The organism is Paracidovorax sp. (genome assembly GCF_057642795.1).
Map to the genome: position 1 here is coordinate 1 of NZ_JBXYZY010000001.1, position 56,397 is coordinate 56,397.

Below are 56,397 nucleotides of genomic sequence, written 5' to 3' on the forward strand. Positions count from 1 at the left end.
CTCTGTTTACTCATGGCACCTCCAATTGGGCCTCAGGTTTGAGGCTCAGAGGTGTCTAGAAAACCCGGGGCGATTCAGGCAGCGGCATGGAAGGCCGCGTGGGAACAAGCTAAGAAGGAGCTTGATCCCACGTTTGACGCCCAGCGCAATGACCTGCACGCGGCCTATGCTCACCGCATCGTTTCGTGCGATGACCCGACATCGGCGGCGCTGCTGAATCAGTTGGCTGGGCTGGGTGTAATTCGTGCCTTGCCCAAGTGGACGCAGGGTAAGGCCCCCGCGTACCCGTTGGGCGTTGGGCCGACACAGCAGGCCAAGCCCTTGTGGGTGGGTACGGCCGCAGGGAAGGACAAGGCCTCACTCAAGCGCGACGTACAGACTGCATTGGCTGTGGTTTCCAAAGCAGGCGATGACCTGCTGTCTGAGCTGAAAGGCAAGTACCGAGATGTGGATGCTGCCCACACTGCCGCACTCTGGGCGCGGTTGCGCCAGCTGTTCGATTACCCGGTGTTCGTGGCGGCACCCAAGGCGGTCGGCATCACCTCCACAGGTGAGACGGGCGAGGGCGTTACCAATGACTTGACGAGCACGTTGGAGCAGTTTCGCCAGTTTAAACACTGGCTGGGCAAGGGCGCTCCCGAGGAAGCGCAGCCAAATTTTCCGGAACCCTCCACTGCGTAATCCGGCGGTGGAGGGAAATCGAGCGTTGGATTGAGACCGAGGCGGCACAGGCCCGCACAAGCGGATTCCCGCTGGTACCGTTGCGCGAGCTGCTGACCGAGCGCAAGGAACCCGTGCGAGTCACGGGTGGGCTGGATGATTGGCAGCCCATCACCATCAAATTCTCAGGCGAGGTGCTTCCCCGCGACCGCGTGGAAGCCTTCAAGGGTGCCATGTTCGCGGCCTACCCCGGCGACGTAGTGTTCTCCAAGATTGACGCCCGCAACGGCGCGGTCGGGCTCATCCCGGCGACCATGCCCAAGGTGGTGTTGACGCCTGAATATCCGGTGATGGTGCCGGACCTGACGAAACTGCGGCCTGCTTTCCTGCATTACCTGCTGCGTGCCGAGCACTTCCGTCATGATCTGCGACGCCAGGCATCAGGCACTAGCGGGCGCAAGCGCGTCACGCCCGAGGCGTTTCTGAGCTTGACGGTACCCGTGCCGACGCTCGAAGAGCAGGATGCCTTAGTGACGGCCTATGAGGCTGCGCTGACCCAGGCGGCAAGCAAAGAGGCCGACGCAATGCGTATCTCGCAAGATTGCCAGCGTGCTTTCGAAGAGGCGCTTGGGGTGGCACCGCCGCCACCGCTGCCCGACCGCCCAGCCTTCATAGCCCGCTTCAAGGACGTGGAGCGGTGGAGCCATGAAGGGGTTTTGCGAGCCATCGCCCAGCCCGAGCATGCAAAGGCAAAGTGGCCTCTCTTGACCCTCGGCGACTTGGTTGATGACCTTGAGAACGGTTGGAGCCCTCAGTGTCTTGACCATCGCGCTGCGCCCGAGCGCTGGGGCGTTTTGAAGGTGGGCGCTGTATCGTTCGGATACTTCAATGAACAGGAGAACAAGGAGCTACCCGCAAAGCTTACGCCGCGACCGCGCTACGAGGTCAAAGTGGGCGACGTCATCATCAGCCGCGCCAACGTGACGCGGTACGTCGGTGCGTGCGGGTACGTCGAGGCTACACGGCCCAGGCTGATGCTGTGCGACAAACTCTTCCGCGTGGTGTTCAAGGAGGACGGACGACTTGACGGTCGATACTTGGCTGCCGTAATGAAGTTGCCGACAGTTAGGGAGCAAATTGAGACCCGTCTGACGGGCACTTCCCCCACGATGAAGAACATATCAAAGCCGGCCTTGCTCGGCTTGCAGTTCCCAGTACCCGACATTGTCACGCAGCGCGAGCTGATGGATTCGATGGGCGAGAAGGTGAAGGCCTCAAAGACTGTTGCCTTGGAGGCCAGTGAGTTGCGTCGTGCGGCGTGGACAGCATTCGAGGCGGCCCTGTTCGACCCGGGTGGCTGAATCCGCCGAGAGGCTGCGGCGTCACACGTCCAGGTGCGGCCAGTCCTCTTGCAATTCGGTCAGGAGCTGTTGGGCACGGCGCCAGCCTTGCGTGTACTTGCAGTCGTGCCGCACCTCGTCTGAGGTGCTGAAGTCGTGGATGTGGTGCTCTAGGGCGCTGACCAGCAGGCCATTGACTGAGGCTAGTTCGCGGGCCAGTGCCTCTATGACCAGTTCGCAGCTGCGCGCGCTCTGCGGCGGAATGGTGGCGATGCAGCCCTCGGGCGTGAAGCCCTCGCGCGGCGTGTTGGAGTCGTTAGGAATCATCTAGGTCCTCAATGTTTGGTTCGGATTTCGTGAAGGACCCTTTTTTATTTCCTCAGGGGCCAGCCCCTCGCGGCGGGCAATGGTTCAGTCCGCGCGAGATCGCGCGGACCCTTCAGCCAGTCCCTCCCCACCTTCCTGGCGTGCAGGCGGGGTAGTGCCCCGGCCTGGCCTGCGGCCATTGCCCTTTTCTTCCCCCGGTTTCGCCAACGGGCAGAGGTGCCATCACGGACCCCCAGCCCTAAAGGAGAAGACTGATGGAAGCCAACAACCCGTGCGCCGCCGACTATTTGCACCAGTTTCAAACGGGCCGCTAATGTCCAATGACACTCACGCACTGCTGGGGTTCATGGCCCTTGTCGCCGGTATCGTCGGCTTGAACGTGTGGGACTACTGGCGAGCGTACGGCAGCTTGCCTACCTTTGACGAGTACAGCGAGCAGCACCCAGGGTTGGTCAAGGATGGCCTTTGCCGCTGTCACAAGTGCGGCGGCGGGCGCTTGTTTCTTCACTCGTTCGACTCCTACCGACGCCGGCATGTCTGCGCGACTTGCGGTACGGTACTCTTTCGGTCTTAGAGGCTGTCAGTGCGCGGTCCGCCCATCCATGCTTCGAATGGTGGCGGTAGCGTCACGCCGTCGAAGCTGAGGGTCTTCACGTACTCCAGCAGCAGAGCCGGGCCGTGGCCTTTGCCGTAGGCGGACTCGCTGCCCTCCGTTTCGATGAGTCCAACATCTTGGTCACGTACGCGCTTGCGGCCGGTGTAGGTTTGCGCCATGCCTGCGGGCCACTGTTGACCGGGCTTCTGCGCATCGCGGATGCGGTCCTCAAGCTGGTGGCGGAAGCTGTGATTGCCGAAGCCCCGCCCGAACTCTAGTTCGTCGCGCACATACCGCAGGAAGGCTTGTTCGTATGCGCGGCCGAGGATTGGGTTCTTGCCACCTGGCGTCGGGAGACTTGACGGGAACAGCATCGCGTGCTCGCCATCGGCCTGTCTGCGTTGCCGGACGAACTCGATGAAGCCCAATGCGCACAGCGTGGGATGCAAGGGGACCACCCGCTCGGTCGCCTCGTTTTTGACGCTGCGCGCCGCGCCTGCGGCGAGCAGGTCGGCCTGTTCGCCTTCCAGCTCTGCACGAAAGTGCACTACTGGCACGGCGGCAGCGGTGCCGATGTCAGAGGCGACGAGCTGGAGCACTTCGCGGACCCGGTTGCCGTGGAACAGGCAAACCAGCGGCACCCAATAACGGGCTGCCAGGTCACGTCCCATTTTGCCGCGCCAACGGTTGGCGCCTGCCCGGTACCAATCCGATGTGAACAGGGTAGTGAGCTGAGCGTCGGTGAAGGGGTGGCGCGGCTTCATGCGCGCCCGCTCCTCTTGCACGGTCAGCATAGGCATGACTTCCATGCTATCGACCGGGTTCGCTCCCTCAAGCAAGGCCCGCGTACGCGCCAGGCCGAATACCTCGCGCAGCGTGCGCTTGACCAGCCCATGCGCGTGCTTCATGGACCAGGGCTTGTCTTCCGCACGCATGCGAGCCTCAAGGAACTCGTACAGGTCGGCGCCCTTGACCGATGAGAGCGGCACATCGCCCATGTGGGCGATCAGGCGCGACCAGATGCCGACCGACGTGCCGAGGTGCTTGACTCCAGCGGTTTGCCGCTTGTACTCGCGATACGGCTCACTCATGGCGCTGAGTAGTGCCGCCCCCTTTGTGTCCGGCTTTGATGGCGTGGCGACAGCCTCGCCTTCAGTGCGACGAAGCAAGCGGCCTGCACCGTCGCGTTCGACCTCGGCAAATGCTCGGACGAGTTGCGGATATAGCGTGTCCGTCCGCTCGACCGGGCATTCAATCTGAGTGCACCAGTGGTCGATAGCTTCGAGCACATTGCTCCATTCGGGTGATGCCTTGCCACGCTGCACCACCGACCGCATCGACTGGTCAGTGACTTGGCAGAGATGTGCCAGTGCCGCACCCTCGGCCTCGTTGTAGCCCTCACCCTCAAAGCGGGCCTTGTCGTCAAGCCGCATCCAGTGGTAAAGGCGCCGCGCACAGATGTGGTCGATGAGCTCCGACGTCAGGATGCGCGGGCCGATGGCTGGCCCTTTGGCCTTTGCAAGCAGTTGATCCCATTCCGCCCGCTTGTCGGCGATAAGCCGGGCGCCTACAACTTTTGCCCGCCGAAGGTCGGATGTTCTTGTGGACTTGCGGAACTCGCGTACCCCTGGCATGCCTTTTAGCGGGGTCGGAGGAACAAGCCGAACGTACCAGTTCAGTGTGCGGCCGTTGTCGGGCCGGTAAAAGTTTTCGGGCACTTCGCGTTGATTTCTTGTGGCACACATGCTTGGCACACCTTCCGATTACAAGTCCTTGATTTTCAAGGACTTGTCGGCAAATCAACAACTTAATAAAGGCTGGCGGAGACTGTGAGATTCGAACTCACGGACGGTTGCCCGTCGGCAGTTTTCAAGACTGCTGGTTTAAACCGCTCACCCAAGTCTCCGGATGCTGCAGCAAGGTCGGCATTCTAGCCGCGCTGACCCGCGTGCGCGGTGCTGGGCCGCTCAGCCGGCATTCAACATACCTTTGTGTTCGATGAACTGGATCACGTCTTCCAGGCCTTGCAGGGTCTTGAGGTTGGTCATCACGAACGGCTTGAGGCCCTGCGCCGTGGTTCGCATGCGGCGGGTGTCGGCCTCCATCACTTCCAGGTTGGCGCCCACGTGGGGTGCCAGGTCGGTCTTGTTGATGACGAAGAGGTCGCTCTTGGTGATGCCGGGGCCGCCCTTGCGCGGGATCTTTTCGCCAGCGGCCACGTCGATCACGTAGATGGTGAGGTCGCTCAGCTCGGGGCTGAAGGTGGCGGCCAGGTTGTCGCCGCCGCTTTCGACGAAGACGATGTCGGCGTCGGGGTAGTGGGCCAGCATGCGGTCGATGGCCTCCAGGTTGATGGAGCAGTCTTCGCGAATGGCGGTGTGCGGGCAGCCGCCGGTTTCCACGCCCATGATGCGCTCGGCGGGCAGCGCGCCGCTGACGGTCAGCAGGCGCTGGTCTTCCTTGGTGTAGATGTCGTTGGTGATGGCGACCAGGTCGTATTTGTCGCGCATGGCCTTGCAGAGCATCTCCAGGATGGTGGTCTTGCCGGAGCCGACCGGGCCGCCGATGCCCACGCGCAACGGGGGCAGGGTCTTGGTGCGGTTCGGGATGTGGTGCAGCGGCGTGGCGTGTGCGGAGGCGGTGTGTGGCTTGTCGGTCATGGGAATGCAGTCCTCAGGATCTGAATAGGCGCGAGTACTGGGTTTCGTGCTGCGCCGAAAGAATGGCGAGCATGGGGGAAAAGGCCTGCCGCTCGGCGTCGCCCGTCTGCAAGGCCTCGGCCACCGCATGGGGGATGGCGGCGGCGAGCCGCGACAGGATGCGCTGGCCCGCGCTCTGGCCCAGCGGCACGGCCTTGATGGCGGCCTGCACCATGTTCTCGGCCCAGCCGAAGGTATAGGCCAGCAGCACGTCGCGCGCGCCGGCCTGCGTGGCGGCGGCCGCGAGCGCGAAGGCGATGGGGTAGGTGGGTGGCAGGGCGGCGAGCAGGGCCACGTCGCGCAGCCGGTCGGCGTCGCCCGCATGCTGGTTGCGCAGCCAGTCGCCGAAGGAGCGGCCCATCTGCTCGGTCTGCAGGCGCATTTCGCTGCTCTCGCGGGTCTGCAACACCCAGTCGTTCAAGGCGCGCACGCGGGCGTGGTCGCCGTCGCGCCAGGCGGCGAGCGCCTGCTGCAGCACGGCCATGTCGCCGCGTGCCTGGGTGAGCTGCAGCTGCGCGGCCAGCCAGTCGGCGGCGGCGGCTTCGGTGGTGACGCCTGCGCGGTCCACCGCCACTTCCAGCCCTTCGGAATATGAAAAGCCGCCCACCGGGAGTGCGGGCGAGGCGAGCCAGATCAGCTGCAGCAGGCTGGCGGGCGGCAGGGCGGATTCGGGCGGGGGGGCCGTCACGGTGAGGTCAGTGGCCGTGGTGGTGGTGTTCGTGGCCGCACTCGCTGTGGTCGTGAGCGTGGGCATGGTCGCCGTGCTTGTGCCCATGCCCGTGTGCGTGGTCATGCCCATGGTGGTGGCCGCCGCCGCCATAGGCGCCGTTCTCCGGCTCGAACGGGGCCTGCTCCGCAGTGACGATCAGGTGCATGGCGCGCAGCATGTCGGCCAGCACGTGGTCGGGCTCGATCTGCAGATAGGTGGGCGCGAGCTCGATGGGCACATGCCGGTTGCCCAGGTGGTACGCGGCGCGGAGGAGGTCGAAGGACGAGCCGTGCTGCGTGCAGTGGGTGATGCGCAGCACGGACTGCGGGGCTGCGATCACGCGGACCATGCTGCCGTCTTCGGCCACGAGCACGTCGCCGCCGCGCACCACGGTGCCGCGCGGCAGGAACACGCCCAGTTCGCGCCCGGTGGAATCCGTGGCGGCGAAGCGGCTTTTCTGGCGCACGTCCCAGTCGAGCTCGACGGTGGCGGCGCGCTTGAGCAGGACGGGGGCGAGGCCGTGGCCCTGGGGAAGGAGTTTGTTGGTGGTCAGCATGTCGTCGTGGAATTCATGGGGGCGGCAAGCCGCCATTGTCCGGCGTCCGCGCGTGGCGGGGCCTTGGAGCACGTTGCTAGAGAAGGCGCGTCATGAAGTGGCTGGCGGGGTCCGGGCCGTAGCTGCCGAACGGCGCGCAGTCTTCGAAGCCGTGGCGTGCGTAGAGCGCCCGCGCCGGCGCGAAGAAGGGCTGGCTGCCGGTCTCCAGGCTGACGCGCGCGTGCCCTGCGGCACGTGCTTCAGCCAGGGCGTGGGCCAGCATGCGGGCGGCGATACCCTGTCCGCGCAGGTCGGCGGCCGTGCGCATCGACTTGAGTTCCGCATGGCCGGCATCCAGCCGCTTGAGCGCCACCGTGCCGGCCAGGCGGTCGCCTCCGTCCGGCTGGTCCAGCCACGCGCTCCAGAAGCGGATCTCCGGGCGGCGCAGGCCGTCCAGGTCGAGCGCGTGCACGCTCTCGGGCGGGGAGATGCGGTGCATGTCCGCCAGGTGCTCCTGCAGGAAGGCGGCGATGTGCGGATCGGCCAGGTCGTCCCGGCGGATGCGCAAGGCGGCCGGCGCAGCGTGGGGGCGTGGCTCCATCGCGCCGGTTCAGAACAGGAAATAGCGCTGCGCCATGGGCAGCACCGTGGCGGGCTCACAGGTCAGCAGTTGGCCGTCGGCGCGCACGGTGTAGGTCTGCGCATCGACTTCCATGCGCGGCGTGTAGCCGTTGTGGACCATGTGCTGCTTGCGCACGCCGCGGATGTTCTTCACGGCCGACAGCGGCTTGGCGAGGCCGAAGCGTTCGCCGATGCCGTTCGCCAGCCCGGCCTGCGAGACGAAGGTGAGCGAGCTGCGCGCCAGCGCCCCGCCGAAGGCGCCGAACATGGGCCGGTAGTGCACCGGCTGGGGCGTGGGGATCGAGGCGTTGGGGTCGCCCATCGCGGCCATGGCGATCATGCCGCCCTTGAGGATCATCGAGGGCTTGACGCCGAAGAAGGCCGGCTTCCAGAGCACGAGGTCGGCCCACTTGCCGACTTCGATGCTGCCCACCTCGTGGCTCATGCCGTGGGCGATGGCGGGGTTGATCGTGTACTTGGCCACGTAGCGCTTGATGCGCGTGTTGTCGTTGCGCTCGCCATCGCCGGGCAGGGCGCCGCGCTGGGCCTTCATCTTGTGGGCGGTCTGCCAGGTGCGCAGGATGACTTCGCCCACGCGGCCCATGGCCTGGCTGTCGCTGCTCATCATGCTGATGGCGCCCAGGTCGTGCAGCACGTCTTCGGCGGCGATGGTCTCGCGGCGGATGCGGCTTTCGGCGAAGGCCAGGTCTTCGGCGATGGCCGCGTCGAGGTGGTGGCACACCATGAGCATGTCCACATGCTCGTCCAGCGTGTTCACCGTGTAGGGCATGGTGGGGTTGGTGGAGGAGGGCAGGAAGTTGTCCTCGCCCACCACGCGCAGGATGTCGGGCGCATGGCCGCCGCCCGCGCCTTCGGTGTGGAAGGCGCAGATGCCCCGCCCGCCCACGGCGGCGATGGTGTTCTCGACGAAGCCGCTTTCGTTGAGCGTGTCGGAGTGGATGGCGACCTGCGTGTCGGTCTCGTCGGCCACGTCCAGGCAGTTGCTGATGGCCGCGGGCGTGCTGCCCCAGTCCTCGTGCAGCTTCAGGCCGATCACGCCGGCGTCGATCTGCTCGCGCAGCGCCGCCGGCTGGCTGGCGTTGCCCTTGCCCAGGAAGCCGATGTTCATCGGGAAGGCGTCGGCCGCCTGCAGCATGCGTTCGATGTTCCAGGGGCCGGAGGTGCAGGTCGTGGCCAGCGTGCCGGTGGCGGGCCCCGTGCCGCCGCCCAGCATGGTGGTGATGCCCGAGGCCAGGGCCTCTTCGATCTGCTGCGGGCAGATGAAGTGGATGTGGCTGTCGATGCCGCCGGCCGTGACGATCAGGCCCTCGCAGCTGATGATCTCGGTGCCCGGGCCGATGATGAGGTCCACGCCCGGCTGCGTGTCGGGGTTGCCGGCCTTGCCGATGGCGGCGACGCGGCCGTCCTTCAGGCCGATGTCGGCCTTGACGATGCCCCAGTGGTCGATGATGAGCGCGTTGGTCAGCACCGTGTCCAGCGCGCCTTCGGTGCGGGTGCGCTGGCTCTGCGCCATGCCGTCGCGGATGGTCTTGCCGCCGCCGAACTTCACCTCTTCGCCATAGGCGCCGGCGCGCAGGGTGTAGTCCTGCTCCACTTCGGCGATGAGGCCGGTGTCGGCCAGGCGCACGCGGTCGCCCACGGTGGGGCCGAACATCTCTGCGTAGGCGCGTTTGGAAAGGGTAGCCATGGGGTTTCTCCGGCGCTCGGGCGGGGCCTGGGTGTTCTCGTTCTGATTGCGGTGGGGCGTGGGCTCAGCCCGAGGCCGCTGTATCCAGCGGGCCCCGGGTCAGCCCGCGGAAGCCGTGCACCACGCGGCTGCCCGCGTAGTCCACCAGTTCGACGGTGCGCTGCTGGCCGGGCTCGAAGCGCACGGCCATGCCGCTGCCGATGTTCAGGCGCATGCCGTGCGCGGCAGCGCGGTCGAACTCCAGCGCGCCGTTGGTCTCGGCGAAGTGGTAGTGCGAGCCGACCTGAATGGGCCGGTCCGACGCATTGCGTACCACCAGGCTCAGCGTGCGCCGGCCGGTATTGAGGGCGTGTTCGCCCTCGTCGATGAGGAGTTCACCTGGGATCATGGCGGGGCCTGTCGTAGGGGTGAGGGGCTGGCGTGGCGTGACTCAGGCCAGCTGGGCCAGCAGCGACACGCCCAGCAGCGCGGTGGCGCCGCCGCCTGCCACGGCCATCCAGCGGTGGCGCGCCATCACCACGCGGCCCAGAACCACGCCCGTGGCATGCAGCGCGGCCGTGGCGATGACCATGCCGGCCAGCGCCTGCCACTGGCTGCCGCCCGCCAGCTCGGCCCCGTGCGCCGCGCCGTGGAAGAACGCGAACACGCCCGCCACGCCGGCGGCAACGGCCAGCGGCAGATGGCGGCGCCAGGCCACCAGCAGGCCCAGCACGAGCAGGGAGGTGGCGATCATGGGTTCCACCGCCGGCACCACCACGCCCGCGAAGCCGGTGGCGGCGCCTGCCGTCAGCAGGGTCACGAAGGCGGCGGGGGCCAGCCAGACGGGGCGCACGGCCAGCGCGCTCCACACGCCCACGGCCAGCATGGCGGCCAGGTGGTCCAGCCCGGAGAAGGGGTGAAGCAGACCATCCATGAAGCGGGCGCTGGCATGTTGAAACCCGTCGGCGCCGTGGCCGGGGTGGGCCAGCGCCAGCGCAGGCAGCATCAGCAGCGCACCCAGGGCGAGTGCCGTGCGGGAGGCGATGGAGAGTCGTGCTTCTTTTTTCATAGCGGTATGCCTAGGTGGGATCGGCGCTGGAGTGGTGTAGGGCCGTCGCGGCGGTTCAGACGATGGGCTGGTGTACGGTGACGAGCTTGGTGCCATCGGGGAAGGTGGCCTCGACCTGGATGTCCGGAATCATCTCGGGCACGCCCTCCATCACGTCGTCACGGGTGAGCACGGCGCGCCCCTCGCTCATCAGCTGGGCCACGGTCTTGCCGTCGCGCGCGCCTTCCATCACGGCGGCGCTGATGAGGGCCATGGCTTCGGGGTAGTTCAGCTTGAGCCCGCGGGCGCGGCGCCGCTCGGCCAGCAGGGCGGCGGTGAAGATGAGGAGCTTGTCTTTTTCGCGGGGGGTCAGTTCCATGGGGAGTCCGTCGGTCGCCTCAAGCGGGACGGGCATCGTAAAGCAGGAATCCTGCCAATTGCCCGCGTGTGCCGCGCTGCCATCCGGACGTCGTGCCATGCCCCGGGCGGGGCGCGGCGGAGGGGCGCCGGCAGGGAGCGCCCCACGCCGGGCGAGGCGGAGAGCGATGACCGCGCCGAGTTCCTGCGCGTCCGTGCGACGCCAGCGGGTGGCATGAATGCTGCACCTGCGGGGCGTGAGTTCCGCCCCCGTTCCCGCTCGCCTGGTCACTGCGCATGACGACGCCACGCCCGCAGAAGGCGAGGCGCCGCAGCGCATCGTGAAGGTGCGCCGCGACTACAACAGCTGGGTGGGCAGCGAGACGCTGGAGGACTACGCGCTGCGCTTCACGCCGCAGCGCTTCCGCAAGTGGTCCGCCTGGCGGGTCGCCAACACGGCCTTCGGCGCGGCCTCGTTCCTGATCCTGGAAGCCGTGGGCGCCACGCTGCTGGTGCAGTACGGCTTCGCCAATGCCTTCTGGGCCATCCTGGCGACGGGGCTCATCATCTTCCTGGCGGGCATGCCCATCAGTGTTTATGCGGCGCGCTACGGCGTGGACATGGACCTGCTCACGCGCGGCGCGGGTTTCGGGTACATCGGCTCGACCCTCACCTCGCTCATCTACGCGAGTTTTACCTTCGTCTTCTTCGCGCTGGAGGCCGCCGTGATGGCCTATGCGCTGGAACTGGCGCTGGACATTCCCCCAGCCTGGGGCTATCTGCTCTGCGCGCTCGTGGTGATTCCGCTGGTCACCCACGGCGTGTCGGCCATCAGCCGGCTGCAGGTGTGGACACAGCCTATCTGGCTGCTGATGCTGCTCGTGCCCTTCGGCTTCGTGCTCGCGCGCGATCCTGGTGCATTTGCGGGCATTGCGCACTATTCCGGCGATCTTGGCGGCTCGGCCACCTTCGATTTGCACCTTTTTGGCGCGGCACTCACCGTGGGCATCGCCCTCATCACCCAGATGGGGGAGCAGGCCGACTATCTCCGCTTCATGCCGGCGCGCACGCCCGCCACCCGCTGGCGCTGGTGGGCGGGCGTTCTGGCCGGAGGGCCGGGCTGGGTGGTGCTGGGCGTGTTCAAGATGCTGGGGGGCGCGCTGCTGGCCTATCTGGCGATCGGCCTGAGCGTGCCGCCCGAGCGGGCGGTGGACCCGAACCAGATGTACCTGGCGGCCTACGGCTACGTGTTCTCGGACTACCGCTGGGCGGTGGCGGCCACGGCGCTCTTCGTGGTGGTCTCGCAGATCAAGATCAACGTGACCAATGCCTATGCGGGATCGCTCGCGTGGAGCAACTTCTTCTCGCGCCTCACGCACAGCCACCCGGGGCGCGTGGTGTGGGTGGTGTTCAACACGCTCATCGCCTTCATGCTGATGGAGATGAACGTGTTCACCGCGCTGGGGCAGGTGCTGGGGCTGTATTCCAACATCGCCATCGCCTGGATGATGGCGGTGGTGGCCGACCTGGTGGTGAACAAGCCGCTGGGCCTGTCGCCGCCGGGCATCGAGTTCAAGCGCGCCCATCTCTACGACATCAACCCGGTGGGCGTGGGCGCGATGGCGCTGGCCTCGCTGCTCTCGGTGGTGGCGCACCTGGGCCTTTTCGGGCCGGGCGCGCAGGCGTTCTCGGCGGTGATCGCGATGGTGACCGCCTTCGTCGCGGCGCCGGCCATCGCCTGGGCGACCGGCGGGCGCTACTACCTCGCGCGGACCGGGCTGGATGTGCAGGCCTGCGGCCAGGGGGGCTGCGAAGGCTGCTGCAGCGGCGGCGGTGGATCGGGCGTGGGGGCCGCCACGGCCGCACTGCCCGCCATGTTGCGCTGCGTGGTCTGCGAGCGCGAATACGAGGCGCCGGACATGGCCCACTGCCCCGCCTACCGGGGCCACATCTGCTCGCTGTGCTGCACGCTGGATGCGCGCTGCGGCGACATGTGCAAGCCCCACGCGCACCTGGCCGTGCAGTGGGCCGGCGCGCTGCGCTGGCTGCTGCCGCGCAGCGCCTGGCGGCTGCTCGATTCGGGGCTGGGCCACTTCCTGCTGCTGATGCTGGTCATCGCACCGCTGCTGGCGGCGGTGTTCGGCCTCTTCTACCACCAGGAGACGCAGGCCCTGGGCGTGCGCGCCGCGAGTGCTGCAGCGCTGCGCTCGGGCCTGCTCAAGGCCTATCTGGCGCTGCTGGTCATCTCGGGCATCGTCGCCTGGTGGCTGGTGCTGGCGCACAAGAGCCGCAAGGTGGCGCAGGAGGAATCGAACCGCCAGACCCACCTGCTGCAGCGCGAGATCACTTTGCACCGGCAGACCGACCAGGCTCTGCAGGAAGCCCGCCGTACGGCCGAGCAGGCCCGCGGCGTGGCCGAGGAAGCGCGCGAGGAGGCCGAGGACGCCCGGCGCCTGGCCGACCAGGCCAACCAGGCCAAGAGCCGCTACATCAGCGCCATCAGCCACGAGCTGCGCACGCCGCTCAACAGCATCCTGGGCTATGCGCAGCTGATGGGCGAAGACCCGTCCGTGCCGCCTCACCGCCGGCAGGCCGTGGGGGTGATCCGGCGCGGAGGCGAGCATCTGCTCACGCTCATCGAAGGCACGCTGGACATCGCCCGCATCGAAAGCGGCAAGCTCACGCTGCAGGTGCGGCCCATGCGCTTTGCCGACTGCGTGCACGAGATGGTCGAGATGTTCGAGCCCCAGGCCCGCGCCAAGGGCCTCGCATTCCGCTTCGACCCGCAGGGCGTGCTGCCCGAGGTGGTGCGCGGCGACGACAAGCGCGTGCGGCAGATCCTCATCAACCTGATCGGCAACCCCATCAAGTTCACGCCCGCCGGCCATGTGCGGCTGGGTGTGCGGCATGCGCGCGAACTGGCCCTGATCGAGATCGAGGACAGCGGCCCGGGTCTCACCGATGCCGAGCGCGCCAGCATCTTCGAGCCCTTCGAGCGCGGCGCGGCCAGCAGCCAGGGCGCGGCGCCCGGCGCGGGCCTGGGGCTGACCATCGCCAAGATGCTGACCGAGCTGATGGGGGGCGAGATGACGGTGGCCAGCAGCCCCGGCGCGGGTGCGCTGTTCCGCATCCGGCTCTTCCTGCCCGAAGTCCATCCCGGCGCCCTGGGCGCGTCCGAGCTGCGCGCCGCCGGCCCGCGCCCCCTGCGGCGCGGCTATGCAGGCCCGCGCCGGCGCCTGCTGGTGGTGGACAACGAAGAGCCCGACCGCGAGCTGCTGGTGCAGTTGCTCGCTCCCCTGGGCTTCGAGCTGCGCACTGCCGCGAGCGGCCACGACGCGCTCGACCTGCTGGCCGCCGGCTACCGGCCCGATGCGGTCTTCATGGACCTGGCCATGCCCGGCATCGACGGCTGGGAGACCATCCGCCGCCTGCGCGCCACCGGCCACACCGCCACGCAGGTGGCCGTGGTGTCGGCCAACGCCTTCGACAAGGGGCTGGAGAACGACGCGGGCATCAAGCCCGAGGACTTCCTCGTCAAGCCGGTGCGCCACAGCGAACTGCTGGACTGGCTGGAGCGCCGTTTGTCGCTGCAGTGGCTGCAGGAGGCGCCCCTGGCACCCGCGCAGGTGCTGCCACAGTCCCCCGCCCCAGCGCCTATTCCGCCCGATGCGGTGCGCCTCGCCCCGTTGGCCGAGGCCTTGGAGCTGGGCTACTACCGGGGCGTGATGGCGCAGCTGGCCGAAATCGAGGCCGCGCAGCCCGAATGCGCCGACTGGGTGGCCCAGGCGCGCGCGCTGGCGCGGCAGTTCCAGTTCGAGGCGCTGGCCCGCCTCCTGCATCCCTCTTCCCCAGCCCGATGACCGCCGTCTCATTGCCTCCCGAACCCGTGCCGGCCCCGCGCGCCGCGCCCCTGATGGACCGCGACAGCGCCGATGTGGTGCTGATCGTGGACGACGTGCCCGACAACCTCGCCGTGCTGCACGACGCGCTGGACGAATCGGGCTACACCGTGCTGGTCGCCACCAGCGGTGAGACCGCGCTGGCCCGCGCTGCCCAGGCCATGCCCGACGTGGTGCTGCTCGACGCCATGATGCCCGGCATGGACGGGTTCGAGGTCGCCCGGCGCCTGAAGGCTGCGCCCGGCACCGCGCACATCCCCATCATCTTCATGACCGGGCTCACCGAGACCGAGCACCTGGAGGCCGCACTCGCCGCCGGCGGTGTGGACTACGTCACCAAGCCCATCAAGCCGCGGGAGGTGCTGGCGCGCATGAACGTCCATCTGCAGGGCGCGCGCCGCGCCCGGCAGGACATGCGCCAGGCCGGCCAGGCACGCAATGCGCTGGACGCGTTCGGCTACGCCAGCATCACCGTGCGCGCGAGTGATGGGCGGCTGATGTGGCAGACCGGTCTGGCGCGCACGCTGCTGCGCGAATACTTCCCGCCGCCCGACGATGCCGCGCCCGATGCGGCCGCGGCCACGCCCCAGCCGGTGGCCGACTGGCTGCGCGGGGTGCTGCCGCAGGTGCCGGCTTTCGCCGCCCAGCAGATCGAGCCGCCGCGTCTGGTGGTCGAGCGCGGCGCGCGGCGCCTGTCGTTCAGCCTGCACCAGCAGACCGGCGACAGCGAGGGCGGCGGCGACTGGCTGATCGTGATGCGCGAGGTGTCCGACGCTGCTGTGATCGAAGCCCTGGCGCTGGGCTTCAAGCTCACCGCCCGCGAGGCCGAGGTGCTCTACTGGTTGCTCAAGGGCAAGACCAACCGCGACATCGGCGACATCCTCGGATCGAGCCCGGCCACGGTGAAGAAGCACCTGGAGCGCGTCTATGTGAAGCTGGGAGTCGAGACGCGCACGGCAGCGGCAGGCATCGCCATGGCGCGCATACGGCAGACGCATCCGCAGTTCGAGGGGTGAGCAAAGGGTAAGGCGCGCGCCCGCGGCATCCGGGGCGGGATGCTCGCGGCGGTGCAGGGCTCTGCCATGGGCGCTGTCGCTGCCCATGTGGGCTGCACGCTCTGCTTCCCGTTGGAAGGCGTGACAGCCCGCTGTGCCGGTGGTTGGTGGGCAATGCGCTACAAAAAGTATAGCTAATGCGCGGCGCGCCGTCAGCGCGCCAGTGCGTCCTGCAGCTGGGCCTTGTTCATCTTCGAGCGGCCTGCGATGCCCTTGCGGCGGGCCTCTTCGTAGAGCTGCTCGCGTGTGCGCCCCTGCGCGCCGGTGTGCGAACGGCGTCCGCCGCGCACGGGCGCCGGCGTGTCGTGCAGGGTCTTGGGGTTCGCGGTCTTTGATTCGCCGTGCTGCGCGCGTTCCTTGTTCACGGTGCGCGCTGCGATCTCCTCGGCCGTTCTGGTGCTGCGGCCGCGTTGCTGCAGGCTTTCCTTGATGTGCTCGTACTGGCGTTCGCGCTTGGCGCTCCAGGCGGTGGTGGGCATGGCGGACCTTTCGGGGGAGTGGAAGTCGTGGCTCTCCTGATCAGACCCCGGTGCCCGGCCCCGCCGGTGTCGGCAGCGGGCAGGGCGGTGCGTAGGACGCCGCAGGGCGCGGCCGGTCAGAGATAGCTGGCCGCGAAGCCGCCATCCACCGGCAGGTTCACGCCGTTGATCCAGCGCGCGTCATCGCTGCAGAGAAAGGCCAGCGCCGGCGCCACTTCGTCGGCGAAGGCCGGGCGCTTGATACGGGTGGCGTCGGCATCGACGCGCTCCTGTCCCAGCTGGGTCACGAAGTCACCCAGGATGGGCGTGAACACCGGCCCGGGCGCCACGCAGTTCATGCGCACGTCGCGTTCGCGAAAGAGGCTCTGCGCGCGCAGCAGGGTCCAGACGATCAGCGCCTCCTTGAAGTACTCGTAGCAGCCCTTCTGCGCTACCGGGTGCGCGTTCAGCCACGCCTGCCCGCCCTCGAAGCCCTGCGCCTGCGCCAGCGCCTTGTGCTGCGCCAGCCGCTCGGGATAGAAGTGGCCCAGGATGGACGAGACCTGCACGATGCTGCCGCCAGCCGGCATGCGCTCTACCACCCGCTCCGTCAGGTGGCGCTGGCCCAGGTAGTTGACGCGCTCCAGCAGCTGCACGGGCGCCGTGCCCGGCACGCCCGCCACGTTGCACAGGCCGTCGATGCGCTCGGGCAGCTGCTGCACGGCGGCGTCGATGGCGGCGGGCTCCGATAGGTCTGCCTGGACGAAGCCGTCCAGCGTCAGCTGCGGCGCGTTGCGGTCCACGCCGATGACGCGGGCGCCGCGCTGGCGCATCAGCCGCGCGGTTTCCGCGCCGATGCCTGATGACGCGCCGGTGATGACGATGGTCTTGCCGATGAGGTTCATGGTGTTGTCTCCTGTCGTTGTGGATGGCTCGGAACGGATGGGGTCAGAACGGATACGCGGGCGCGGCCTGCTTGACGGTCAGCCAGCGCCAGGTGGTGAAGGCCTCCCAGTCGGCCGGGCCGCCGTGCACGCTGCCGTTGCCCGCGATGCCGGGGCCGCCGAAGGGGTTGGTGGCGTCGTCGTTCACGGTCTGGTCGTTGACGTGGACCATGCCGGCACGCAGCCGCTGCGCCAGGGCCATGCCCCGCTCCAGCGAGCGGGTGATGACGGCTGCGGCCAGCCCGCCGCGGTGGGCGTTGGCGAGCTCGGCCGCCTCGTCGTCATTGCGGAAGGTGTTGAGGTTCAGCACCGGGCCGAAGACTTCTTCGTCGTGCACGCGCATGCCGGCGCGGGTGCCGGTGAGCACCGTGGGGCGGTAGAAGAGCCCTTCGTAGGTGCCGCCCGCGAGCAGCTGCGCGCCGGCCTGCACGGCCTCCTGAACGGTCTGGTGGACGCGGTCGCGCTGGCGCGCATCGATCAGCGGCCCCAGCGGGAACCGGCCCGTCGCGCCGTCGCCCACGGGCAGGTGCGTGGCCTTGGCGACCAGGCGTTCGATGAGCGCGGGCGCGATGGATTCATGCACCAGCACCCGGTTGGAGGCCATGCAGATCTGCCCCTGGTGCAGCCAGGCGCCCCAGGCCGCGTTGCTGGCCGCGAGGTCCAGGTCGGCATCGTCCAGGATCACCAGCGAATTCGTGCCGCCCAGCTCCAGCGAGGCCTTCTTCAGATGCCGCGCCGCCAGCTCGCCCACGCGCCGCCCGGCCCCGGCCGAGCCGGTGAAGGAGACCATGCCCACCTCCGGCGCGGTGATGAGCGCCTCGCCCACGTCGGCCCCGCCGGGCAGCACGCCCAGCACGCCCGCCGGCAGGCCGGCCGCTTCGAACAGCTGCGCGATCAGGTGGCCGCCGCTCACGGGCGTGCGCGGGTCGGGCTTGATGAGTACCGCGTTGCCGGTGGAGAGCGCCGGCGCCGCCACCCGCAGCGTGAGGATCAGCGGGAAGTTGAACGGCGAGATCACCGTGACCACGCCGTGCGGCACGCGCTGCGCCAGGCTCAGCCGGCCCGGCGTGCTGGGCAGCACCTGGCCCTGCGCCTGCATCGGCATGGCGGCGGCCTGCAGGCAGAAGGCGATGGCTTCGCGCACCTCGTGCTGGCCCTTGAACAGCGCGCCGCCGGTCTCGCGTGTCACCCACAGCGCCAGTTCGTCGAAATGCTGCTGCAGCAGGGCGGCGGCGCGGTGGAAGACGGCGGCCCGCTCGCGCGGAGCCTGGGCGGCCCAGGCGGGCTGGGCCTGCTGCGCGAGCGTGGCGGCGGGGGCGACGTCTTGCGGGCGCGCCTGGCCGGTGGTGGCCAGCAGCTTTCCGGTGGCCGGCTCCACGATGTCGAGCCGCTCCGGCGCCGGCTGCCAGCCGCCGCAAAAAAGGTGCTGGCTCCAGCGCTCTGGCGAGAGGAACCGGGAGGTGGATGTCATGCGAATGTCTCCTCTGAGGGGCGTGTGATGGTTGCTTTGGCTCGGGGCGCGCGGCCTTCGCTGCCGGCCTTGCATTGCAGTGCCCATGCCAGCGGCGGGTACTGCACTGCAGCATCCGGGCGGCGCGCGGCTTCACGGCCGGCCGACTTCATTGGGGGCCGGACGCGGAACTCAGGGCTTTCCCGGGTATGCCGAACGGCCGCTCGCGCCCGGTCCGTGACAGCATGGTGGCCGGGCGCGAATGGCGCAAATCAGCAAATGAGCCACGGCTCCAGATCGATGGATTTCACGAAAAAATGAAAACCCCGCAGGCGCAAGAACGCATCTCCCTGGCCGAAATGGCGCGCCAGTCCAGCTCCGTGCTGCGGCGCGGCGACAGCGGGCATTTCAGCTGGTCGGCCAGCGCCGCCGCGCCCACGCTGGCCGATCTCACCGAGTCGCTCTGCTTTTCGCCCGGCGACGGCCGCATCTGGCTCGACGACCAGCGCATGCTGCTCATGCACAGCGCGGCGCTCGGGCACCTGCGGCGCGAGCTGATCGACACGCTGGGGCTGGCGAGCGCGCGCGGCCTGCTCACCCGCGCCGGCTACGTGAGCGGCGCGCGCGACGCGCAGCTGGTGCGAGCGCGCTGGCCCGAGGGCGATGCCGCAGCGGTGTTCATGGCCGGCGCGCGGCTGCACGCGCTGGAGGGCATGGTCAAGGTCACGCCCGTGGCCTTTGACTTCGACATCGACCGCGGCGTCTATGCCGGCGAATTCATCTGGGAGCATTCGAGCGAGGACGACGAGCACATCGCGGCCTACGGCATCGGCGCCGATGCGGCCTGCTGGCAGCAGATCGGCTATGCCACGGGCTACGTCACCACGCTGTTCGGCCAGCAGGTGATCTTCCGCGAGGTCGAATGCCGCGCCACCGGCGCCGCAGCCTGCCGCGTGGTGGGCCGGCACGCGGCCGCCTGGGGCGACATCAGCGAAGACCTGCGCTACCTGGAGGCGCACGACTTCCGCGCCCGCGTACGGCCGGGCGCGCCGGCCGTGCCTGCCGCCACGCCCGGGCAGCCGGCGCCGCACGAGGCCGCACCCGGCGGCGCCTCCGCCGACCGCCATGCGGTGGTGGGCGCATCGCCCGCCTTCGTTTCGGCCTGCCACCTGCTCGACCGCGTGGCGCGCACGCAGGCGGAGGTGCTCTTCACCGGCGAATCCGGCGTGGGCAAAGAGGCCTTCGCGCGGCGGCTGCACGGCAGCAGCACGCGCGCGCAGCAGGCTTTCGTGGCCGTCAACTGCGCGGCGATTCCCGAGGCGCTCTGGGAGGCCGAGCTGTTCGGCGTGGATAAGGGTGCCTACACCGGGGCCACGTCGGCGCGGCCCGGCCGCTTCGAGCGCGCGCACGGCGGCACGCTGTTCCTCGACGAGATTGGCACGCTGAGCCTGACGGCGCAGGCCAAGCTGCTGCGCGTGCTGCAGGAGGGCGAGATCGAGCGCGTGGGCGGCACGCGGGTGCTGCACGTCGATGTGCGGCTCGTGGCGGCCACCAACGTCGATCTGCAGGCCGAGGTGCAGGCGGGGCGCTTCCGCGCGGATCTCTTCTACCGGCTCAACGTCTTCCCCATCCACCTGCCGCCGCTGCGCGAGCGGCGCGAGGACATTCCACTGCTGATGAACCACTTCCTGCAGCGCGAAAGCCGCAGGCACGGCCGGCGCGTGGCGGGCTTCAGCGCCCGGGCAGTGCGGGCCCTGCTGCACTACGACTGGCCTGGCAACATCCGCGAGCTGCTCAACTTCATCGAGCGCGGCGTCATCAGCGCGGAGGAGGGCGGCGCGATCGACGTCCACCACATGTTCCGGGGCGAGGCGCGCGCGGCGCTGCCGGTGCTGGGTCTATCGGATCGCGGCGGGCTGGTGGATACGGGCGAAGGCGAAGGCGGCGGCGCGCTGGGCGTGGGCAACCTGCTGGCCCACCTGCGCGATGCGCTCGCCGCGCCCTCGCTGAACCTGCCGCAGCTGGAAGCGCGGCTGCTCCAGGAGGCGGTGCAGGCGTGTGACGGCAACCTCTCGGCCGCTGCCCGGCTGCTGGGCCTGAGCCGCGCCCAACTGGCGTACCGCCTGGAACGCGGTTAGCAGCGCCGCGATCCATCGGCCCCGCAGGGGTGCCCCCTTGGCATGCGCCCGTCCATAGGGTTTGCCCCGAGTTCCGGCCGGGGGCATTCGGCTACGATGAAAAAACGTTATCCAAGCTAATCATTTGTTTGTGATGCTGGATTCCATGTTTCAGCCCGAGCCCCGATGCACGCCATGTCCCAAGAACCGAACGCCTACCGACACGTCCGCGTGAGCCACCACGGTGCCGTGACCTGCGTGACCCTGAACCGGCCGCACAAGCGCAATGCGCTCAGTCTGCAGGTGATCGCCGAGCTGCGCCGTGCCTTCGATCACCTGCCTGCCGAAACCGGCGCGGTCGTGCTGGACGGCGCGGGCGAGCATTTCTGCGCCGGGCTCGACCTGAGCGAGCTGGCCGAGACCTCGCCGGCCGAGGGCCTGATGCACTCGCGCGTCTGGTACGAGGCGTTCGAGCGCATCCAGTTCGGCCGCTGCCCCGTGGTGTGCGTGATGCATGGCGCGGTGATCGGCGGCGGGCTGGAGCTGGCCTCGGTGGCGCATGTGCGCGTGGCCGAACAGGGCGCCTACTTCGGCCTGCCCGAAGGCCAGCGCGGCATCTTCCTGGGCGGCGGCGGGTCGGTGCGGGTGTCCAAGCTGATCGGCGCCTCGCGCGTGGCCGAGATGATGCTCACCGGCCACGTCTATACCGCCGACGAGGGCTTGGCGGTGGGCCTGGCGCACCACGTCGTGGCCGCGGGCGAAGGGCTCCGCAAGGGCATGGAGCTGGCCGCCCGCATCGCCACCAATGCGCCGCTTTCCAACTTCGCCATCATGCATGCGCTGCCGCTGATCGCCGAGCAGCCCATGTCGCACGGCCTCATGACCGAAGGCCTGATGGCCACCATCACCCAGTCCGACGCCGAAGCCAAGGCCCGCATGCAGGCCTTCCTGCAAAAGCGCGCCGGCAAGGTCACCCCCCAAGCAAACGAAGGAGTCCAATGATGGACGCGCAAGTGACGTTGACGAACGATCTCCAACCCCTGGTGGCGCCGCGTTCGGTGGCCATCGTGGGCCTGTCCACCAAGCCCGGCTCGGCCGGCCTGGTGGTGCTGCAGAACCTGCTGACGGCAGGCTTCGACGGCGACCTGCACCTGGTGGGGCGCAGCGGCGGCGAGGTGGAAGGCCGCACCGTCAAGACCACGGTGGCCGAGCTGCCCGAGGGCGTGGACCTGGCCATCCTGCTGCTGCCGTCCGACGTGGTGCTCGACACCGTCAAGGCCTGCGTGGCGCGCGGCGTGCGCGCGGCCGTGTGCTTCGCATCCGGCTTCGCCGAGATGGGCGACGAGGGTCGTGCCAAGCAGCAGGAGATCGCCGACACCGCTCGCGCTGGCGGCATGCGCCTGCTCGGCCCCAACACCATCGGCTTCTTCAACAACGTCGATGGCTTCCACGTCTCCATGGTCAAGCTCACGCTGCCACCCCGCCTGCGTCCTGAAGACGGCCCGGCCGTGGCGGTGATCGCGCAAAGCGGCGGCATCGGCGTGCACGTGTCGGCCGCGCTGCAGTCGCGCGGCGTGCCGGTTTCCTATGTGCTGGCCACCGGCAACGAGGCGCAGATCGGCGTGGCCGAGGTGCTGCGCTTCCTGGCGCGCGACCCGGCCACCGCCACGGCGGTGATCTATGCCGAGCAGATCCGCTCCGTGCCCGAAGTGCTGCAGGCCCTGGCCGACATGCGTGCCGCGGGCAAGCGCGTGGTGCTGCTGCACCCCGGTCGCAGCGAACTCGCGCAGCAGGCCACCAGCTCGCACACCGGGGCCCTGGCCGGCAACCATGCGGCCATGCGCCTGGCGGTGGAACGCGCCGGCGTGCTGGTGGTGGACAGCCTGGAAGAAGCCATCGACCTGGGCGAGCTGATGCTGCGCTTTCCCGTGCCGCCCGTGGGCGGGCTGGGCCTCATCACCGCCTCCGGTGCGCTCTGCGGCATCGCGCTCGACTACCTGGAGCCGCTGGAGCTGGGCATGCCGCCCATGTCCGCCGCGCAGGCCGAATCGCTGCGCGAGCAGCTGCCCGTCTATACGCCGCCGCGCAACCCGCTGGACCTGGGCACGCTGGTCGATCCCCGCCCCGATTTGATTGGCCTGGGTGTGATCGCCCAGCAGGAAGACCCGGCCATCGGCAGCCTGCTGGTGTCGCTGCCCATGCCTTCGCCGCAGTTGGCGCCGGTGTGGCTCGACTCCTTCCTGCAGGGCATGAAGGGGCGCAGCAAGCCCGCCATCTTCGTGATGCAGAACGAAGGCGTGCCGCTGCCTGCCGCCGTGCAGGAAATGGCCGTGCGCTCCGGCACCGTGCTGATGCGTTCGCCCGAACGCGCCCTGCGCGCGCTGGCGCGCTTCGCCCGCCATGGCCGGCTGCAGGCCGAATGGCAGGCCAAGGCAGCGGCCGCCGCCGCGCCTGCGCTCGCCGGCCTGCCCGCGCTGCCTTCGGGCACGCTGCCCGAATGGCAGGGCAAGGAACTGCTGCGCGCGGCGGGCCTGGCCACGCCGGCCGGCGCGCTGGCCGGCACGCCCGACGAGGCCGTGGCCGTGGCGGCGCGCATCGGCTACCCGGTGGTGCTCAAGGCCCAGGCGGGGCGCCTGGCCCACAAGACCGAGGCCGGCGGCGTCCTGCTAAATATCCGGGACGAGGCCGCGCTGCGCGCCGGCTGGCAGCAGCTGCATGACAACATCCGCCGCCACGACGCCAGCCTGGTGCTGGACGGCGTGCTGGTCGAGGCCATGGGCGAGCGCGGCGTGGAGCTGGTGATCGGCGCCGTGCGCGATCCACAGTGGGGCCCGGTCGTGATGGTGGGGCTGGGCGGCATCTGGGTGGAGGCGCTGGGGGATGTGCAGCTCATCGCCGCCGACCTGCCGCTGCCGGCCATCGTCTCGCGACTGCGCGCGCTCAAGGGCGCCAAGCTGCTGCAGGGCTTCCGCGGCGCCCCGGCGGCCGATCTGCAGGCCGTGGCGCAGGCCGTGGCCACCGTGGGCGCGCTCATGGTGGCGCGTCCCGACATCACCGAGATCGACATCAACCCGCTGGTGGCCTATGGCGAAGGGCGGGGCGTGCTCGCGCTCGACGCCCTGGTGGTCGTGCGGTGAGCACCGACTTCCTCGATGAGGTGGTCGCGATCGACATGCACACGCATGCGACGCGATCCACCCGCAATCCGCCCGACGAAGTCGCCATTGCCATCGACGCGGCGATGGACGCGTATTTCAAGCAGTCGCTGCCGCGCCCGACCATCGACGAGACGGCGGCCTACTACCGCGAGCGCCGCATGCTCGCGGTGATCTTCCCGGTCGATACCGAGCGCGAGACCGGCCAGGCGCGCATCACCAACGAAGAGGTCGCCGAAGACGCGGCGCGCCACCCCGACGTACTGATCCCCTTCGCCAGCATCGACCCGATGCGCGGCAAGATGGGCGCACGCGAGGTGCGGCGCCTGGTGGCCGAGCACGGCGTGCGCGGCTTCAAGTTCCACCCCTCGGCCCAGGGCTTCTACCCCAACGACCGGGCGGCCTACACGGTCTATGAGGCCATCGCCGAAGCCGGCCTGCCGGCCATCTTTCACAGCGGGCAGACGGGCGTGGGCGCCGGCCTGCCGGGTGGCGGCGGCATCCGCTTGAAGTATTCCGACCCCATGTTCCTTGACGACGTGGCGGTGGACTTTCCGGTGATGCCCATCGTCATCGCCCACCCGTCCTTTCCCTGGCAGGACAACGCGCTCGCCGTGGCCACGCACAAGCCCAATGTGTACATCGACCTCTCGGGCTGGTCGCCGCGCTACTTTCCGCCGCAGCTGGTGCAGTACGCCAACACGCTGCTCAAGCACAAGGTGCTGTTCGGCTCCGATTACCCGGTCATCACGCCGGACCGCTGGCTCAAGGACTTCGAAGCGCTGGACATCCGTCCCGAGGTGCGCCCGCTGATCCTCAAGCGCAACGCCATCCAGCTGCTGGGGCTGGACCGCCACCCGGTGCTGGGCCGCTACCAGCGCCTGAAGCCCCCTGCAGCGTCGGGCTGCTGCTGAGAACCTCGCCGCCATGCAAGACGAGCACCCATCCCCGTCGCTTTCCGCCGACCTGCTGGCGTTGCTGAGCGAGCAGGCCTGCCGCACGCTGGTGCTGCGCTCGGCCGCGCTGTCAGATGCGGGCGATGCGACGGCGCTGGCCGCGCTCTTCACCGAAGATGCCGAACTGGTGCGCCCAGGCGCACCCGCCATCAGAGGCCGCGCGGCGATCGAGCAGTCCTACCGCCAGCGGCCTGCCGGGCGCATCACCGCCCACATGGTGCTGGGCACGGTGTTCGACGGCGCCATCGGCGCCATCGGCGATGGCGGCGATGGCGGCGATGGCGGCGATGGCGGCGATGGCGGCGAAGCCAGCGCCACCAGCCGCGTGCTGGTGTGGACGGCCGACGCGGGCACCGAGCCTGGCCCGCATGGCCGCCCGGCCGAGCCCCGGCAGCGGCTGGGCTTCTTCGCCGACCGCTTCGTGCGCACGGCCGAGGGCTGGCGCATCCGGCAGCGCCGCGCCGGTTTCGAGATGTTCCGCGACTGAAGCGGCGGGCCCTGGCTCCACTGCCGCACTGGCCCATCGCGCCGAAAGCGCACGGGCACGCTCCGCGTGGCGTGTCCGCCGGATAGCGGCTTTTCTCACTCTCGGCTGCCTTCCCGCAGGGCGGCAGGCTTCACGCATCTATGATCGTTATCTCGGATAAGGAGTCTGCATGTATCGAAACACGGAGCCGGAGTCGCCCGCCACGGCCAAGCGCACCCCCGCCAAATCCCGCAGCCGCAAGACAGCCGTGGCCGCCCATGACTTCCAGAGCGATGCGCTGGGCTACAAGCTGCGCCTGGCCCAGGTGCGTGCTTTCGATCTGTTCTTCGAGATGCTGTCGCCGCTGGACATGTCGCCCGCGCGCGTGACGGCGCTCTCGCTCATCGCCATGAACCCCGGCACCAACCAGGCCGCGCTCGCCAAGGAACTGGGTGTGGCCGGCCCCAGCGTGCTCAAGCTGGTGGATGCGCTGGAAGGTGCGGGCTGGATCCGGCGCGTGGAGGTGGAGGGCGACCGCCGCCGCTATTCGCTGGAGATCACCGAAGAAGGCCAGCAGCGACTGGGCACGCTGAGCGAGCGCCTGGAAGAATACGAAGTCCGCATGTCGGCCGGCCTGTCGGCCGAGGAACGCGAGACGCTGATGAGCCTGTTGGACCGCGTGGCGCGCTGAGCGCAGCCGCAGGCCGAAAGACAAAGGGGGCACGGAGGTGCCCCCTTTGTCATTGAGCGAGCGCGATGCCCGCCCGCTTTCAGCGCGGCGCCATGCGCAGGGCGCCGTCCAGGCGGATCACTTCGCCGTTCAGGTGGCCGTTGCTGGCGATGTGCACGGCCAGCGCGGCGAATTCCTCGGGGTGGCCCAGGCGCTTGGGGAAGGGAATGGATTCGGCCAGCGACTGCTGCACGGGCTCGGGCAGTTCCTTGAGCAGCGGCGTGGCGAAGATGCCCGGCGCGATGGTGCAGACGCGGATGCCCCACTGCGCCAGATCGCGCGCCAGCGGCAGAGTCATGCCGGCCACGCCGGCCTTGGAGGCCGCATAGGCTTCCTGCCCCACCTGGCCGTCGAAGGCGGCGACCGAGGCAGTGTTCACGATCACGCCGCGAGCGCCGTCTTCCAGCGGCTCCAGCTTGGCGGCGCGCGCCGCCATCAGGCGCACCATGTTGTAGGTGCCCACCAGGTTGATGCGCACGGTGCGCTCGAAGTCGGCCAGCGGCGCCGGCGCCCCGTCGCGCTGGATCACGCGCTTGGCGCCGCCGATGCCGGCGATGTTCATGAGGATGCGCGCATCGCCGTGGGCCTGGGCCGCGGCCTCGATCGCGGCGGTGGCCGAGGCTTCATCGCTGATGTCGCACTGCAGCGCCAGTGCCTGGCCGCCCTGGGCGCGGATGTCGGCGGCCACGCGTTCGGCGCCGGCCAGGTTGATGTCCAGCAGCGCCACGCGGGCGCCGGCCTGGGCCAGCGCGCGGGCCACGGCCTCGCCCAGGCCGGAGCCCGAGCCGGTGACCAGGGCGGCCTGATTCTCGAAATTCGTTGGCATGGTGTGTCGTCTCCTTGTTCGGGGTGGTGTGGGCGGTCAGGCGGCCTTGACCACCTTGGCGGCGCGGCCCTGCAGGAAGTCCGCCAGGCGCTGCTTGGCGGCGTCGTCGCCCTGGGCGATGGCCGACATGAGCGATTCGACGAAGAGGCCGTCGGACTGGGCCATGTCGGCGATGCGTGGCAGGGCCTGCACGATGGCGTAGTTGGAGAGGGGCGCGTTGGTGGCGATGCGGCGGGCGAGTGCGATGGCCTTGTCCAGGGCCTCGCCCTCGGGCACGACGTACTGCGCCAGGCCACGCTCGCGGCCTTCTTCCGCATCCAGCACCCGGCCGGTGAGCATCATGTCGCTCATGCAGGCCACGCCCACCAGGCGCGGGATGCGGGCCGAACCACCGCCGCCCACAAAGATCCCTCGCTGGCCTTCGGGCAGACCGAAGTAGGTGGTGGCGTCGGCCACGCGCACGTGGGTGGCGGCGGCCAGCTCCAGCCCGCCGCCGACCACGGCGCCGTGCAGCGCGGCCACCACGGGCACGCGGTAGTACTGCAGTGCATCCATCACGGCATGCCAGCCGCGCGAGTGGGCGATGCCTTCGGCCACGGTGCGCTCGGAGAGGTCCGACAGATCGAGCCCGGCGCAGAAGTGCTGGCCTTCGCCGCTGATGACCAGCGCCTGCGCGGAGGCGGGCAGGTGGATCAGCGCGGTGTGCAGCTGCTGCATCAGCGCCTCGTTGATGGCGTTGCGCTTGGCCGGGCGGTTCAGGCGGATGTGGGCGACCGCGCCGCTGAAGCTGATCTGCAGCTCGTTCAGCTGGGCCAGCAGGCCGTCGGCGGGGGTGAATTCAGGCGTGATGGTGCTCATGGGGGTGTCCGGTAAGAGGTCTTGAAGAAGTGTGCGGTGGCTGCGGAGCAGGCGAGGCGGAATCAGCGGGCGCCCAGCGCCGCGGCCAGTCCGCCCCAGCGCTCGCTGAAGAGGCCGGCGTCCATGGTGCGCAGGTCACGGATCAGCGGGCGGAAGCCCATGTGCGCGAGCACGTCGCGTTCCAGGTCGATGCCCGGAGCGATCTCGGTCAGCTCCAGGCCCTCGGGGCGCAGGCGCAGCACCGCGCGTTCGGTGATGAAGCTCACTTCCTGCTGGCGCAGCGCGGCGTCGCGGCCGTTGAAGGTGAGCTGCTCGACCTGTTCGACGAACTTGCGCGAGCGGCCTTCCTGAACGATGGACAGGCGCCCCTCGCCCACCTCCAGCTGCAGCCCGCCGGCCGTGAAGGTGCCGCAGAACACCAGGCGCGGCGTGGAGCGGGTGATGTTGATGAAGCCGCCGCAGCCCACGGGCCGGCCGTTGAACTTGCTCACGTTCACGTTACCCGCGGCGTCGGTCTGTGCCAGGCCCAGGAAGCTGCAGGCCAGGCCGCCGCCGTCGTAGAAGTCGAATTGCGAGGACTGCTCGATGATGGATTCGGCGTTGTAGGCCAGGCCGAAATCGCCGCCATAGGCCGGCACGCCGCCGTTGGCGCCGCATTCCACCGAAAGGCTGAGCATATGGGCCGCGCCTTCTTCGGCGGCCACGGCCGGAATGCCGGCCGGAATGCCGACGCCCAGGTTGGTGAGCGCGCCGGGCTGCAGCTCCATCGCCGCGCGGCGGGCGATGACCTTGCGCTCATCCAGCGGCAGCGAGGGCACAGAGTGCATGGGCATGCGTACGTCGCCCGAGAGCGCGGGATTGAACCCGGTGGTGATGGTCTGCAGGTGGTTGCGCGGCTCGGCCACCACCACGTAGTCCACCAGGAAGCCCGGCACCTTGACCGACTTGGGGTGCAGGCTGCCAGCCTGGACCACGGCCTCGACCTGGACGATGACGATGCCGCCGCAGGCGCGCGCTGCTTGCGCGATGGAGAGCTGCTCGAGCAGCAGTCCTTCCTTGTCCAGGCTCAGGTTGCCGTTCTCGTCGGCATAGGTGGCGCGGATCAGCGCCACGTCGATGCGCGGGCAGGGGTAGAAGAGGCATTCCTTGCCGTCGAATTCGATCAGTTTGACCAGGTCTTCGCTGCACGCCTTGTTGAGTTTGCCGCCTTCGATGCGCGGATCAACGAAGGTGCCCAGGCCCACCTGCGTGAGCAGGCCCGGCGTGCGCGCCGCGATGTGGCGCGTGAGGTGCGAGAGCGAGCCCTGTGGGAAGTTGTAGGCCTCCACCTCGCCGGCATGCACCAGCGCCATCATGCGCGGGCCGGTCTGGCCGAAGTGGCCGGCCACCACGCGGCGCACCATGCCGGAATGCGCGAGGTGGGACATGCCGCCCTCGCCGCTGTTGCCGATGGCGCCACAGGCCCAGGTGGTGAGCTGGCGCGGGTGGCCCGTGGCGAGGAAGTGGCGCTCCAGCCCCTGCAGTACCTCTTCGGCCAGGCCGGTCATGGCGATGCCGCCCAGGAACACGGTGGCGCCGTCGCCGACGAGGGGACCGACCTGGTCCGCGGTAATGACTTTCATGCTTCGATCTTTCTCTTCTTCGTGTATTCAGGGCGCAGCCATGGCCGGCATGCAAAGCCGTGACATTCCGGTGGCCGCGGAGCAGGCCAGGCCCGCGGACGCCGTGGAACTGGCTTTGCCAAGCCACCGGCGTCGTCCCCCTGGAGGGGGAAGGCGCCGCAGATGACTCTGGGGGGGCTTCACAGGCCGGTGTTCTCGATCAACAGGGCCATGCCCTGGCCGCCGCCCACGCAGGCGGAGACGACGGCCCAGCGGCCACCGCGCCGGCGCAGCTCGTGCGCGGCGGTGATCGTCAGGCGCAGGCCGGTGGCGGCGAGCGGATGGCCCATGGCGATGGAGCCGCCGTTCACGTTCAGGCGGTCCATGTCCAGCTGCAGCTCGCGCGCACAGGCCAGCACCTGGGCGCCCTGCGCCTCGTTGATCTCGATCAGGTCGATGTCGGCCAGCTGCAGGCCGCAGCGCTCCAGCAGCGCGCGGATGGCGGGCGCCGGGCCGATGCCCATGATCTCGGGCGGCACGCCGGCCGCGGCGGCGCCGGCCAGCCGCGCCAGGGGCTTGAGGCCCTCGGCGCGCACGCGGGCGCCGGTGGTGACCACGGCGGCGGCGGCGCCATCGACCAGCGCGGCGGAGTTGCCGGCGGTCTGCACGCCGCCTTCATACACCGGGCGCAGCGTGGCCAGCACGTCCAGCGGCGAGGGGCGCACATGCGTGTCGCGCGCCTGCACGCCGGCCTTGCGCGGCAGGCGGATGCCGCGGGCCTGGTAGCCCTCCAGCTCGAAGTGCGTGTCCTGCACGGGGGCGATCTCCGCATCAAATTGACCGGCGGCTTGCGCGGCCACGGCGCGCTCGAAGGAGCGGGCGGCATAGGCGTCCACCTCGGCGCGGGTGATGCCGTACTTGCGTGCCAGGTTTTCGGCCGTCTGGATCATCGACACGCGAGCCGCGGGGTCGTCCAGCGCTTCCCAGAGGAAGTCCTTGAACTCCACCGGCGCGCCCAGACGGAAGCCGCTGCGGTGGGTGTAGGCGCAGATGGGGTTGCGGGTCATCGACTCGGCAGCCACGGCCAGTACCGTGTCGGCATAGCCGAGGGCGATCTGGTCGGCGGCTTGGCGCAGCAGCTCGAAGCCGCTGCCGCAGATGCGCTGCACGCCGATGGCCGGCGCCTGCAGCGGCACGCCCGCATACAGGCCGATGTGGCGCGGCAGCATGTAGGCGTCGAAATCGGCCTGCGCCATCGACGCCGCGACCGTGGATCCCACGCTGGATGCCGCGATGCCGCTGCGATCGAGGGCCGCGCGCGCGGCATGGATGCCCAGGTCGGTGGGCGACACCAGACCGAGCGGTCCGCAGTAGTCCACCCACGGCGTGCGGGCCCCGGACAGCAGCCATGTATCTTCCAGGCGGCGGGAAAAGAGGGTGGTGGTCATGGCTGCAGGCACTCCTGGGAATTGATTTTTCAGGTATCAGTTAGTCTAGCTAACGATTTGAAAAAAACAACGCCTTCAGGGGCGGTTGCAGGCTGGGGTTTTCCCCGGGTGCCGCTGCAGTGCCGTGGCCGGCCGCGCAGAGCCGTGGGGGAGGGGGCTGGCGCGCACCGGCACGGCGGCGGCGCGCAGAGCAAGTTTGGTGCCTTTTCAGGCTGGAGCGCTTATCCGTATTGGACTATTCGCTATCGAAAAAATAGCATTCGCACCGGCGGTCCGCCCGGTCACATGCCCAGCGAACGCAGCAGCTCGTCGGTATCGGTCGCTGGGGCAGGCGCGGGCGCCGGCGACGCGGCAGGTCGCGAGGGGCTGTGGCCGTCGCCTTGCGATGCCATCAGTGCGTCCGGATCGGGCGTGTCCTGCGGTTCGAAGTCCAGGACCTTCACGAACTCGGTGCGGTCGATCGCCAGCTCCAGGTAGAAGATGTTGTTGGACGCCGTGTAGAACGTCACGCGGCGGGCTTCGGGCTTGTCCATGTTGGCGTCCACGGCCAGCACCACCTGCTGGTTCAGCACCAGCATCTTGGGCTGGTTCTGCGTGATGTGGGTTTGCAGTTCGCGGCGCACCTTCCCGGTGAAGTCGCCCACCACCTGGTTCATCAACTCGCCCATCACGTTGGCGACCTCGTCGGAGGTGTAGGAGCTGGCGAGGTCGTCCTGCGACATGCCCATGCTGAGCAGGTAGCTCTGGTAGATCTCCATCGCCGCCTCTTTCGAGAAGTTGATGATGACCAGTCCCGAGAAGCCGCCGTTGAACAGCACGAAGCAGCCGATGTCGGGCTTCAGGCACGTCTTGGTGATGCGCTGCACCATGCCCGAGTAGTGCAGGGGCTTCTGCGTGGCCACGCTCAACACCCGCGTGACGGAGTTGCAAAGGCTGACGAGGAGGTCTTCGGTGCCGTAGACGACGGTGTTTGCGGTGGACTGCATGGCGTGCCTGAAGTGAGTTCGGTGTTCTGCTGCGTCCTGCCGTCCGGGTTGCGGCGCGGCGGGGGCGGTGCAAGCGTAACGCAGTGTATCGCCGCCTCAGCGTTCGGAAATGCGCCGCGCATAGACGGCCAGCACAATGCGCTCCGAATGCACGAGGTAATCGTGCAGCGCGGCCGACGCCTCCTGCAGCTTGCCGGCCTCGAACAGCTCGACGATCTTGACGTTCATCTCCACGTAGGGCGCGTGGAGGAATTCCGCGTCCTTGAGCAGCCCGAAGGCCAGGCGCAGCTCGGCCAGCAGGTGGGAGAACATCACGTTCAGGCGTTCGCTGTCGGCCAGTTCCACCACGGCCATGTGGAACTCCATGTTGGCCGTGCCGGCGCCCTGCCAGTCGCCGGCGTCGCGGCAGCGCTGGGCGGCATCGACCGCATCGCGCAAATGCTTCTTGGCCGGGTGGCGTGGGTAGGCCTGGGCCAGTGCCTGGCATTCGATGAGCCGGCGCACGCGGTAGATGTCGATGATGGACGCGATGCTGGGCACGGCCACAGACACGCCCCGGTTGGGCTCGTGCTTGAGCAGCCCTTCCTTGCTCAGCAGGCGGAAGGCCTCGCGCAGCGTGTTGCGCGAGATTTCCAGGCTCTCGGCCAGCGCGGCTTCGGACAGGCGCTGGCCCGGGGCCAGTTCCCCGGCCACGATGCGGCGGCGGATCTGGTCGCTGACGCGCTCCGTCAGGTTCTGGGTGGGGGATTCGCTCATCGGCAACGGACAGGCAGGCAGGAGGGGGGAGGCGCGCCGCGCACAGGAAAGCCGCGCAGCCGCCAGAGGTACTCAGTGTATCGGCAGCGGCCTGGACCCGACGCGCCGCACCGCGGCGGTGCCGCAGGAGCACCAGGGGGATGCGGGTAATCCCCATCAACGATCAAAATGTAATTGTTGAACAATCAATTTGAATGCTTCATCAATGTGTAGTGCTTTGATGAGATGTTGGCGCGGTAATTGCTCTGCGCTGTGGGCCTTCATCCCTTCCACCGAACTCTTCGCACTTCGCAGAAACGGAACACGCACCATGTGGCTCAAGGAAACCAGCAAGGAAGAGCGCAAGACGCTCTTCGCCGCCTTCGTCGGCTATGGCGTCGATGCATTCGACTACATGATCTATACGTTCATGATCCCGACCTTCATCCTGGTCTGGGGCATGACCAAGGCCGAGGCGGGCTACATCGCCACGGGTGCGCTCATCAGCTCGGCCGTCGGCGGCTGGCTGGCGGGCATCCTGGCCGACCGCTACGGGCGTGTGCGCATCCTGCAGCTGACGGTGCTGTGGTTCAGCTTGTTCACCTTCCTGAGCGGCTTCACCCAGTCGGCCGAGCAGCTCTTCATCACCCGCATGCTGCAGGGCCTGGGCTTCGGCGGCGAATGGTCGGTGGGCTCGGTACTGATCGCCGAGATGATCCGTGCCCGCCACCGCGGCAAGGCCGTAGGCCTGGTGCAGAGCAGCTGGGCGGTGGGCTGGGGCCTGTCGGCCGTTGCCTTCTGGGCCGTGTATGCGCTGGTGGACCAGCAGTACGCCTGGCGTGTGCTGTTCTGGCTGGGCGCGCTGCCGGCGCTCTTCATCCTCTACATCCGCCGCAACATCAGCGAGCCGGCCGTGTTTCGTGAGACCAAGGCCGAGCTGGCCCGCACGGGCCAGAGTGCCAGCTTCTGGCTGATCTTCAGCCCCGGCGTGCTGCGCACCACGGTGTTCGCCAGCCTGCTGGCCACCGGCATGCAGGGCGCCTACTACGCCGTCACCACCTGGCTGCCCACCTATCTGAAGATGGAGCGCCACCTGTCGGTGCTGGGCACCAGCGGCTACCTGATGGTGCTGATCTTCGGCTCGTTCGCCGGCTACCTCACGAGCGCCTGGCTTTCGGACCACCTGGGCCGGCGCCGCTGCTTCATCTTGTTCGCCGTGTGCGCCGGCGTGCTGGTCACCTGCTACACCCAGCTGCCCATTACCGACGCGGCCATGATGGTGCTGGGCTTTCCGCTGGGCTTTTTCCTCTCGGGCATCTTCTCTGGCATGGGGGCCTATCTCTCGGAGCTGTTTCCCAGCCACATCCGCGGCTCCGGCCAGGGCTTTTGCTACAACTTCGGCCGCGCCGTGGGCTCGATCTTTCCTGCCATGATCGGCTACATGAGCGCCACCATGCCCCTGGGCGTGTCCATCGGCTACATGGCGGCGGGCGCCTACCTGATCGTCGTCATCGCCTGCCTGCTGCTGCCCGAAACCCAGGGGCGAGAACTGTCGGCCAGCACCGGCCACTGAGCTTGCCCCTCACACGTCTTCCCACCGTTCTTTCACACATGCACATCGACCTCAACAGCGACCTGGGCGAGAGCCTGGGCGCCTGGCGCATGGGTGACGACGCCGCCATGCTCGGCATCGTCACCAGCGCCAACGTGGCCTGCGGTTTCCATGCGGGCGATGCGGCGGGCATCCTGGCGACGCTGCGCGCCGCCCGGGAGCGCAGCGTTTCCGTGGGCGCCCACGTCGCCTATCCCGATCTGGCCGGCTTCGGCCGCCGCAACATGGACGTGGCGAGCACCGATCTGGTGGCCGACGTCATCTACCAGATCGGCGCGCTGCAGGGCCTGGCCACGGCCGCCGGCACGCGCGTGACCTACGTCAAGCCGCACGGCGCGCTCTACAACACCATCGCGCACGATGAGCGGCAGGCCCGCGATGTGATCGCCGCCATCCGCGCCATCGACGCATCGCTGGCGCTGGTGGTGCTGGCAGGCTCCCCGCTGGAGCGCTGGGCGGCGGACGCCGGCCTGCGCGTGGTGGCCGAGGCCTTCGCCGACCGCGCCTATACCTCCCAGGGCACGCTGGTGTCGCGGCGCGAGCCCGGCGCCGTGCTGCACGATGCCGACGAGGTCGCACGCCGCATGCTGCAACTGGTGCGCGAAGGCACGGTGCAGGCCATCGACGGCAGCACGACTCGCGTGCGGGCCGACTCCATCTGCGTCCACGGCGACAGCCCCGGCGCCGTGGCCATGGCGCGTGCCGTGCGGGAGGCGCTGGAGCGCGAGGGCATTGCCTTGCGCGCCTTCGCATGACGGGCATGACCGAAGAACGGAGCCACCCATGAATTCTCCCCTCGAAGCCGCTCGCGCCGCTGCCGTGCAGGCCGCGCGCGAAGCCCGCGCCCGCTACCGCGCCGGCCTGGTCGAGCCCACCGCCGGCCGCGCACCGGGCATGACCCAGGCCAACATGATCGCCCTGCCGCGCGAGTGGGCCTGGGACTTTCTCCTCTACGCGCAGCGCAACCCCAAGCCCTGCCCGGTGCTCGACGTGATCGAGGCCGGCCGCCACGCCACCGTGCTGGCCGAAGGCGCCGACCTGCGCACCGACATCCCCCTCTACCGCGTCTGGCGAGGCGGCCGGCTGACCGAAGAGGTGGCCGACGCCAGCGCGCTCTGGGCCGAGCACCCCGACCTCGTCACCTTCCTGATCGGCTGCAGTTTCACTTTCGAAACGCCGCTGCAGGAAGCCGGCATCGAGGTGCGCCACATCGCGCAGGGCTGCAACGTGCCCATGTACCGCACGCAGCGGCAGTGCCGGCCCGCAGGCCGCCTGCACGGCGAGCTGGTGGTGTCGATGCGGCCGATTCCGGCTGACCGCGTGGCCGATGCGGTCTCCATCTCGGGCCGCTTTCCGTCGGTGCACGGCGCGCCCGTGCATGTGGGCGACCCGGCAGCGCTGGGCATCGCCGACCTGTCCCGGCCCGACTTCGGCGATCCGGTGGAGATCCGCCCCGGCGAGGTGCCCGTGTTCTGGGCCTGCGGCGTCACGCCCCAGGCGGCGGTGATGGCCTCGGGCGTGCCCTTCGCCGTCACCCACGCGCCGGGCCACATGTTCATCACCGACGTGCCCGACAGCGCGTATCACGTCTGACGGAGCTCTTCGCTTGCGCTTTCTTCCCGTCAACCTGGACGCCCTGCTGGTCGAGCTCGACGACCTGCCGCAGACCCTGGCCCTGCATGCCTCGCTGCAGCGCGAGCCCATCGCGGGCATCGAAGAGCTGGTGCCGGCCGCGCGCACCGTGCTGGTCCGCTACCGGCCCACGGCGCAGAGCTTCGCCGCGCTGGCCGATGCCATCGCCCGGCGCGACGTGAGCGGCGCGGCGCAGCGAAGCGACACGCTGGTGGAGATCCCCGTCCGCTACGACGGCGAAGACCTTGCCGAGGTGGCGCAGCTGCTGGGCATCACGCCCGAAGAGCTGATCCGCCGCCACACCGGCAGCGAATACACGGTGGCCTTCACCGGGTTCGCGCCTGGCTTCGGCTACCTGGCGGGCGGTCATCCGAGCCTGGACGTGCCGCGCCGCAGCACTCCGCGCACCCGCATCCCGGCGGGCGCCGTGGCGCTGGCCGGCACCTTCAGCGGCGTCTATCCACAGGCCAGCCCGGGCGGCTGGCAGATCATCGGCACCACGCCGGTGGCGATGTGGGACATCGACCGCGAGCCGCCCGCGTTGCTGCAGCCCGGCTGGCGCGTGCGCTTCGTCGATATTGCTACTAAAAACATAGCTGAATGCGCAGGTGGGATAAGCGCTGTAGCCGGAAAGCTCTCTGAATCACCCGCGCAGGGCCCGGCTTTGCAGGTGCTGGGCGCCGGTCTGCAGACCCTGTTCCAGGATCTGGGCCGGCACGGCCAGGCGGGGCAGGGCGTGTCCGCCTCCGGCGCCATGGACCAGTCCGCCTGCCGCGCCGCCAATCGCCTCGTGGGCAATGCGGTCACGCAGGCCTGCCTGGAAGCCGTCGGTGGCGGCCTGCGTCTGAAAAGCCGTGGCGACACCGTGGTCGCCGTCACCGGAGCCGCCGGCCCGCTCACGCTGACCGATGCCGCAGGCCGCAACTGGCCCGTCCACCGCTGGCAGCCGCTGGGCCTGGCCGACGGCGACGTGCTCGCCGTGGGCGAGCCCGACGCCGGCCTGCGCAGCTATGTGGCGGTGCGCGGCGGCTTCGCCGTGCAGCCCGTGCTGGGCAGCTGCGCCACCGACACCCTGGCCCGCGTCGGCCCGCCCGCGCTGGCCGCTGGCGACGTGCTGGCCGTGCGGCCCGTGCCGCACGGCGCCATCGTCGGCCTGCCCGAAGCCGCTCCCCAAGACCTGCCTACGCTGGAGACCGACGTGGTGCTGGACGTGGTGCTCGGCCCCCGCACCGACTGGTTCACGCCCGAGGCGGTGGCGCTTCTGAGCGCCCAGCGCTGGCAGGTCACGCCCCAGTCCAACCGCATCGGCCTGCGCCTGGCGGGCGCGGAGCCCCTGGCCCGCGCCATCCATCACGAACTGCCCAGCGAAGGCACCGCCACCGGCGCCATCCAGGTGCCGCCCAGCGGCCAGCCCGTGCTGTTCCTGGCCGACCATCCGCTCACCGGCGGCTACCCCGTCATCGGCGCCGTCGCGCCGCACCACCTGGACCTGGCGGGCCAGATCCCCGTGAACGCCTGGGTGCGCTTTCGCCCCATCCGTGCCTTCGAACCCGTGACCCGTTGCTGAGCGCCATGGAAGAAATCCTGATCGCCCACCCCTCCATCTGCTAATGGCAGAGAACCGATCCATGAAAAAAGTCCTGATCGCCAACCGTGGCGAGATCGCCGTCCGCATCGCCCGCGCCTGCACCGACTACGGCCTCGCCTCCGTCGCCGTCTATGCCGATGCCGACATCGACGCCCTGCACGTGCGCATGGCCGATGAAGCCTGGGGCCTGGGCGGCGACCGCCCGGCCGACACCTACCTGCACATCGACAAGCTGCTGGAGGCAGCGCGCAAGAGCGGCGCCGATGCGGTGCACCCGGGCTACGGGTTCCTCTCGGAGAACGCGGGCTTCGCACGCGCCGTGATCGGCGCGGGCCTGACCTGGATCGGCCCGCCGCCCGAGGCCATCGAGCGCCTGGGCGACAAGGTTGAGGCGCGCCGGCTTGCGCTGCAGGTGGGCGCGCCGCTGGTGCAGGGCACGGCCGGCCCGGTGCAGGACGTGTCCGAGGTGCTGGCCTTCGCCGAGCAGCACGGCCTGCCGATCATCATCAAGGCGGCTTTCGGCGGCGGCGGGCGCGGCATGAAGATCGCGTGGCGCATGGACGAGGTGGCCGATCTCTACGCCTCCGCCGTGCGCGAGGCCACGGCCGCCTTCGGCCGCGGCGAATGCTTCGTGGAGCAGTTCCTCGACCGCCCGCGCCACATCGAGGCGCAGGTGCTGGGCGACACCCACGGCAACGTGGTGGTGCTGGGCACGCGCGACTGTTCCCTGCAGCGCCGCAACCAGAAATTGGTGGAAGAGGCGCCCGCGCCCTTCCTCACGCCGCAGCAGCGCGAGCGCATCCACACCGCCGCGCGCGACATCTGCGCCGCCGCCGGCTACACCAGTGCCGGCACGGTGGAATTCCTGCTCTCGGGCACGGGCGCGATCTCGTTCCTAGAAGTGAACACGCGCCTGCAGGTGGAGCACCCCGTCACCGAGCAGACCACGGGCATCGACCTGGTGGTCGAGCAGTTCCGCATCGCCGAAGGCCTGCCGCTGCGCATCACGCGCACGCCCGAGCCGCTGGGCCATTCCTTCGAATTCCGCATCAACGCGGAAGACGTGGGCCGCGGCTTTTTGCCCACGCCCGGCGGCGTGACCCAGTTCGAGCCGCCCTCGGGCCCGGGCGTGCGGCTCGATACGGGCGTGCAGGCCGGCTCCATCGTTCCCGGCACCTTCGACTCGCTCATGGCCAAGCTCATCGTCTCGGGCGCCACGCGCGAGCAGGCCATCGCCCGGGCGCGCCGCGCGCTGCGGGAGTTCCGCATCGGCGGCGTGGCCTCGGTGCTGCCCTTCCACCGCGCGGTGATGCAGCACGCGGATTTCACCAACGGAGAGAGCCTGCGCGTACACACCCGCTGGATCGAAACCGACTTCGCAGAGACCCTGGCCGCGGCAGTCCGCGCCGAGCCGCTGCCGGATACCGCGCTGGTGCGCACCGCCATCGAGATCGACGGCCGCCGCGTGGCGCTGGGCCTGCCCGCGCTGCTGCTGCAGGGCCTGCAGGCCGTGCCGGGCGCGCGGGCGGCGGGCGCTCAGGCAGCTTCTTCTGGCGTGCAGGACGAGGGCGCCGTGCCCGCTCCCGTGGCCGGCACCGTGCAGGCCTGGAAGGTGGCCGAGGGCGACACCGTGGCCGAAGGCGACCTGGTCGCGGTGATGGAGGCGATGAAGATGGAAATGCAGGTCACCGCGCCGCGCGCGGGCCGCATCGCCGGGCTGGTGGCCGTAGGCAGCTACCAGGTGGCCGGGGCGCCGCTGGCACGCATCGGCGACTGAGAAGCACGGGAGATGGCCCGCTTGGGGAGCGGGCCTGTCTGCCTTGCCGGCCTACTGGCCGCGCTGCTCCGGCTGCGCGTGCGTTTCCCACGTCACCGGGCGCGGGTCGGCGATGGTGTTCGCCTCCTGGCTGAAGCGCCCGTGCTGGGGCGCGATGTGCGGGTCGTCTTCCCAGGTGGCCTGCTGCGTGAAGCGGCCGGTCTTGCGGTCGAACTTCAGCGCGTGCATGGCGGTCTTGCCGCCCCAGTCCGACGAGGGCAGGGAGATGAAGTTCACCGAGTATTCGTCGTCGGTGAGCTTGCCGCGCACCACGTACACGCCGTAGTGCTCCTCGCCGGGCGAGATGATCTTGTACAGCCCGTTGTCGTAGTAGTAGAGGGTCGCGTCCTCGAAGGGCTTCTTCTCGTACATCTTTTCGTAGAAGAGCTTTTGCGTGAACGTAGGCTTGCCGAAGCGCACATCGACGGACGGCGCCTGCGCGGCGCCCCCGCCGCCTTCGGCCGAAACGATGGGGGCCATGGAGCAGGCCAGCAGGGACAACAGCATTTTCTTCAAGACACTCACCTCGCCTTTCAGTGGATGATGGGCGTGCGCGGCGTGAGGCCGGCCGGCAGTGGGAAGATCGTAGCCAGGCGGGCATGGGCTCCTGCGCGGGTCCGCTGCAAGAAATTGAATCAATGCCCCCAATGCGTTGCGGAGGTCGGCAGGCTGGCGATCGCCTCGCAGCGAGTGGAGCAGCCGTGCAGGTCATCGTTCAGCCGCTGACGGGATGGGTATTTGTTCACAAAGATTGAATCAAAACATCAATTCCATTGAAGTTTTCCGGACAGTCTGACCCTAGACTGCAGACGCACAGCCCGGCTGCATTGCGCGGCCGCCTCCCTATCCCTGCCCCATGACTCCATGAGCCTGTCCCGTCCGGCCCGCTACACCACCACCGCCATCGCCCTGCACTGGCTGCTGGCCATCGCCATCGTCGGCGTGTTCTGCGTGGGTCTCTATATGACAGGGCTGCCCTTTTCGCCCCAGCGCCTGAAGCTCTACAACTGGCACAAGTGGGCCGGGGTCACCATCCTCACCCTCTCGCTGATGCGGCTCGTCTGGCGTATCACGCACCGCCCGCCCGCGCTGCCGCCCGCCATAGAACATGCCATGCCGCGCTGGCAGCAGGTGGCGCACCATGCCACCCATCATCTGCTCTACGCGCTCTTCTTCATCGTGCCGCTGGTGGGCTGGGCGTATAGCTCGGCGGCGGGCTTTCCGATCGTGTTCCTGGGCATCTTGCCGCTGCCGAGCTTCGTGCCCGTGAGCCCCGAGCTGGCCGAGGCCATCAAGCCCTGGCACGAGATCACGGCCTACGCGCTGGCGGCGTTGGTGGTGCTACATGTGACGGCTGCGCTCAAGCACCATGTCATCGACCGTGACGGACTGCTCTCGCGCATGTTGCCGGGCCGGGGCTGAGCGCCTCGTTCACCCGCTGTGCCTTTCTTTCCTTTTATTTTTTCCCGACGGAGCCTTTTCATGCGTCTTCTGACCACGTCCCTGGCCGGCCTGGCCTTCGCCTCCAGCGCACTGATGGCTGCAGTACCTGCCTGGGCCCAGCAGGCGCTGGTGCCGGCGCAGAGCGAAATCCTCTTCGTGAGCAAGCAGATGGGCGTGCCAGTGGAAGGGCGCTTCAAGAAGTTCGACGCGCAGATCGCCTTCGACCCCGCCAAGCCAGCGACCAGCAAGATCGCCTTCACCGTGGACACGGGCAGCGCCACCTTGGGCGTGAAGGAAAGCGATGCCGAACTGCCCAAGGCCACCTGGTTCAACGTGCCCAAGTTCCCGCAGGCGACCTTCCAGTCCACCGCCATCAAGGCCGCCGGCCCCGGCAAGTTCGATGTGGCCGGCAAGCTGAGCATCAAGGGCGCCACGCAGGACGTGAACGTGCCTGTCACGCTCACGCAAAGCGGCAGCATCACCACCGCGACGGGTGCCTTCACCATCAAGCGCCTGGCCTTCAAGATCGGCGAGAACGAGTGGGCCGACACCTCCATGGTGGCCGACGACGTGCAGGTGAAGTTCAAGCTGGCGCTGACCGGCGTGGGCAAGCTGTAAAGCGCTGCGTTTCCTTTTTTCTTAGTCCCTTTTCGATCCCGTTTTCTTTTCAACCTGGAGTTATCGACATGCGTCAATCCTTCTTCGCCCTGGCCGCTGTGGCCGCCACCCTGGTTGCCGGCGCCGTTCAGGCCCAGACCGCCACGTATGCCGTGGATCCGACCCACACCTTCGCCACGTTCGAGATCAGCCACTTCGGCGCCAGCGTGAACCGCGGCCGCTTCGACAAGAAGGAAGGCACGATCCAACTGGACAAGGCCGCCAAGACCGGCAAGGTGGAGCTGACCATCGACATGACCTCCATCGACACCGGCACGCCGGCTTTCGACAAGCACCTGCAAAGCGCCGACATCTTCGACGCCGCCAAGTACCCCACGGCCAAGTTCGTGGGCGACAAGTTCGTCTTCGACGGCGACAAGCTGACCTCCGTTTCGGGCGAGCTGACCATCAAGGGCAAGACCCAGCCCGCCACCTTCAAGGCCAACCAGTTCGCCTGCTACCAGAACCCCATGCTCAAGCGTGAAGTCTGCGGCGGCGACTTCGAGACCACCATCGACCGCACCGCCTTCGGCGCCGACTACGGCGTGCAGTACGGCTTCCCCAAGAACGTGCGCATCGTCGCGCAGGTCGAAGCCGTCAAGCAGTAATCGATCGGCTGAGGGTTCGGCTGCCGCCAGTGCGCTGGCGCGGCCGGGCACGAAGGGCTGGCTCCGGGCAACCGGGCCGGCCCTTTTTCTTTGGGGGTGAAGGAGTCCGCCGTCTCAGACCTGCGGGCAGGCCTGGAACGCCGGCAGGCGCTCGGCCGCTGCGGTAAAGGCCGCGATCTGCGGATGCTGCTCAGCACCCACCTGGCCCGGCAGCAGCAGCTGCGTGAAGCTCCAGGCCACGGCCGTGGCCACGCTGCCGTGCGTCATGGCTGCGGCCTCGGCCACCAGCGGCACGCGCGTGATCTCGGCCTCCAGCGTGGCGAAGGCTGCCGCGAGCTGTCCCTGCACGCGGTCCAGCCAGGGCTGGTGCTGCTTTTCCGCCGGCCGCAGATTTCGCTCATAGACGATCTGCACGGCCTTCTCGCACCCGGCCAGCGCCAGTCCGGCCAAGCGCAGGTCGTGGCGCAGCGCGGCGGGCTCGGCCGGCGCCAGGCGCCGCGTGCCCAGCGTGTCGGCTCACTGCAGGATCAGGGTTGAATCCATGAGCACCTCGCCGCCGTCGCAGACCAGCGTGGGCGCCTTCACCACCGGGTTGATGCGGCCGAAGGCCTCGAAGGTGCTGAACACCGAGAGCGGCTGGTGCCCGAACGGCTGGCCCAGCAGGTGCAGCGACACGCCGACGCGGCGGACATAGGGAGAATCGAACATTCCGATGAGTTGCATGGCGACGAGAATCCAGGGGAGTTGAGTCCGGCAACGATAGCCCGGGCCCGCCGCCGGCAGGAAGGGGCGGGCATCGGAAATGGCCGGCCTGCACCGATGACTCATCGGCCAATCGAGGAAGCGAAGCGATGGAACTGGACAAGAAAGACCGGCTGATCCTGCAGGCGCTGCAAGCCGATGCGCGGCAGAGCCTGGCGGCATTGGGCAAGCGCATCGGCCTGTCGCAGCCCGCGATGAGCGAACGGGTGCGCAAGCTCGAAGCCGCGGGCGTGATTGAAGGCTACGGCGCGCGGGTCAACCTGCGCGCCATCGGCGTGGGCCTGCAGGCCATCATCCGCATCCAGACCACGCATGCGGGTATCGCGCCCTATGTGCAGCTCTTCCAGCAGATGCCCGAGGTGCTGGAGGCCGACCGCGTGACCGGCGAGGACTGCTTCATCGTGCGCTGCGCCATCGCCCAGCCGGCCGATCTGGAGCGCGTGGTGGATGCGCTGGCCGTGCACGGCGCGGTGACCACTTCGCTGGTGCTCTCCAGCCCGGTGCGCAAGGCGGTGACGGTGCCGGCTTAGCCGAGGCGAGCCGGCCTGCGTCATTCCTGGGCGTGCTGTCTGCGCTCGGCCTTGCGGTAGCCGGCGATCTCTTCCAGCCGCAGATCCGCCGGCAGCCCTGACGCGCGGTGCTTGCTCTGCCCCACGCGCTGGGCGTGATAAATGCCCGCATGCCCCGAGCACAGATAGCTCGCGACGCAGGCGATGGCCGCCAGCGGGCCGATCTCGGGGCTGAACAGCTCCACGGCCATGACCGTCGTCGCCACGGGCGTGTTGGCCGCGCCGGCGAAGACGGCCACGAAGCCGAGGGCCGCCAGCATGGGGAAGGGCAGGTGCAGCAGCGGCGCCAGCGCATTGCCCAGGGTGGCGCCGATGTAGAAGAGCGGCGTGACCTCGCCGCCCTTGAAGCCCGCGCCCAGGGAGGCGACGGTGAAGGCGAGCTTGCCCAGCCAGTCCCACGGCGCCAGCGGCTCTTGGAAGGCCTGCACGATGGTGGGGATGCCCAGCCCGATGTAGCGGTAGCCGTCGAGCGCCCACACCGCCGTCGCCACCACGGCGCCGCCCACCAGCGGGCGCAGGGGCGGGTAGGCGATCCACCGCTTCATGAGGCCGCCCAGCCGGTGCGTGGCGCTGGCGAACGCCAGCCCGGCGAGGCCGAAGACGATGCCCGCCACGACCACGGCGGCCACGCTCCAGAACGCCACCGGCACCACCAGCGCCACGGCGTAGTGCGTGTGATGCACGCCCCAGGCCAGCCCGACCTGGTCGGCGACGATGGCGGCCACCACGCAGGGGAAGAGCGCGTCGTAGCGCATGCGCCCGATCGCCAGCACCTCCAGCCCGAAGAGGGCCCCGGCCAGCGGCGTGCCGAACACCGACGCGAAGCCCGCGCTGATGCCGGCCATCAGCAGGATGCGCCGGTCCTCGGCCTTGAGCCGCAGCAGGAGCGTGAGCTGGTCCGCCAGCGCGCCGCCCATCTGCACGGCCGTGCCTTCGCGGCCCACGGAAGCCCCGAAGAGATGCGAGACCACCGTGCCCCCGAGCACCAGCGGCGCCATGCGCAGCGGCACGACCTTCTTCGGGTCGTGGATCTCGTCGAGCAGCAGGTTGTTGCCGCGATCGACGGAGCGGCCCAGGCGGTGATAGACCCAGCCCACGGCGAAGCCGGCCAGCGGCAGCAGCCAGATCGCCTGGCGGTGCGCCTCGCGCCAGCGGGTGGCCCAGTCCAGGGCGAAGAGGAAGAACGCGGACGCGGAGCCGGCGAGCACGGCGACGGCGGCGGAGATGGCGAGCCACTTGCCGATATAGGGCAGCAGCTCGGCCTGTTCGATGCGGTGGAATCGGGTCATGGCGATCGGTGGAGGGGTGTCGTAACGAACCTGATCGACCGGCGGAGCACGGGGGAGGGGACGATGAGCGCGAAGCGGACGCGCGCGCCTACAGACCTGCCGTGAAATCCATCGATTCATCAGGTGGCTGTAGGCATCATCAGCAACGGGCGATGCCGTCGCGGTTCAAGGGAGGAATGCCATCTCCCGGCGCGGATCATAAGCCGGCGCTAGGCGGCAGCCGCCTTGGCTGGCCGCCCCGGGAGCGGGGCGGCATCAGCGCCGGCGTACGCCACCTGGCGTATAGGCCGCAGGCGGCGCGCTCTTCAGAATCGGCTCCATCGCAGGCAGCCATCGAAAGCCTGGCCAGACGGCCGGCACGGGGCCTGCGAACCAGGTCGTTTCACCCCATCGGAGAGCCCGCACCATGCAACGTCGTTTCACCCTCAAGGCCCTGTCTGCCGCAGCCGCTGTCGCCAGCCTGGCCGTCTTGCCCGCCCACGCCCAGGACACCATCAAGGTCGGCGTGCTTCACAGCCTCTCGGGCACCATGGCGATCTCGGAAACCGTGCTGAAGGACACGGTGCTGATGGCCATCGAAGACATTAACGCCAAGGGCGGCGTGCTGGGCAAGAAGCTCGAGCCCGTGGTGGTGGACCCGGCCTCCAACTGGCCCCTGTTCGCCGAGAAGACCAAGCAGCTGCTGGGCCAGGACAAGGTCTCGGTGATCTTCGGCTGCTGGACCAGCGTGAGCCGCAAGTCCGTGCTGCCGGTGGTCGAGGAAATGAACGGCCTCTTGTTCTACCCCGTGCAGTACGAGGGTGAGGAGCTTTCCAAGAACGTGTTCTACACCGGCGCGGCGCCCAACCAGCAGGCCATTCCCGCGGTCGATTACCTGATGAGCAAGGACGGTGGCGGCGCCAAGCGCTGGGTGCTGCTGGGCACCGACTACGTCTATCCGCGCACCACCAACAAGATCCTGCGCGCCTACCTGAAGTCCAAGGGCGTGAAGGATTCCGACATCGACGAGAAGTACACCCCCTTCGGCCACAGCGACTACCAGACCATCGTGGCCGACATCAAGAAGTTCAGCCAGGGCGGCAAGACGGCGGTGGTCTCCACCATCAACGGCGACTCCAACGTGCCCTTCTACAAGGAGCTCGGCAACGCGGGCCTGAAGGCCAAGGACGTGCCGGTCGTCGCCTTCAGCGTGGGCGAGGAAGAGCTGCGTGGCGTGGACACCAAACCCCTGGTGGGCCACCTGGCGGCATGGAACTACTTCATGTCGCTCAAGAACCCGACGAATGCCGCGTTCATCAAGCAGTGGAGCGACTACGCGAAGAAAAACAACATCCCCGGCCACAAGGACAAGCCGCTGACCAACGACCCGATGGAAGCCACCTGGATCGGCGTTCACATGTGGGCCCAGGCCGTGGAAAAGGCCAAGACCACCAACGTGGACAAGGTGATCGCCGCGATGGCCGGCCAGACCTTCCAGGCGCCCAGCGGCATCGTCTCCAAGATGGACGAGAAGAACCACCACCTGCACAAGAGCGTGTTCATCGGCGAGATCAAGGCCGACGGCCAGTTCAACGTGGTGTGGAAGACGCCCGGCCCGGTCAAGGCCAAGCCGTGGAGCCCTTACATCGAGGGCAACGACAAGAAGAAGGACGAGCCTGAGAAGAAGTGACACCCCCCTGAGCGGCTGCGCCGCTTCCCCCCCTCCCTCACGCGGCGCGTGGGAGGGGCGACGACGCCAGCGGCCGGGCGAAGCCCGTTCCGCGGCGTCTGCTGGTCTGGGGTGAGGTCACCGCACTGCTTCTTTCTGACGTTTCGCTCCGGGTTTCATTTCCATGCTTCTTTCCATCTTCCATCGCTTGATCGCCTGCCTGCTGCTGATCTGCGCAGCGGTGCAGGCGCATGCGCTTACGGCGGAGGCCGCTCGGGCCATGGCTGTGGGCGATACCGATGAGCGCATCGCGGCGCTGCAGCAGGCCATCGCCACGCCGGACAAGGCCACGGTGGCGTTCATCCGGGCGATGGCGGACGATGCGGTGAAGATCGCCGGCGACCGGGCCATCGTGGTCCGGGACGAGCAGGGCGTCGATCCGGTGACGGGTGCGCCCGTCGCCGTGCCCTCGGAGGCCGAGGACATCGTCAACAACAACCGCATGCGCGGCGAATTCGATGCGGCCCTGGCTTCGCTGCAGCTGCTGTCGCCCGACGTGGCCCAGCGGCGCGCCGCCCTCGACGCGCTCAAGGAAGAGACCGACGAGGCGCGCCTGCCGCTCATCGAGAAGGCCCTGGCGGCCGAGCACGATGCCGGCCTGAAAGCGCGGCTCGAAAGCATCCGCGCGCGCATGCTGCTGGCCAGCAGCGATGCTGCCCGCCGCACCGAAGCCGCCCATTACCTTGCCGAAAGCGGCGACCCCGCCACGCGCACCGCGCTGCTGGAGCAGCTGCGCCAGGAGCAGGACCTGAAGGCCAGGGCCGCCATGGGCGCCGCGCTCAAGCGCGTGGAGGACCGCCTGCAGTGGGGCGAGCGGCTGGCCGCGCTGTTCTCGGGCATCAGCCTGGGCTCCATCCTGCTGCTGGTGGCGCTGGGCCTGGCCATCACCTACGGCCTGATGGGCGTGATCAACATGGCGCACGGCGAGCTGATGATGATCGGCGCCTACGCCACCTTCGTCATGCAGGGCCTCTTCCAGAGGTACCTGCCCGGCGCGTTCGACTGGTACCTGGTCGCGGCCGTGCCGGTGGCATTCTGCGCTTCGGCGTTGATGGGCGCGGTGCTGGAGCGTGGCGTGATCCGCTTCCTCTACGGCCGCCCGCTGGAGACGCTGCTGGCCACCTGGGGTATCAGCCTGATGCTGCAGCAGCTGGTGCGCACGGTGTTCGGCGCGCAGAACGTGGGCGTGGAGAACCCCGCCTGGATGAGTGGCGGCGTGCAGCTGATGGACAACCTGCAGCTGCCCTGGAACCGCCTCGTCATCGTGGCCTTCGCCTTCGCCGTGCTGGCGGGCGTGGCCTATCTCATCAGCCGCACGCGCCTGGGCCTGTTCGTGCGCGGCGTCACGCAGAACCGGCCGATCGCCTCGTGCATGGGCGTGAACACGGCGCGCATCGACACCTACGCCTTCGCGCTGGGCTCGGGCATCGCGGGCCTGGCCGGCTGCGCGCTGAGCCAGGTCGGCAACGTGGGGCCTGACCTGGGGCAGAGCTACATCGTGGATTCGTTCATGGTGGTGGTGCTGGGCGGCGTGGGCCAGCTGGCCGGCACGGTGTATGCCGCGCTGGGCCTGGGCGTGCTGAACAAGTTCCTCGAAGGCTGGACCGGGGCCGTGCTGGCCAAGATCGCCGTGCTGGTGTTCATCATCATCTTCATCCAGAAGCGGCCGCAGGGCATCTTCGCCGTGAAAGGCCGCACAGCGGACTGAGGGGCGATCCACATCATGACCACCAAGCTTTCTTCTACCTCTGCCGTGCAATTGCCCGCGCCAGCACCCCTGCTCACCCGCACCGGCTGGACGGCCTTCATCGTCGCGCTGATCGTGGTCTGCGCCGTGGCGCCCGCGCTCAACCTGTGGGTGCCTGCGGGCAGCCCGCTGCACCTGTCGGACTACGCTGTGGCGCTGCTGGGCAAGATCATGTGCTATGCCATCTGCGCGCTGGCCATGGACCTGATCTGGGGCTACACCGGCATCCTGAGCCTGGGCCACGGCCTCTTTTTCGCGCTGGGCGGCTACGTGATGGGCATGTACCTCATGCGCCAGATTGGACGCGAAGGCAACTACCAGAGCGACCTGCCCGACTTCATGGTGTTCCTCGACTGGAAGGAGCTGCCCTGGCACTGGGCGCTGTCGGACAGCTTCATCGCCACGCTGGTGCTCATCGTGGCGGTGCCGGGGCTGGTGGCCTTCGTGTTCGGCTACTTCGCCTTCCGCTCGCGCATCAAGGGCGTGTACTTCTCCATCATCACGCAGGCCATGACATATGCGGCCATGCTGCTTTTCTTCCGCAACGAGACGGGCTTTGGCGGTAACAACGGCTTTACCGACTTCAAGCGCATCCTGGGCCATCCCATCGCCACTCCGACCATGCGCATGCTGCTCTTCGTGCTCACCGGGCTGGCGCTGCTGGGCTTCTTCCTGCTCGCCCGCTGGCTGGTGCGCAGCAAATTCGGCCGCGTGCTGCAGGCCGTGCGCGATGCGGAAACGCGGGTCATGTTCTCGGGCTATTCACCGCTGCCCTACAAGCTCACGATCTGGACCATCAGCGCCATGATGTGCGGCGTGGCCGGGGCGCTCTACGTGCCGCAGGTGGGCATCATCAACCCGGGCGAGATGAGCGCGGCCAACTCCATCGAGATCGCGGTCTGGGCTGCGGTGGGCGGGCGCGCCACGCTGATCGGGCCCATCGTGGGCGCCTTTTTGGTCAACGGCGCCAAGAGCTGGCTCACGGTGACGGCGCCGGAATTCTGGCTGTACTTCCTGGGTGCGCTCTTCATCGCCGTGACCCTGTTTCTGCCCAACGGGGTGGTCGGCCTGCTGCGCCGCGCGAAGAAGGAGCCCAAGGCTGCGGTGGCGCCCGCCACGGCTGCCATTGACGCCAACGCGGAAAGCCTGCGCAAAGAGGAGGGCGCAGCATCATGACCCCCGACCTGATGGAAGAAGGCGTGCGCCGCGTAGGCGCCGCGCAGGCACCAGCCGATGCCGCCGGCCAGACCGAATCCGGCGGCCGCGCCGCAGGCTTCTCGCGCGTGGCCGTGCCCGGCGAGGTGGACGTGGCCCATGGCCGCATCCTGTACCTCGAAGACGTCCACGTGAGCTTCGACGGCTTCAAGGCCATCAACGGCCTGAACCTCGACATCGCGCCCGGCGAACTGCGCTGCATCATCGGCCCCAACGGCGCGGGCAAGACCACGATGATGGACATCATCACCGGCAAGACCCGGCCCGACCGGGGCACGGTGTTCTTCGGCAGCACCATCGACCTGCTGCGCCACAACGAGCCGCAGATCGCCGCCCTGGGCATCGGCCGCAAGTTCCAGAAGCCCACGGTGTTCGAGCAGCTCACCGTGTTCGAGAACCTCGAACTCGCCTTGAAGACGCACAAGGGCGTGGCCTCGTCCATGTTCTTCGAGCTCGACTCCGCTCAGTCGGACCGCCTGGCCGAGGTGCTGCAGACCATCCACCTGGCCCACCAGCCGGCCCGCCCGGCGGGCGAGCTGAGCCACGGGCAGAAGCAGTGGCTGGAGATCGGCATGTTGCTGATGCAGGACCCGAAGCTGCTGTTGCTCGACGAGCCCGTGGCGGGCATGACCGACGACGAGACGGCGCGGACTGCGGAGCTATTCCTTTCCTTGAAGGGGCGGCACTCGCTGATGGTGGTGGAGCACGACATGTCGTTCATCCGGACGATCAGCGAGAAGGTGACGGTGCTGTGCGATGGGGCGGTGCTGGCGGAGGGGACGTTGGATGAGGTGCAGGGGGATGAGCGGGTGATTGAGGTTTATTTGGGGCGGTGATGGGGTGCTTGAGCTTTGAGGTCGCTGCGCTGGGCTGTTTAGGCATGCTCTGTGGCGTTGCTTCCCGGGGCCGGGATGTGCGCCCGGCGGCGCACTCACTTTCTTTTGCTTCGCCAAAAGAAAGTAAGCAAAGAAAAGGCGACCCTACTGTGCGTGTCCCTTCGCTGCGCTACGGGCAACCTGCGATGCTCGGTCGGCGGGTGCTGCCGCAGAACTCACTGCGCGCTGCGCGCTCCGTTCAAACATGCTGCGGCAAGTCAGAGCACGAAGTGCGTGTGTCCTTCGGCACACGCACGCACCCGCCGCCCTGCGCTTCTCGGCACGCACAGAAGGGAGTGGGGAACCACACGGGCCATTGCTTCGCTCGGCCGAGTCCTGGGAGCGCACTGCGCACTGCAGGCGCCGCAGCGCGAAGCGCGCGCGTGCCGGGCCGAGCGAAGCAATGGCCCGTGTGCGGTTCCCCACCCCTGCTGGCTGCGCCTGCGGCGGGGTGCTTGCGGGGTGCGCATGCGTGCCGAAGGACACGCATGCCTCGTGCTCTGACTCGCCGCGGCTGTCCGAACGGAGCGCTGCCAAGCGCGTAGTGAGTTCTGCGGCGGCACCCCGCAAGCGCCCCGCCGCAGGTCTGCCCCGTAGCGCAGCGAAGGGGTCGCAGACTGGGGGGCGCCTTTTCTTTGCTTACTTTCTTTTGGCGAAGCAAAAGAAAGTGAGTGCGCTGTCGGGCGCACATCCCGAGCCCCGGGAAACAACCGCCCAGCGAAAGTCAAAGCAGCATCCAAATCAAGCAATCGCTGAAGCAACTCCTAAAAAAATAGCAGCACACGCAAGAAAAACAAGCGCTACCAGCCCAAAACACCACAAACCATGCTCACCGTCCAAAACCTCCACCAGTACTACGGCGGCTCCCACATCCTCCGCGACGTGAGCCTCACCGCCGCCCCCGGCAAGGTGACCGTCCTGCTCGGACGCAACGGCGTCGGCAAGACCACGCTGCTCAAGAGCCTGATGGGCCTGGTGCCCATCAAGAGCGGCACCATCACCTTCGACGGCCAGCCCCTGCAGGGCAAGACGCCCTACGAGCGCGCCCGCGCCGGCATCGGCTTCGTGCCGCAGGGCCGCGAGATCTTCGGGCGGCTCACGGTGGAAGAGAACCTGCGCATGGGCCTGGCGTACAAGAGCGCCGCCACACCCGTGCCGGAGCATCTCTACGCACTGTTTCCCGTGCTCCAGCAGATGCTGGGCCGCCGGGGCGGGGATCTCTCCGGCGGGCAGCAGCAGCAGCTGGCCATCGCCCGGGCGCTGGCGCCCAGCCCGCGCCTGCTGATCCTCGACGAGCCCACCGAAGGCATCCAGCCCAGCATCATCAAGGACATCGGCCGCGTGATCCGCCGCCTGGCCGACCAGGGGCTGGACGGCCAGGCGGTGGCGGTACTGCTGTGCGAGCAGTACTACGACTTCGCTGAAGAACTCGCCGACGAGTACCTGGTGATGGAGCGTGGCGAGGTCATCGCGCGCGGGCCCGGCAGCGAGATGAAGGACAAGGGCATCCAGCGGCTGGTCGCCATCTGAAGCACAGGGCCAAGCCAGGGCCAGTCGAAGCAGCCCTCCGCTGGACGAATGAATCGGCACGCAAGCGGCTCCGACGCAGGCGGTGCGCCGCCATGGCAGACTCAAGCCCCATGACCGAGCCCACTCCCGCGCCCGCCTTGCTGGTCGCCGACGACCACCCCATGTTCCGTGCCGCCGTGCTGCATGTGCTGCACGAGCGCGTGCCGCAGTACCGCACGCTGGAGGCGGTGAGCGCCGCATCGCTCGGCGCGGTGCTGCAGGAGCATCCGGAGGTGGAGCTGGTGCTGCTCGACCTGAGCATGCCGGGCACGCGGGGCTTCTCTGCGCTGCTGCATGTGCGCGGCGAGTATCCGCAGCTGCCGGTGGTGGTGATCTCGTCGAACGACCATCCGCGCGTGATCCGTCGCGCGCAGCAGTTCGGCGCGGCGGGCTTCATCCCCAAGTCGGCGCCGGCCGAATCGCTGGGCGAGGCGGTGACGGCCGTGCTGGACGGCGGCAGCTGGTTTCCGCCCATGGAGGCCGAGCGTTCCGAGGCCGACGCCGAGCTGGCCGGCCGGCTCGCGCAGCTCACGCCGCAGCAGTTCCGCGTGCTGCTGTGCCTGGCCGACGGGCTGCTGAACAAGCAGATCGCGCACGAGCTGGGCCTGGCCGAGAACACCGTCAAGGTGCATGTGACGGCCATCCTCAAGAAGCTGGAGTGCTACAGCCGTACCCAGGCGGCGGTGCTGGTCAAAAGCCTGGAAGCCGACGCCGACGCTCCGAATTGAATCGAAGGTGTTGACGTTGGCGTGAAAGCGGCCGTAGCCCAGGTGATTCCTGGGCTGATTGCTATCAATTCTGATTTTCCGGCGCGCTGGCCGCTTCGCGCGCACTGTCGCGCAGCCGCAGCAGCGTCTGGCTCATGAGCGCCCGAAGCGCCGGCGCACGCACCGGCTTGGCCAGAAAGCCCCAGCCGCGTTCCGCTGCCTGGCGGCGCAGCGTGGCGTCACGCTCGGCCGTTACCAAAATGACGGCGGGCGCCTGCCCCCAGCGCTGGCACAGCTCGGCATATACGTCGGGGCCCTGGGGGCCCGCACCCAGGTGTACGTCCAGCAGCACCAGCTGCGGCGCCTGGCCGGGCCGGGCCTCGGCCAGGGCCTGCGCCGCGCCGCCGGCCAGCGGCACCTGGCAGCCCCAGCGCTGCAGCAGGGCCTGGGTGGCGGAGCAGGTCTGGCCGTCGTCGTCGATCACCCAGGCGCTGCTGCCGTGCAGGGGCGCGTCGCTTTCCTGCTCGCGCGACGTGGCGGGTGTGCCCTGGCGCTGCACGGCGGCGGCATCGCCCAGCGGCACCCGGACCCAGAACACGCTGCCGTGCCCGAGCTGCGAGCGCAGGCCCACCTCGTGCCCCAGCAGCCGGCCCAGCCGCTCGACGATGGCCAGGCCCAGGCCGGCGCCGCGGTCGCGCTCGTCGTTGCCTTCGTCCAGGCGGCGGAATTCCTCGAAGATCTCGCCCTGCAGCGCCTCGGGGATGCCGGGGCCCTGGTCGTGGACCTCGATGCGCACATGGCCCGCCTCATGGCGGCAGCCGACCACGACGCGCCCGCGCCGGCTGTAGCGGATGGCGTTGGACACGAAGTTCTGCACGATGCGGCGCAGCAGGTTCTCGTCGGTACGAACAACGGCGCGCGTCGGCACGCAGCGCAGCTTCAGGCCCCGGCTGTCGGCGAGCACGCCGAAATTGTGGCCCAGCACCTGCAGCAGCGGCCCGAGCGCCACGTCGCGGATGCGCACTTCGAGCTGCCCGGACTCCATGCGGGCGATGTCCAGCAGGCTGCCCAGGATCGCGTCCTGCGAGGCGAGGGCGCCGTCGATGCTGTCGGCCGCATGCTGGGCCGCGTCGCCGTGCAGGTGGCTGCGCAGCAGCGAGGTGAACATGCGGGCCGCGTTGAGCGGCTGCAGCAGGTCGTGCACCGCGGCGGCGACGAAGCGGCTCTTGTAGCGGTTGGCGCGCTCGGCTTCATGGCGCGCGGCTTCCAGGTCGCGCGTGCGTTCGCGCACCCGCTGCTCCAGCGCATCGGCCAGGGAGCGCAGCTCGCGCGCCGCGTTCTTGTAGCTGGTGATGTCGGCATAGCTGGTGACGAAGCCGCCGTCCGGCAGCGGGTTGCCGCGGATCTCCAGCACCGTGCCGTCGCCCTTGGCGCTTTCGTGCAGGTGCGGCTGGCCGCTGCGCAAGTGCTGCAGGCGCCGGGCGATGGCCTCTTCGGCAGGGGGCGGCCCCAGCAGGCCGCGCCGGGCGTTGTGGCGCAGCAGGGCCTCGATGGGCTGGCCGACCGTCATCAGGTCGGCCGGGTAGCGAAAGAGCTGCACGTAGCGCGAATTCCACGCCACCAGCCGCAGCTGCGCGTCGATGATGACCACGCCCTGCGGCAGGTGCTCCAGGCTGCGCGCCAGACCCATGTCGGTCTGTTGGGCCGCCTGCTGGGCCGCCTGCACGATGCCGTCCTTGGCCGAGCGCAGCTCCTGCGCATGCTGCTTGAGCACGGCTTCCAGCTCCTGGCGGCTGTGCTGGCGCAGCCGCGCCATGCGCTGGCGCTGGCGCACGAAGAGCACCAGCAGGCCCAGCGCCAGCCAGCCGCCACCGCCGGCGGCCGCGGCCCAGCGGCTGTTGGCCACGCTGCTGTGCGTGTCGTGTATCAGGTGCAGCTGCCAGGCGGTGCCCGGCAGGGCCTGGGAATGCCAGAGCACCTGCCCCGGCAGCGGCGGGGCCTCCATGCGGGCCAGCATGCCGCCGTCGTCCAGTCGCTCTTCGGTGCGGTAGCTCAGCGGCCTGAGCGGCTGGTCTGAATACTGGCGCGTGGCGGCCAGCTCGCGCCGTTCCCGGGTGTCCAGCGGGTGCAGCAGCCGGTAGCGCCACGCGTCCTGGCTGGCGAGGAAGACCACGCCGTGCGCGTCCGAGGCCAGCACCACGTCCGGCGTCTGCAGCCATTCGCGCTCCAGTTCGTGCAGTGCGATCTTGATGGCGACCAGGCCGAGCGTGCGGCCCCGGCGGTCCACGATGGCCTGCGAGAGGAAGTAGCCCGGCTCGCCCGTAGTCACGCCGATGCCGTAGAAGCTGCCGCTGCCCTGCGCCAGCGCCTGCTGAACGTAGGGGCGGAAGCTGTAGTCCACGCCCACGTTGCTGGTGGGCGTGCGCCAGTTGCTCGCCGCCACGGCGCGGCCCTGGCGGTCCAGCAGCGTGAGGGTGGAGGACTGGCTGGCACCGTTGGCCTCCTCCAGCTTGCGGTTGAGCCGGTCGATTTCGCTCGCCGACAGTGGGTGGGTGAGGGCGGCGCGCAGCTGGTCGTCCAGCGCCAGCACCTCGGGCAGCGTGCGGTAGCGGTCGATGCGCTGGCCCAGGGTCTGGCCGTAGAGCGCGAGCTGGCGCTGCACGGTGTCGCTCTCGTCGCGCAGCGAGTGGCGCCAGGCCAGTTCGCCGGCGAGGAACATGCTGGCCGCCGCTCCGCCGATGAGGGCGAGCAGTGTCCAGAGCAGGCGGCGGTGGTTGGAAAGGATCGAGCGCACGGCCCGGATTGTCTCCCGGCGCGCGCTGGCGCTCGGGGCGCACCGCCCGGACGTCCCTTTCTGTGGCGGCCATCCCTAAGGGGTTTCCCTAGGTTGGTGCAGGGCCCCAGAGGGGGATCCCGAGAGCTAATACCAATGGGCTATCGGTCCTTGGAGGCTGCAGCAGTACAACTCGTAACCTTGGATGCACCCCTCTGGTGCAGATCGCAGATTCAGGAGACCGCCCCATGCACGCCATTCCCGCCGCAGACCCCCATAGCCAGCCCCGGCTGCCTGTGCCTTTCTACCGCCAGCTGTATTTTCAGGTGGTGATCGCCATCATCCTGGGTGTGCTGCTCGGACACTTCGAGCCGGCCTATGGCGCCGCGCTCAAGCCGCTGGGCGATGCCTTCATCAAGCTCATCAAGATGATCATCGCGCCGGTGATCTTCCTGACGATCGTCACCGGGATCGCCGGCATGACGCACCTCAGCAGCGTCAGCCGCGTGTTCGGCAAGGCGATGGCGTACTTCCTGACCTTCTCCACGCTGGCCCTGGTGGTCGGCCTCGTGGTGGCCAACGTGATGCAGCCGGGCGCCGGCATGCACATCAACCCGGCCGACCTGGACCAGAAGGAAGTGACCTCCTACGTCGCCAAGTCGCATGACATGACCCTCACCGGCTTCGTCATGGACATCATTCCCAAGACGCTGGTGAGCCCCTTCGTGGGCGATAACATCCTGCAGGTGCTGCTGGTGGCCGTGCTGTTCGGTGTGGCGCTGGCGCTCTCGGGCAATGCCGGCCGCCCGGTGCAGAACTTCCTGGAATCGCTGACGGTGCCCGTGTTCAAGGTGGTCCATATCGTCATGAAGTTCGCCCCCCTGGGCGCCTTCGGTGCCATGGCCTTCACCATCGGCAAGTTCGGCGTGGGCTCGCTGATCAACCTGGCCGAACTGGTGGCCACGTTCTACATCACCTCGCTGCTCTTCGTGCTGGTGATCCTGGGTGCCGTCGCTCGTGCCTGCGGCTTCTCGGTGCTCAAGCTGATCCGCTACCTGAAGGCCGAGCTGCTGCTCGTGCTGGGTACCTCATCGTCGGAATCGGCCCTGCCGTCGCTCATGGAGAAGATGGAGCGCGCCGGCTGCCGCAAGTCCGTGGTCGGCCTGGTCGTGCCCACCGGCTACTCGTTCAACCTGGACGGCACCAACATCTACATGACGCTGGCGGCGCTCTTCATCGCCCAGGCCACCGACACGCACCTGACGCTGGGCCACCAGATCGCCCTGCTGCTGGTCGCCATGCTGTCGTCCAAGGGCGCGGCCGGCGTGACCGGCGCCGGCTTCATCACCCTGGCCGCCACCCTGGCTGTGGTGCCCGAAGTGCCCGTGGCCGGCATGGCGCTGATCCTGGGCGTCGATCGCTTCATGAGCGAATGCCGCTCGCTCACCAACTTCATCGGCAACGCCGTGGCCACCGTGGTCGTCTCCCGCTGGGAAAACGCCCTGGACCGCGACCGCCTGAACGCGGCACTGGAAGGCCAGCCGCTGCCCCCGCTGCCGACCGAC

General features: G+C 68.8%; 49 protein-coding genes, 1 tRNA gene, 1 pseudogene and 1 riboswitch (1 of these 52 only partly in view). Of the genes and pseudogenes, 26 read left to right on the top strand and 25 right to left on the bottom strand.

The window, feature by feature from the left end; genetic code table 11:
• Positions 1–51: 51 nt before the first annotated feature.
• Entirely contained in the window at positions 52–681 is a 630-nt protein-coding gene (locus AC3A84_RS00005; RefSeq protein ID WP_487967723.1) for a hypothetical protein, read from the top strand.
• A gap of 80 nt (positions 682–761) precedes the next feature.
• Positions 762–2,021 carry a restriction endonuclease subunit S gene (locus tag AC3A84_RS00010; protein ID WP_487967724.1) on the top strand — a complete coding sequence of 420 codons (1,260 nt, stop codon included), beginning with the start codon at positions 762–764 and terminating at the stop codon, positions 2,019–2,021.
• A 21-nt stretch (positions 2,022–2,042) separates the two neighbouring features.
• Here AC3A84_RS00010 and AC3A84_RS00015 read toward each other — a convergent pair whose 3' ends face one another.
• The 11 genes from AC3A84_RS00015 to AC3A84_RS00065 all read right to left on the bottom strand — a co-directional run bounded on the left by AC3A84_RS00015 (position 2,043) and on the right by AC3A84_RS00065 (position 10,600).
• Positions 2,043–2,327: a hypothetical protein gene (locus AC3A84_RS00015; RefSeq protein WP_487967725.1), complete on the bottom strand. Its 285-nt coding sequence runs from the start codon at positions 2,325–2,327 to the stop codon at positions 2,043–2,045.
• A 570-nt stretch (positions 2,328–2,897) separates the two neighbouring features.
• Complete coding sequence (locus AC3A84_RS00020) at positions 2,898–4,667, bottom strand: hypothetical protein (protein WP_487967726.1); 1,770 nt, start codon at positions 4,665–4,667, stop codon at positions 2,898–2,900.
• 73 nt (positions 4,668–4,740) lie between these two features.
• Positions 4,741–4,828, bottom strand: a tRNA-Ser gene (locus tag AC3A84_RS00025).
• Positions 4,829–4,889: 61 nt separating this feature from the next.
• Positions 4,890–5,582, bottom strand: coding sequence for an urease accessory protein UreG (gene ureG / locus AC3A84_RS00030; protein WP_487967727.1), 693 nt, complete (start codon positions 5,580–5,582; stop codon positions 4,890–4,892).
• 13 nt (positions 5,583–5,595) lie between these two features.
• Entirely contained in the window at positions 5,596–6,375 is a 780-nt protein-coding gene (locus tag AC3A84_RS00035) for an urease accessory protein UreF (RefSeq protein ID WP_487967728.1), read from the bottom strand.
• Entirely contained in the window at positions 6,317–6,886 is a 570-nt protein-coding gene (gene ureE, locus AC3A84_RS00040) for an urease accessory protein UreE (RefSeq protein WP_487967729.1), read from the bottom strand. The genes AC3A84_RS00035 and ureE overlap by 59 nt, the downstream gene beginning before the upstream one ends.
• 76 nt (positions 6,887–6,962) lie before the next feature.
• Positions 6,963–7,466, bottom strand: coding sequence for a GNAT family N-acetyltransferase (locus AC3A84_RS00045; RefSeq protein ID WP_487967730.1), 504 nt, complete (start codon positions 7,464–7,466; stop codon positions 6,963–6,965).
• A 9-nt stretch (positions 7,467–7,475) separates the two neighbouring features.
• The gene (gene ureC / locus AC3A84_RS00050; RefSeq protein ID WP_487967731.1) at positions 7,476–9,194 is read right to left on the bottom strand and encodes an urease subunit alpha; all 1,719 of its coding nucleotides are present in this window, start codon (positions 9,192–9,194) and stop codon (positions 7,476–7,478) included.
• A gap of 64 nt (positions 9,195–9,258) precedes the next feature.
• Positions 9,259–9,582, bottom strand: a complete 324-nt coding sequence (locus tag AC3A84_RS00055; RefSeq protein WP_487967732.1) for an urease subunit beta — start codon at positions 9,580–9,582, stop codon at positions 9,259–9,261.
• Positions 9,583–9,624: 42 nt separating this feature from the next.
• On the bottom strand, positions 9,625–10,242 hold the full coding sequence (locus AC3A84_RS00060; protein ID WP_487967733.1) for a HupE/UreJ family protein: 618 nt from the start codon (positions 10,240–10,242) through the stop codon (positions 9,625–9,627).
• 55 nt (positions 10,243–10,297) lie between these two features.
• Positions 10,298–10,600 (bottom strand): urease subunit gamma, encoded by a 303-nt coding sequence (locus AC3A84_RS00065; protein WP_092941848.1) that lies wholly within the window; start codon positions 10,598–10,600, stop codon positions 10,298–10,300.
• 217 nt (positions 10,601–10,817) lie between these two features.
• Between AC3A84_RS00065 and AC3A84_RS00070 the strand changes: the two genes are divergently transcribed.
• Both AC3A84_RS00070 and AC3A84_RS00075 read left to right on the top strand, forming a co-directional pair.
• The gene (locus AC3A84_RS00070) at positions 10,818–14,438 is read left to right on the top strand and encodes a hybrid sensor histidine kinase/response regulator (protein WP_487967734.1); all 3,621 of its coding nucleotides are present in this window, start codon (positions 10,818–10,820) and stop codon (positions 14,436–14,438) included.
• Positions 14,435–15,493 carry a response regulator gene (locus tag AC3A84_RS00075; protein ID WP_487967735.1) on the top strand — a complete coding sequence of 353 codons (1,059 nt, stop codon included), beginning with the start codon at positions 14,435–14,437 and terminating at the stop codon, positions 15,491–15,493. The genes AC3A84_RS00070 and AC3A84_RS00075 overlap by 4 nt, the downstream gene beginning before the upstream one ends.
• 191 nt (positions 15,494–15,684) lie before the next feature.
• Here AC3A84_RS00075 and AC3A84_RS00080 read toward each other — a convergent pair whose 3' ends face one another.
• The 3 genes from AC3A84_RS00080 to AC3A84_RS00090 all read right to left on the bottom strand — a co-directional run bounded on the left by AC3A84_RS00080 (position 15,685) and on the right by AC3A84_RS00090 (position 18,411).
• Complete coding sequence (locus tag AC3A84_RS00080) at positions 15,685–16,011, bottom strand: plasmid stabilization protein (protein WP_487967736.1); 327 nt, start codon at positions 16,009–16,011, stop codon at positions 15,685–15,687.
• A gap of 116 nt (positions 16,012–16,127) precedes the next feature.
• Positions 16,128–16,895 (bottom strand): coniferyl-alcohol dehydrogenase, encoded by a 768-nt coding sequence (locus AC3A84_RS00085; protein WP_487967737.1) that lies wholly within the window; start codon positions 16,893–16,895, stop codon positions 16,128–16,130.
• 43 nt (positions 16,896–16,938) lie between these two features.
• Complete coding sequence (locus tag AC3A84_RS00090; RefSeq protein WP_487968206.1) at positions 16,939–18,411, bottom strand: benzaldehyde dehydrogenase; 1,473 nt, start codon at positions 18,409–18,411, stop codon at positions 16,939–16,941.
• Between the two features lie 290 nt (positions 18,412–18,701).
• Here AC3A84_RS00090 and AC3A84_RS00095 point away from each other — a divergent pair, with 290 nt between their 5' ends.
• From AC3A84_RS00095 to AC3A84_RS00120, 6 genes are all read left to right on the top strand, one after another.
• Positions 18,702–20,522, top strand: coding sequence for a sigma 54-interacting transcriptional regulator (locus AC3A84_RS00095; RefSeq protein ID WP_487967738.1), 1,821 nt, complete (start codon positions 18,702–18,704; stop codon positions 20,520–20,522).
• A gap of 174 nt (positions 20,523–20,696) precedes the next feature.
• Positions 20,697–21,503 carry a crotonase/enoyl-CoA hydratase family protein gene (locus AC3A84_RS00100; protein WP_487967739.1) on the top strand — a complete coding sequence of 269 codons (807 nt, stop codon included), beginning with the start codon at positions 20,697–20,699 and terminating at the stop codon, positions 21,501–21,503.
• Positions 21,503–23,638 (top strand): acetate--CoA ligase family protein, encoded by a 2,136-nt coding sequence (locus AC3A84_RS00105; protein WP_487967740.1) that lies wholly within the window; start codon positions 21,503–21,505, stop codon positions 23,636–23,638. The genes AC3A84_RS00100 and AC3A84_RS00105 overlap by 1 nt, the downstream gene beginning before the upstream one ends.
• Before the next feature lie 35 nt (positions 23,639–23,673).
• Positions 23,674–24,570 carry an amidohydrolase family protein gene (locus tag AC3A84_RS00110; protein ID WP_487968207.1) on the top strand — a complete coding sequence of 299 codons (897 nt, stop codon included), beginning with the start codon at positions 23,674–23,676 and terminating at the stop codon, positions 24,568–24,570.
• A gap of 13 nt (positions 24,571–24,583) precedes the next feature.
• On the top strand, positions 24,584–25,099 hold the full coding sequence (locus tag AC3A84_RS00115; protein WP_487967741.1) for a nuclear transport factor 2 family protein: 516 nt from the start codon (positions 24,584–24,586) through the stop codon (positions 25,097–25,099).
• Between the two features lie 169 nt (positions 25,100–25,268).
• Positions 25,269–25,769 (top strand): MarR family winged helix-turn-helix transcriptional regulator, encoded by a 501-nt coding sequence (locus tag AC3A84_RS00120; RefSeq protein WP_487967742.1) that lies wholly within the window; start codon positions 25,269–25,271, stop codon positions 25,767–25,769.
• A gap of 79 nt (positions 25,770–25,848) precedes the next feature.
• Here the strand turns inward: AC3A84_RS00120 and AC3A84_RS00125 are convergent, their stop codons facing one another.
• The 7 genes from AC3A84_RS00125 to AC3A84_RS00155 all read right to left on the bottom strand — a co-directional run bounded on the left by AC3A84_RS00125 (position 25,849) and on the right by AC3A84_RS00155 (position 32,604).
• Complete coding sequence (locus AC3A84_RS00125) at positions 25,849–26,634, bottom strand: SDR family NAD(P)-dependent oxidoreductase (protein WP_487967743.1); 786 nt, start codon at positions 26,632–26,634, stop codon at positions 25,849–25,851.
• Between the two features lie 36 nt (positions 26,635–26,670).
• Positions 26,671–27,492 carry a crotonase/enoyl-CoA hydratase family protein gene (locus tag AC3A84_RS00130; protein ID WP_487967744.1) on the bottom strand — a complete coding sequence of 274 codons (822 nt, stop codon included), beginning with the start codon at positions 27,490–27,492 and terminating at the stop codon, positions 26,671–26,673.
• A gap of 62 nt (positions 27,493–27,554) precedes the next feature.
• Positions 27,555–29,114 carry an acyl CoA:acetate/3-ketoacid CoA transferase gene (locus AC3A84_RS00135; protein WP_487967745.1) on the bottom strand — a complete coding sequence of 520 codons (1,560 nt, stop codon included), beginning with the start codon at positions 29,112–29,114 and terminating at the stop codon, positions 27,555–27,557.
• 179 nt (positions 29,115–29,293) lie between these two features.
• The gene (locus tag AC3A84_RS00140; protein ID WP_487967746.1) at positions 29,294–30,541 is read right to left on the bottom strand and encodes a thiolase family protein; all 1,248 of its coding nucleotides are present in this window, start codon (positions 30,539–30,541) and stop codon (positions 29,294–29,296) included.
• A gap of 281 nt (positions 30,542–30,822) precedes the next feature.
• Entirely contained in the window at positions 30,823–31,527 is a 705-nt protein-coding gene (locus tag AC3A84_RS00145) for a DUF3334 family protein (RefSeq protein WP_487967747.1), read from the bottom strand.
• A 96-nt stretch (positions 31,528–31,623) separates the two neighbouring features.
• Positions 31,624–32,283, bottom strand: coding sequence for a GntR family transcriptional regulator (locus AC3A84_RS00150; RefSeq protein WP_487967748.1), 660 nt, complete (start codon positions 32,281–32,283; stop codon positions 31,624–31,626).
• 156 nt (positions 32,284–32,439) lie between these two features.
• Entirely contained in the window at positions 32,440–32,604 is a 165-nt protein-coding gene (locus AC3A84_RS00155; RefSeq protein WP_487967749.1) for a hypothetical protein, read from the bottom strand.
• Here AC3A84_RS00155 and AC3A84_RS00160 point away from each other — a divergent pair.
• The 5 genes from AC3A84_RS00160 to AC3A84_RS00180 all read left to right on the top strand — a co-directional run bounded on the left by AC3A84_RS00160 (position 32,594) and on the right by AC3A84_RS00180 (position 38,871).
• Positions 32,594–33,835 carry an MFS transporter gene (locus AC3A84_RS00160; protein WP_487967750.1) on the top strand — a complete coding sequence of 414 codons (1,242 nt, stop codon included), beginning with the start codon at positions 32,594–32,596 and terminating at the stop codon, positions 33,833–33,835. The genes AC3A84_RS00155 and AC3A84_RS00160 overlap by 11 nt on opposite strands.
• A gap of 38 nt (positions 33,836–33,873) precedes the next feature.
• Complete coding sequence (locus AC3A84_RS00165) at positions 33,874–34,629, top strand: LamB/YcsF family protein (RefSeq protein WP_487967751.1); 756 nt, start codon at positions 33,874–33,876, stop codon at positions 34,627–34,629.
• Between the two features lie 28 nt (positions 34,630–34,657).
• Entirely contained in the window at positions 34,658–35,467 is an 810-nt protein-coding gene (locus AC3A84_RS00170; RefSeq protein WP_487967752.1) for a putative hydro-lyase, read from the top strand.
• A 13-nt stretch (positions 35,468–35,480) separates the two neighbouring features.
• Entirely contained in the window at positions 35,481–37,073 is a 1,593-nt protein-coding gene (locus AC3A84_RS00175) for a 5-oxoprolinase subunit B/C family protein (protein ID WP_487967753.1), read from the top strand.
• Positions 37,074–37,134: 61 nt separating this feature from the next.
• Positions 37,135–38,871: an acetyl/propionyl/methylcrotonyl-CoA carboxylase subunit alpha gene (locus AC3A84_RS00180; protein WP_487967754.1), complete on the top strand. Its 1,737-nt coding sequence runs from the start codon at positions 37,135–37,137 to the stop codon at positions 38,869–38,871.
• A gap of 51 nt (positions 38,872–38,922) precedes the next feature.
• Here AC3A84_RS00180 and AC3A84_RS00185 read toward each other — a convergent pair whose 3' ends face one another.
• Complete coding sequence (locus AC3A84_RS00185) at positions 38,923–39,417, bottom strand: hypothetical protein (protein ID WP_487967755.1); 495 nt, start codon at positions 39,415–39,417, stop codon at positions 38,923–38,925.
• Positions 39,418–39,774: 357 nt separating this feature from the next.
• Here AC3A84_RS00185 and AC3A84_RS00190 point away from each other — a divergent pair, with 357 nt between their 5' ends.
• From AC3A84_RS00190 to AC3A84_RS00200, 3 genes are all read left to right on the top strand, one after another.
• The gene (locus AC3A84_RS00190; protein WP_487967756.1) at positions 39,775–40,332 is read left to right on the top strand and encodes a cytochrome b; all 558 of its coding nucleotides are present in this window, start codon (positions 39,775–39,777) and stop codon (positions 40,330–40,332) included.
• Between the two features lie 60 nt (positions 40,333–40,392).
• A complete protein-coding gene (locus tag AC3A84_RS00195) occupies positions 40,393–40,971 on the top strand; it encodes a YceI family protein (protein ID WP_487967757.1) in 579 nt (192 codons plus the stop codon).
• 68 nt (positions 40,972–41,039) lie between these two features.
• The gene (locus tag AC3A84_RS00200) at positions 41,040–41,618 is read left to right on the top strand and encodes a YceI family protein (protein ID WP_487967758.1); all 579 of its coding nucleotides are present in this window, start codon (positions 41,040–41,042) and stop codon (positions 41,616–41,618) included.
• 114 nt (positions 41,619–41,732) lie between these two features.
• Here the strand turns inward: AC3A84_RS00200 and AC3A84_RS00205 are convergent.
• Positions 41,733–42,341: pseudogene (locus AC3A84_RS00205) on the bottom strand (glutathione S-transferase).
• A gap of 128 nt (positions 42,342–42,469) precedes the next feature.
• Here AC3A84_RS00205 and AC3A84_RS00210 point away from each other — a divergent pair.
• Entirely contained in the window at positions 42,470–42,910 is a 441-nt protein-coding gene (locus tag AC3A84_RS00210) for an Lrp/AsnC family transcriptional regulator (RefSeq protein WP_092941788.1), read from the top strand.
• A gap of 20 nt (positions 42,911–42,930) precedes the next feature.
• Here the strand turns inward: AC3A84_RS00210 and AC3A84_RS00215 are convergent, their stop codons facing one another.
• Positions 42,931–44,238 (bottom strand): voltage-gated chloride channel family protein, encoded by a 1,308-nt coding sequence (locus tag AC3A84_RS00215; protein WP_487967759.1) that lies wholly within the window; start codon positions 44,236–44,238, stop codon positions 42,931–42,933.
• Between the two features lie 123 nt (positions 44,239–44,361).
• Positions 44,362–44,434: riboswitch (Fluoride riboswitch) on the bottom strand.
• A gap of 210 nt (positions 44,435–44,644) precedes the next feature.
• Between AC3A84_RS00215 and urtA the strand changes: the two genes are divergently transcribed.
• From urtA to AC3A84_RS00245, 6 genes are all read left to right on the top strand, one after another.
• Positions 44,645–45,907 carry an urea ABC transporter substrate-binding protein gene (gene urtA, locus AC3A84_RS00220; RefSeq protein WP_487967760.1) on the top strand — a complete coding sequence of 421 codons (1,263 nt, stop codon included), beginning with the start codon at positions 44,645–44,647 and terminating at the stop codon, positions 45,905–45,907.
• A gap of 163 nt (positions 45,908–46,070) precedes the next feature.
• A complete protein-coding gene (gene urtB, locus AC3A84_RS00225) occupies positions 46,071–47,654 on the top strand; it encodes an urea ABC transporter permease subunit UrtB (protein ID WP_487967761.1) in 1,584 nt (527 codons plus the stop codon).
• A gap of 15 nt (positions 47,655–47,669) precedes the next feature.
• On the top strand, positions 47,670–48,869 hold the full coding sequence (gene urtC / locus AC3A84_RS00230; protein ID WP_487967762.1) for an urea ABC transporter permease subunit UrtC: 1,200 nt from the start codon (positions 47,670–47,672) through the stop codon (positions 48,867–48,869).
• On the top strand, positions 48,866–49,744 hold the full coding sequence (gene urtD / locus AC3A84_RS00235; RefSeq protein WP_487967763.1) for an urea ABC transporter ATP-binding protein UrtD: 879 nt from the start codon (positions 48,866–48,868) through the stop codon (positions 49,742–49,744). The genes urtC and urtD overlap by 4 nt, the downstream gene beginning before the upstream one ends.
• A gap of 864 nt (positions 49,745–50,608) precedes the next feature.
• Positions 50,609–51,313, top strand: coding sequence for an urea ABC transporter ATP-binding subunit UrtE (gene urtE, locus AC3A84_RS00240; protein ID WP_487967764.1), 705 nt, complete (start codon positions 50,609–50,611; stop codon positions 51,311–51,313).
• Positions 51,314–51,423: 110 nt separating this feature from the next.
• Positions 51,424–52,080, top strand: coding sequence for a LuxR C-terminal-related transcriptional regulator (locus tag AC3A84_RS00245; protein ID WP_487967765.1), 657 nt, complete (start codon positions 51,424–51,426; stop codon positions 52,078–52,080).
• A gap of 64 nt (positions 52,081–52,144) precedes the next feature.
• Here AC3A84_RS00245 and AC3A84_RS00250 read toward each other — a convergent pair whose 3' ends face one another.
• Positions 52,145–54,778: a PAS-domain containing protein gene (locus AC3A84_RS00250; protein WP_487968208.1), complete on the bottom strand. Its 2,634-nt coding sequence runs from the start codon at positions 54,776–54,778 to the stop codon at positions 52,145–52,147.
• A gap of 302 nt (positions 54,779–55,080) precedes the next feature.
• Between AC3A84_RS00250 and AC3A84_RS00255 the strand changes: the two genes are divergently transcribed.
• Positions 55,081–56,397 carry the 5' portion of a dicarboxylate/amino acid:cation symporter gene (locus tag AC3A84_RS00255; protein WP_487967766.1) on the top strand. 27 nt of this gene lie beyond the right edge of the window, so the window shows 1,317 of its 1,344 coding nt (coding positions 1–1,317); it begins with the start codon at positions 55,081–55,083; the stop codon falls past the right edge of the window.

Coding starts and splice junctions, on each gene's coding strand:
- AC3A84_RS00015 (WP_487967725.1), bottom strand. CDS start 2,327: ATGATTCCTAACGACTCCAACACGCCGCGCGAGGGCTTCACGCCCGAG.
- AC3A84_RS00020 (WP_487967726.1), bottom strand. CDS start 4,667: ATGTGTGCCACAAGAAATCAACGCGAAGTGCCCGAAAACTTTTACCGG.
- ureG (WP_487967727.1), bottom strand. CDS start 5,582: ATGACCGACAAGCCACACACCGCCTCCGCACACGCCACGCCGCTGCAC.
- AC3A84_RS00035 (WP_487967728.1), bottom strand. CDS start 6,375: ATGCCCACGCTCACGACCACAGCGAGTGCGGCCACGAACACCACCACC.
- ureE (WP_487967729.1), bottom strand. CDS start 6,886: ATGCTGACCACCAACAAACTCCTTCCCCAGGGCCACGGCCTCGCCCCC.
- AC3A84_RS00045 (WP_487967730.1), bottom strand. CDS start 7,466: ATGGAGCCACGCCCCCACGCTGCGCCGGCCGCCTTGCGCATCCGCCGG.
- ureC (WP_487967731.1), bottom strand. CDS start 9,194: ATGGCTACCCTTTCCAAACGCGCCTACGCAGAGATGTTCGGCCCCACC.
- AC3A84_RS00055 (WP_487967732.1), bottom strand. CDS start 9,582: ATGATCCCAGGTGAACTCCTCATCGACGAGGGCGAACACGCCCTCAAT.
- AC3A84_RS00060 (WP_487967733.1), bottom strand. CDS start 10,242: ATGAAAAAAGAAGCACGACTCTCCATCGCCTCCCGCACGGCACTCGCC.
- AC3A84_RS00065 (WP_092941848.1), bottom strand. CDS start 10,600: ATGGAACTGACCCCCCGCGAAAAAGACAAGCTCCTCATCTTCACCGCC.
- AC3A84_RS00070 (WP_487967734.1), top strand. CDS start 10,818: ATGCTGCACCTGCGGGGCGTGAGTTCCGCCCCCGTTCCCGCTCGCCTG.
- AC3A84_RS00075 (WP_487967735.1), top strand. CDS start 14,435: ATGACCGCCGTCTCATTGCCTCCCGAACCCGTGCCGGCCCCGCGCGCC.
- AC3A84_RS00080 (WP_487967736.1), bottom strand. CDS start 16,011: ATGCCCACCACCGCCTGGAGCGCCAAGCGCGAACGCCAGTACGAGCAC.
- AC3A84_RS00085 (WP_487967737.1), bottom strand. CDS start 16,895: ATGAACCTCATCGGCAAGACCATCGTCATCACCGGCGCGTCATCAGGC.
- AC3A84_RS00095 (WP_487967738.1), top strand. CDS start 18,702: ATGAAAACCCCGCAGGCGCAAGAACGCATCTCCCTGGCCGAAATGGCG.
- AC3A84_RS00100 (WP_487967739.1), top strand. CDS start 20,697: ATGTCCCAAGAACCGAACGCCTACCGACACGTCCGCGTGAGCCACCAC.
- AC3A84_RS00105 (WP_487967740.1), top strand. CDS start 21,503: ATGGACGCGCAAGTGACGTTGACGAACGATCTCCAACCCCTGGTGGCG.
- AC3A84_RS00110 (WP_487968207.1), top strand. CDS start 23,674: ATGCACACGCATGCGACGCGATCCACCCGCAATCCGCCCGACGAAGTC.
- AC3A84_RS00115 (WP_487967741.1), top strand. CDS start 24,584: ATGCAAGACGAGCACCCATCCCCGTCGCTTTCCGCCGACCTGCTGGCG.
- AC3A84_RS00120 (WP_487967742.1), top strand. CDS start 25,269: ATGTATCGAAACACGGAGCCGGAGTCGCCCGCCACGGCCAAGCGCACC.
- AC3A84_RS00125 (WP_487967743.1), bottom strand. CDS start 26,634: ATGCCAACGAATTTCGAGAATCAGGCCGCCCTGGTCACCGGCTCGGGC.
- AC3A84_RS00130 (WP_487967744.1), bottom strand. CDS start 27,492: ATGAGCACCATCACGCCTGAATTCACCCCCGCCGACGGCCTGCTGGCC.
- AC3A84_RS00135 (WP_487967745.1), bottom strand. CDS start 29,114: ATGAAAGTCATTACCGCGGACCAGGTCGGTCCCCTCGTCGGCGACGGC.
- AC3A84_RS00140 (WP_487967746.1), bottom strand. CDS start 30,541: ATGACCACCACCCTCTTTTCCCGCCGCCTGGAAGATACATGGCTGCTG.
- AC3A84_RS00145 (WP_487967747.1), bottom strand. CDS start 31,527: ATGCAGTCCACCGCAAACACCGTCGTCTACGGCACCGAAGACCTCCTC.
- AC3A84_RS00150 (WP_487967748.1), bottom strand. CDS start 32,283: ATGAGCGAATCCCCCACCCAGAACCTGACGGAGCGCGTCAGCGACCAG.
- AC3A84_RS00160 (WP_487967750.1), top strand. CDS start 32,594: ATGTGGCTCAAGGAAACCAGCAAGGAAGAGCGCAAGACGCTCTTCGCC.
- AC3A84_RS00165 (WP_487967751.1), top strand. CDS start 33,874: ATGCACATCGACCTCAACAGCGACCTGGGCGAGAGCCTGGGCGCCTGG.
- AC3A84_RS00170 (WP_487967752.1), top strand. CDS start 34,658: ATGAATTCTCCCCTCGAAGCCGCTCGCGCCGCTGCCGTGCAGGCCGCG.
- AC3A84_RS00180 (WP_487967754.1), top strand. CDS start 37,135: ATGAAAAAAGTCCTGATCGCCAACCGTGGCGAGATCGCCGTCCGCATC.
- AC3A84_RS00185 (WP_487967755.1), bottom strand. CDS start 39,417: ATGCTGTTGTCCCTGCTGGCCTGCTCCATGGCCCCCATCGTTTCGGCC.
- AC3A84_RS00190 (WP_487967756.1), top strand. CDS start 39,775: ATGAGCCTGTCCCGTCCGGCCCGCTACACCACCACCGCCATCGCCCTG.
- AC3A84_RS00195 (WP_487967757.1), top strand. CDS start 40,393: ATGCGTCTTCTGACCACGTCCCTGGCCGGCCTGGCCTTCGCCTCCAGC.
- AC3A84_RS00200 (WP_487967758.1), top strand. CDS start 41,040: ATGCGTCAATCCTTCTTCGCCCTGGCCGCTGTGGCCGCCACCCTGGTT.
- AC3A84_RS00210 (WP_092941788.1), top strand. CDS start 42,470: ATGGAACTGGACAAGAAAGACCGGCTGATCCTGCAGGCGCTGCAAGCC.
- AC3A84_RS00215 (WP_487967759.1), bottom strand. CDS start 44,238: ATGACCCGATTCCACCGCATCGAACAGGCCGAGCTGCTGCCCTATATC.
- urtA (WP_487967760.1), top strand. CDS start 44,645: ATGCAACGTCGTTTCACCCTCAAGGCCCTGTCTGCCGCAGCCGCTGTC.
- urtB (WP_487967761.1), top strand. CDS start 46,071: ATGCTTCTTTCCATCTTCCATCGCTTGATCGCCTGCCTGCTGCTGATC.
- urtC (WP_487967762.1), top strand. CDS start 47,670: ATGACCACCAAGCTTTCTTCTACCTCTGCCGTGCAATTGCCCGCGCCA.
- urtD (WP_487967763.1), top strand. CDS start 48,866: ATGACCCCCGACCTGATGGAAGAAGGCGTGCGCCGCGTAGGCGCCGCG.
- urtE (WP_487967764.1), top strand. CDS start 50,609: ATGCTCACCGTCCAAAACCTCCACCAGTACTACGGCGGCTCCCACATC.
- AC3A84_RS00245 (WP_487967765.1), top strand. CDS start 51,424: ATGACCGAGCCCACTCCCGCGCCCGCCTTGCTGGTCGCCGACGACCAC.
- AC3A84_RS00250 (WP_487968208.1), bottom strand. CDS start 54,778: ATGTTCCTCGCCGGCGAACTGGCCTGGCGCCACTCGCTGCGCGACGAG.